The organism is Streptomyces tubbatahanensis (genome assembly GCF_022699385.1).
GTDB classification, from domain to species: Bacteria; Actinomycetota; Actinomycetes; order Streptomycetales; family Streptomycetaceae; genus Streptomyces; species Streptomyces diacarni.
On record NZ_CP093846.1, the window covers coordinates 57,672 to 115,342 of the forward strand.

General features: G+C 72.6%; 29 protein-coding genes (2 of these 29 cut by a window edge). 7 read left to right on the forward strand and 22 right to left on the reverse strand.

Annotated elements, in window-relative coordinates:
- The 3 genes from MMF93_RS00195 to MMF93_RS00205 form a co-directional block, all read right to left on the reverse strand.
- On the reverse strand, positions 1-7 hold the 5' end (the start) of the coding sequence (locus MMF93_RS00195) for a condensation domain-containing protein (RefSeq protein ID WP_242748405.1). It extends 1,142 nt beyond the left edge of the window; only the first 7 of its 1,149 coding nucleotides appear in the window; it begins with the start codon at positions 5-7; its stop codon lies off the left edge, out of view.
- A 323-nt stretch (positions 8-330) separates the two neighbouring features.
- Complete coding sequence (locus MMF93_RS00200) at positions 331-3,444, reverse strand: non-ribosomal peptide synthetase family protein (RefSeq protein WP_242748407.1); 3,114 nt, start codon at positions 3,442-3,444, stop codon at positions 331-333.
- Between the two features lie 300 nt (positions 3,445-3,744).
- Positions 3,745-3,957 carry an MbtH family protein gene (locus MMF93_RS00205; protein ID WP_242748409.1) on the reverse strand — a complete coding sequence of 71 codons (213 nt, stop codon included), beginning with the start codon at positions 3,955-3,957 and terminating at the stop codon, positions 3,745-3,747.
- 357 nt (positions 3,958-4,314) lie between these two features.
- Between MMF93_RS00205 and MMF93_RS00210 the strand changes: the two genes are divergently transcribed.
- The gene (locus MMF93_RS00210) at positions 4,315-4,791 is read left to right on the forward strand and encodes a flavin reductase family protein (protein ID WP_242748411.1); all 477 of its coding nucleotides are present in this window, start codon (positions 4,315-4,317) and stop codon (positions 4,789-4,791) included.
- Positions 4,792-4,910: 119 nt separating this feature from the next.
- Here the strand turns inward: MMF93_RS00210 and MMF93_RS00215 are convergent, their stop codons facing one another.
- From MMF93_RS00215 to MMF93_RS00225, 3 genes are all read right to left on the reverse strand, one after another.
- Complete coding sequence (locus MMF93_RS00215; protein WP_242748413.1) at positions 4,911-5,555, reverse strand: ArsR/SmtB family transcription factor; 645 nt, start codon at positions 5,553-5,555, stop codon at positions 4,911-4,913.
- Positions 5,556-6,423: 868 nt separating this feature from the next.
- Entirely contained in the window at positions 6,424-7,227 is an 804-nt protein-coding gene (locus tag MMF93_RS00220; RefSeq protein WP_242757154.1) for an ABC transporter permease, read from the reverse strand.
- Positions 7,228-7,232: 5 nt separating this feature from the next.
- A complete protein-coding gene (locus MMF93_RS00225) occupies positions 7,233-8,192 on the reverse strand; it encodes an ABC transporter ATP-binding protein (RefSeq protein WP_242748415.1) in 960 nt (319 codons plus the stop codon).
- A gap of 204 nt (positions 8,193-8,396) precedes the next feature.
- Between MMF93_RS00225 and MMF93_RS00230 the strand changes: the two genes are divergently transcribed.
- On the forward strand, positions 8,397-9,041 hold the full coding sequence (locus tag MMF93_RS00230) for a response regulator (protein ID WP_274709528.1): 645 nt from the start codon (positions 8,397-8,399) through the stop codon (positions 9,039-9,041).
- 76 nt (positions 9,042-9,117) lie between these two features.
- Here the strand turns inward: MMF93_RS00230 and MMF93_RS00235 are convergent, their stop codons facing one another.
- The 14 genes from MMF93_RS00235 to MMF93_RS00300 all read right to left on the reverse strand — a co-directional run bounded on the left by MMF93_RS00235 (position 9,118) and on the right by MMF93_RS00300 (position 50,788).
- Positions 9,118-10,530, reverse strand: a complete 1,413-nt coding sequence (locus MMF93_RS00235) for a condensation domain-containing protein (RefSeq protein WP_242748419.1) — start codon at positions 10,528-10,530, stop codon at positions 9,118-9,120.
- Complete coding sequence (locus MMF93_RS00240) at positions 10,517-10,726, reverse strand: hypothetical protein (RefSeq protein ID WP_242748421.1); 210 nt, start codon at positions 10,724-10,726, stop codon at positions 10,517-10,519. The genes MMF93_RS00235 and MMF93_RS00240 overlap by 14 nt, the downstream gene beginning before the upstream one ends.
- 146 nt (positions 10,727-10,872) lie before the next feature.
- Entirely contained in the window at positions 10,873-11,493 is a 621-nt protein-coding gene (locus tag MMF93_RS00245; RefSeq protein ID WP_242748423.1) for a class I SAM-dependent methyltransferase, read from the reverse strand.
- Positions 11,490-13,484, reverse strand: coding sequence for an ABC transporter ATP-binding protein (locus MMF93_RS00250; protein WP_242748425.1), 1,995 nt, complete (start codon positions 13,482-13,484; stop codon positions 11,490-11,492). Before MMF93_RS00250 ends, MMF93_RS00245 begins: the two co-directional genes overlap by 4 nt.
- An 8-nt stretch (positions 13,485-13,492) precedes the next feature.
- Complete coding sequence (locus MMF93_RS00255; RefSeq protein WP_242748427.1) at positions 13,493-14,677, reverse strand: pyridoxal phosphate-dependent aminotransferase; 1,185 nt, start codon at positions 14,675-14,677, stop codon at positions 13,493-13,495.
- The gene (locus MMF93_RS00260) at positions 14,674-15,630 is read right to left on the reverse strand and encodes a TauD/TfdA family dioxygenase (protein WP_242748429.1); all 957 of its coding nucleotides are present in this window, start codon (positions 15,628-15,630) and stop codon (positions 14,674-14,676) included. Before MMF93_RS00260 ends, MMF93_RS00255 begins: the two co-directional genes overlap by 4 nt.
- A gap of 27 nt (positions 15,631-15,657) precedes the next feature.
- On the reverse strand, positions 15,658-17,010 hold the full coding sequence (locus MMF93_RS00265) for a cytochrome P450 (RefSeq protein ID WP_242748431.1): 1,353 nt from the start codon (positions 17,008-17,010) through the stop codon (positions 15,658-15,660).
- 107 nt (positions 17,011-17,117) lie between these two features.
- A complete protein-coding gene (locus MMF93_RS00270) occupies positions 17,118-42,707 on the reverse strand; it encodes a non-ribosomal peptide synthase/polyketide synthase (protein WP_242748433.1) in 25,590 nt (8,529 codons plus the stop codon).
- A gap of 31 nt (positions 42,708-42,738) precedes the next feature.
- Entirely contained in the window at positions 42,739-43,008 is a 270-nt protein-coding gene (locus MMF93_RS00275; RefSeq protein WP_242748435.1) for an acyl carrier protein, read from the reverse strand.
- Between the two features lie 2 nt (positions 43,009-43,010).
- Entirely contained in the window at positions 43,011-44,843 is a 1,833-nt protein-coding gene (locus tag MMF93_RS00280; RefSeq protein ID WP_242748436.1) for an acyl-CoA dehydrogenase family protein, read from the reverse strand.
- Positions 44,840-46,549, reverse strand: coding sequence for an acyl-CoA dehydrogenase family protein (locus tag MMF93_RS00285; RefSeq protein ID WP_242748437.1), 1,710 nt, complete (start codon positions 46,547-46,549; stop codon positions 44,840-44,842). The genes MMF93_RS00280 and MMF93_RS00285 overlap by 4 nt, the downstream gene beginning before the upstream one ends.
- Entirely contained in the window at positions 46,546-48,336 is a 1,791-nt protein-coding gene (locus tag MMF93_RS00290; protein WP_242748438.1) for a fatty acyl-AMP ligase, read from the reverse strand. Before MMF93_RS00290 ends, MMF93_RS00285 begins: the two co-directional genes overlap by 4 nt.
- Before the next feature lie 236 nt (positions 48,337-48,572).
- Complete coding sequence (locus MMF93_RS00295; RefSeq protein ID WP_242748439.1) at positions 48,573-49,433, reverse strand: ArsR/SmtB family transcription factor; 861 nt, start codon at positions 49,431-49,433, stop codon at positions 48,573-48,575.
- Positions 49,434-49,720: 287 nt separating this feature from the next.
- Positions 49,721-50,788: a glycosyltransferase family 2 protein gene (locus tag MMF93_RS00300; protein WP_242748440.1), complete on the reverse strand. Its 1,068-nt coding sequence runs from the start codon at positions 50,786-50,788 to the stop codon at positions 49,721-49,723.
- A 239-nt stretch (positions 50,789-51,027) separates the two neighbouring features.
- Here MMF93_RS00300 and MMF93_RS00305 point away from each other — a divergent pair, with 239 nt between their 5' ends.
- From MMF93_RS00305 to MMF93_RS00320, 4 genes are all read left to right on the forward strand, one after another.
- On the forward strand, positions 51,028-52,215 hold the full coding sequence (locus MMF93_RS00305) for a LeuA family protein (protein ID WP_242748441.1): 1,188 nt from the start codon (positions 51,028-51,030) through the stop codon (positions 52,213-52,215).
- Positions 52,212-53,612, forward strand: coding sequence for a 3-isopropylmalate dehydratase large subunit (gene leuC / locus MMF93_RS00310; RefSeq protein WP_242748442.1), 1,401 nt, complete (start codon positions 52,212-52,214; stop codon positions 53,610-53,612). Before MMF93_RS00305 ends, leuC begins: the two co-directional genes overlap by 4 nt.
- Before the next feature lie 136 nt (positions 53,613-53,748).
- Positions 53,749-54,366 carry a 3-isopropylmalate dehydratase small subunit gene (gene leuD, locus MMF93_RS00315; protein ID WP_242748443.1) on the forward strand — a complete coding sequence of 206 codons (618 nt, stop codon included), beginning with the start codon at positions 53,749-53,751 and terminating at the stop codon, positions 54,364-54,366.
- 40 nt (positions 54,367-54,406) lie between these two features.
- A complete protein-coding gene (locus tag MMF93_RS00320; RefSeq protein WP_242748444.1) occupies positions 54,407-55,435 on the forward strand; it encodes an isocitrate/isopropylmalate dehydrogenase family protein in 1,029 nt (342 codons plus the stop codon).
- Between the two features lie 36 nt (positions 55,436-55,471).
- Here the strand turns inward: MMF93_RS00320 and MMF93_RS00325 are convergent, their stop codons facing one another.
- Positions 55,472-55,762 carry a phosphopantetheine-binding protein gene (locus MMF93_RS00325; protein ID WP_242748445.1) on the reverse strand — a complete coding sequence of 97 codons (291 nt, stop codon included), beginning with the start codon at positions 55,760-55,762 and terminating at the stop codon, positions 55,472-55,474.
- 353 nt (positions 55,763-56,115) lie between these two features.
- Between MMF93_RS00325 and MMF93_RS00330 the strand changes: the two genes are divergently transcribed.
- Complete coding sequence (locus MMF93_RS00330; protein ID WP_242748446.1) at positions 56,116-57,189, forward strand: hypothetical protein; 1,074 nt, start codon at positions 56,116-56,118, stop codon at positions 57,187-57,189.
- Here MMF93_RS00330 and MMF93_RS00335 read toward each other — a convergent pair.
- On the reverse strand, positions 57,155-57,671 hold the 3' portion of the coding sequence (locus MMF93_RS00335) for an acyl-CoA dehydrogenase family protein (RefSeq protein ID WP_242748447.1). Its footprint extends 647 nt past the window's final position; only the last 517 of its 1,164 coding nucleotides appear in the window; its start codon lies beyond the right edge, outside the window; the stop codon is at positions 57,155-57,157. The genes MMF93_RS00330 and MMF93_RS00335 overlap by 35 nt on opposite strands.

Here is a 57,671-nt window from a genome sequence, read left to right on the forward strand (position 1 = left end):
CGTTCACCACGGACGTCCCTTCACTCCACGACGCTTCGCGTCCGGTTGCGTGCAGAGAGAGGAGCGGGGCGGCGGAGTGGCACCGTGTGTCCATCGGCCGGGTTCTTCGAGGTGGCCGACGAACCGGTAGGGCTCGGCTCCCCGGTTCCTCGAAGCATTTCCCCATTACGGGTAATTCGACGCTAGTTGGCTTCCAAATAAGCCGTCAAGCGTTTCAGGAAGCGCCAAATACCGGTGCCCACGGGGTACCGAAAGTGGCATTCCGGGGTCCGCCGTCTCCTCCCGTGAAGCGATTACGGAGGAGGCGGCGGGAATTCCGGTTTCGTCGGATCAGCCGTCGGTCGCGAGGGAAGCGCCGATGATGGCGGCGGTCTCGAAAGGCCGGGTGCTGGCGAAATAGTGGCCGCCCTCGCGCAGTTCGTGCAGCTCGACCTGGTCCGCGACGGTCTTCCAGTCGCGGTAGCGCTCCGCTCCCCCCTCCGTCGTGGGGTCGTCCGAGGCGAGGACGACATGGACGGGGGTGGTGACCCGGTGCGGTTCCGGGTCACGGTGCAGCTCCAGCAGGTGGGCGTTGGTGGTGCGTACGTCGTGGCGGTACGCGGTGCCGACGAGGTCGGCGCGCTCGGGCTTGAGCCGGTCCAGCTCCACGTACGCGCTGTCCGCGAGCAGCCGCCGGGTGATCTCGGCGGGGCGGAGCGCGGCGACCTCGACCTGCTCGGCGCGCAGGGTGGCCTCCGCGTCGAGCAGCAGCGCGCCGAGAAACACCCGGGTCAGCTCGGCGCCGCTCGCCTCCAGCAGCCTCGCGGTCGCCAGCGCGTGGGCGCTGCCCGCGCAGTGGCCCCAGAGCATGACCGGTCCTGTGACGCCCCGGCGTATCTCGTCGTGAACGCGGCCGGCGATCTGCTGGACATCCTGCGGGAGCTCCGCCGTGCCGGTGAAGTCGTGGGCGGGCAGCTCCACACCGAGCACCCTGACACGGTGGTCGGCCAGGCGTTTCGCCAGGAGCTGGAAGTTGACCGCGTTTCCTCCCGCGTACGGGAAGCACACCAGTGTTGCTGCCGCGTCGGGCACCGGACCGCCGAGCGGTTGCAGCAGATCATGGTCGCCAACCTCGACCGCCGTGCCGGAGTCGATAAGCGCGGCCAGTTCCGAGAGAACGGGGGTGCCAATCAGCTGTTTGAGGGAGATCTCCCGGTCGAGCTTGACGACCAGGCGGACGGCGGTGAGTGAGGTGGCGCCGAGCGCGAAGAAGTGGTCGTGACGGCCGATCCGTTCCACCGGTATGCCCAGCGCCTCGGCCCACTCCGTGGCGAGCCGGTGCTCCGTCGGGGTCGCGGGGGTGGTGTGCGAGCCCGGGGCGTGGCCCAGGGACTGGGCGAGCGAGCCCAGCGCCTTCTTGTCGACCTTGCCGTTCTCGTTGAGCGGCAGCGTGTCCAGGCGGTGGAAATGGGCGGGCACCATGTACACGGGCAGCAGGGACGCCAGGTGGTCGTGCAGGTCCTCCTCACCGGTCTCCTCCGAGGCCGTGACGAAGGCGGCCAGGCTCTTCTCCGCGCCGGCGGCGTGTGCGACGACGACGGCGCAGTCGCGCACACCGGGGGCGCCGCGCAGTTTGTTCTCGATCTCGCCGATCTCGATCCGGTAGCCGCGCACCTTGACCTGCTGGTCGCGGCGGCCGAGGAACTCAATGGTGCCCTCGGGCAGCCAGCGACCGAAGTCTCCGGTGCGGTACATCCGTTCCCCGGGCACGTACGGGTCGGGGACGAACGCCTGCCGGGTGCGTTCCGGGTCGTTGATGTAGCCCCGGCCGACGGACAGCCCGGCGAACACGATCTCACCGGGGGTGCCCAGGGGGGCGAGCCGCCCGTGCTCGTCCAGGATGTAGGTGCGGACGTTGCGCAGTGAGCGGCCCACGGAGACGAAGTCGCGTTCCGGGGCACCGGACAGCACCTCGTGCATGGTGTCGTCGCTTACCTCGGTGGCCCCGTAGGCGTTGACGAGCCGCACATGGGGCTGCACGGCGAACCAGCGCCGCACGGGGTCGAGTTTGAGTGCCTCGCCCGTGATCGAGACGGAGCGCAGCACTCCCAGGTCCCGGGGCGTGCGCTCTAGCACACCGAGCAGGATCTCGAAGTACGACGGCACCAGTTGGGCGACCGACACCCTGGACTCCTCCAGCTCGGCGAGGAAGTGCTCGGGGTCGAGCTGGGTATCGGTGTCGACGATGCGGGCGGCGGCGCCGACGAGGAGTGGAGCGATGAGCTGCCACAGGGAGATGTCGAAACACTGGGAGGCGGTCTGTGACACCACGTCGCCCGCACCCAGATCGACGGAGTCGATCTTCGCGTAGAGATGGTTGACCATCCCGGCGTGTTCGCACTGTGCGCCCTTTGGTGCACCTGTGGAGCCTGAGGTGAAGTAGACGTAGGCGAGTTGGCCGGGGCGGACCGCCACGTCGGGGTCGCCCGGGTCGGCGGCGTCGGGATCTTCGGGCAGCAGGTCCTCGACGAACAGGGAAGTACGGGGCCTGCCCGACTCCTGGGCCGTCGCGTCCATGAGCTCACCGGCGGACCGCTGGCCGAGTACGAACCGGCAGTCGCTTCGGTCGAGTTGGGTGGCGACCCTGGCCGCGGGGAAGTCGGGGCGCACGGGCAGGTAGGCACCGCCCGCCTTGAGGACGCCGAGGATCGTGGCGGCCCACGGCAGGGTGCGGTCCATCACCACTGCCACGACGTCCTCGGCTTGGAGCCCCTTGGCCAGCAGCGCGATGGCGATGTGGTTGGCCGCGGCATTGAGGGTGTGGTAGTCCCAGGCGGTGTCTCCGTGGGAGACGGCGGTGGCGTGCGGGTGGGTGCGGACGCGCTCCTCGAAAAGGCCGGGGAACATGGTGGCTGGGAGCGGGTGCGGCGGGCCCGCGAGAGCGGTGAGATGATGCTCGCGCTCCTCCTCGGAGATCAGCTCCGTGAGGTGGTGCTGGGCTTCGGGCTCGGCGGCGAGCCGGCCGAGGGCTGTTCGGATGTACGTCCCGAGCCGCTTCGCGTAGGTGGCGTCGATGGTGTCGACGCGGTGGCTAAGCCGCAGCGCCGGCTCATCGCTCGGGGCCCATGTCAGGTGAAGCGTGGTGCCGGGGGCGAGGGCGACCGGTGCGGCCTTCGTGGCGGCGGCCGGCGGACGCAGGTCCACCACTATCTGCTGCTCCGGGAAGTCCGCCGGGCGGTCCGTGCGGCTCGGGCGGTCCGCGGTGTCCGCCTGCTCCGCCCGGCCTTCGTGCGTCCGGCCGGCGTGCTGCCGCCGGGCGGCCGCCGTCGCGACGACGACGCCGTGCCAGGGGCCGTCGGCCACGTTGACGTGCAGCGTGCGCGGTGACGGTGCTGTCGGGCCGGACGCCGTGGCCGCCACGTACCCGACGACGACGTCCTTCTCCGCGGTGACAGTGCTGATCACCTTGACCAGCGCGGCAGGAGCAGGGTCTCCACATCGGCGTGCCGCGCCGCGGGCTCACGGCCCAGAGCGTTCATCAGGTCCGGGCTCAGCGATACCACCTGTTCGCGCACCGCGCCCGGTTCCGCGGCGCCCGGCAGGGCCCATCCGGGGACCCTCGTTGGCGCAGGACTGAGTATTTCGGACATGCTTCGACCCCCGCTTACCGGGCGGATGCCCGTGACCGGACGGATTCTGCGAACTGTCTGCTGTCTTCCGAGGTGACGCCTGGGTGAACCGCCGCACACAGCCGTTCGGCGCTGTTCAGTCGGACATGGCCTCGATCAGGCTCTTGGGGCGCATGTCGGTCCAGTTCTCGTTGATGTAGGCGAGCGCCGACTCGCGGTCCGTCTCCGGCAGAGCGATCGTCCAGCCCTCGGGCACCTCGGCGAACGTCGGCCACAGGGAGTGCTGGCCCTCGTCGTTGACCAGGACCAGGTAGGTGCCGTCAGGGTCCTCGAAGGGGTTCACGCTCATGGTTGGGCTCCTTCACCGCTTCGCTGCCGTCTTCTCTTGCCTTCTCGCGCATGTTTGCGAGAGTCGCACGACCGGAGTGTACGAACCGCAGCCGGTGGCTCGGCGGATCCCGGAGCATTTCCGGTGCGGATTCAGGATCGGCTTAATGAGGTACGCCGCGCGAAGGCACCGTTCTTCGGCCTGCCGGAGTTCGCGGATGCTCCGTCATTCACCGGCGGTGAAATCTCGTGACAGCGAAGGTGGTCACTTGTTGAATCGGGGTGACATCCCCGGGAGAGCCCCGGACCTCGGAAAGGTGACGTGATCGTGGACGCGACGCATCTCGCCACAGTGACGAGCAAGGATTTCCGTTCCTTCATGGCACGTTTCCCTTCCGGGGTCGTGGTGCTCACCAGCGCCCTTCCGGACGGGACCCCCCTCGGCATGACGTGCTCGTCGCTGTGCAGCGTCTCCCTGTCGCCGCCGCTCCTGCTCGTGTGCATCAGAAGCGGCAGCCCGACGCTGGAGGCCATCCGAGCACGCGGTGCCTTCGCAGCGCATCTACTCCAGGAGGACGCCCAGTCCGTCTCCGAACTGTTCAGCTCCGGGGCACCCGACCGCTTCGACCGAGTGCGGTGGACACCGGAGGCGGCGACCGGTGTGCCGCATCTGCTCGACGGGGCACACGCGGTCGCCGACTGCGAGGTACGGCAGTGCGACACCATGGGCGACCACGTAGTGGTCTTCGCCGGTGTGCGGCAGATCCGGATCGGCCCTGAAGCGCCGCGGCCACTGGTGTACGGGCTGCAGCAGTACACCGGCCTTCCCCTTCGCAGGGGTGTGCCGTCACCGTAGCGCTGTCAGGCCGTCAGCCTGCGGGAAGTCCGGGGTGCCGGCTGCGGCTGGCGTGTCAGAGGACGCCGGGAGGGCCGGCGCCCGGCTGCCGCGCCCGGCCGCGGAGCACGCGCTCCGTCTCACCCCGGCCGCCCCGGCTGCCGCGCCGCCTCGCCCGCGGGCAGCTCCACCGTCGGGACGCCGCAGGTCGCCATGGCGGAGCCGAGCGGAGTGAGCGAATGCAGCATCGTGTTGGAGCGTCTTCTGCTGGTCACCAGCCCCGCCTCGCGTAAGACGGTCGCGTGCTGGCTGGCGGCGGCCGGCGAAATGCCGAGCCTGCGGCCCAGTTCGCTGGTGTTGCACGTCTCGGTCAGCGCCTGGAGCACCTTGGCGCGGGTGCGGCCGACGAGAGCGGCGAGGGCGCGGTCGCCGGTTCCCGCGGTGCTCCACAGGGCGTCCGCGGTCGTGATGTCCAGCGGCGCGGGGTACACCAGCACAGGCGGCCTCTCGCTGCCTTCGGGGCAGGCGAACACCATCGGCTGGGCGAGGAACATCGAGGGTGCGATGACCAGACCGTTGCCTTTCAGTACGATTTCCTGCATGCGACCGCACGCCACTGTCAGCACTGGCGGACGCCAGTCGATCCAGGTGTGCAGGGTGCTGAGCAGGCTCTCGATTCCCCCGCCCACGAGAAAGCCGCAACGCCGGTCCCGGTCGAGCTGGAGATGGGTGCGCATCTGCGCCCAGTACGGGGCGACGCCCAGCCGGTGGACCCTGCGTATCACGGGGTCAGGGGCGCACTCGGCGTTCTCGGGTGGTGCGTCCGAGGAGACCAGATCGAAGAGCCAGCTTCCCCGGCGCCGGTGGTTCTGCCGTCGTTCCTGGTCACTTTCCTGCGGCTGCGGCGCGGGCCTCCGCTGTGCGGGCGCGGGGACCAGCGTGCGCGCCGGCGGCTGGGTCCGCGGCCTCGGGGGAACCGGAATCGTCTCAGTCGAAGACCTGACCCGGTGCAGTTTCCGGCTGACTGCTTCACGCCACGTGGCGAAAGGCGCCCCTCCCGCTCCCCGCCTCAGGAGATCGACCGCGAAGACCGCCTCCACGACAGGTCCCACTGTCGGCATGATCTTTAACTTCGCCAGGTCATCAATGGTGAAATGCACGTTCTGCATGGATCTCCCCCAAGACTGAGCGCCCACCCGTCGCCAGGCGAACGCACCCGAGAACGTCTGTCGGACACGGCGGCGCGGACGACAGCGCAGCGTCCGGAGACGCGTAGCCGACCACTGTCGCGACATGGCGAACCGTCAAGTCGCTGGTTAACACGGCTTGACCATGTGTCCAGTACTGAGAGGGTGAGGAGGAGTCGGCACCCGTGGCTGGTCCGGTGTATCCCACGCCCCCCATAGCCTCAATACTCCGCTGTTCTGGAACTCTATACACGGATTCCAGTACATGTCATCAGCGCGCGGGGTTGCGATAGCCCTTCAGATGACGTACACGCACCCAGAGTCCGAGAAGAGCACCTCTTCCGATCAACCCGCTGCGTCCCGGGGCGAGTTCAGCCATGGTCGGGGCCCCCGGACCGCCACCTCCGCGGGGGATCGGTGGCGACGGCCGGGGGCCGCGACGGACCTGGCGGCACCGCTCGAAGGGTCAGGCATCCCTCCGTCGCAGCACGGTCAGGCCGATGAGGTGGGCTGCCGTCGCCCAGGCCACCACGATCAGCAAGCCCACCACCGACGAGTATGGGGTCGTGTCCCCGGCCATGAAGTGATTGCCCGCGCTCTGCGGCAGGCCGTCATTGATCTTCAGCAGGATCTCGCTGCCCGGGCCCATGAGGATGAACGGCAGCCCCGCGAGCAGGAAGAACAGCGACGAGAGCGCTCCGACGGCCGACCGGCAGGCGAAGGACAGGCCGACCGTGAGCACCGCCACGAGCGCCAGGTACACGCCCATGGACAGCAGCTGGACGATCGCCTCCGACATCTCGAAGGTGGCCTTCCCGTCGAAGGAGGGCCACGCGACGGCCATCCCGAGGGCGCCGAGCAGTATCCCGGCGACGCACGCGACCGCGCTGGTCACAAGTGCCTTGGCTACCTGCACCCGGTGCCGATCGGGTACCCACTGAAGCGAGGAGCGGATACTGCCCGTGGCGTACTCGCTCGTCACCGTGGTCATCGCCAGAACGACCACGAGGAACTGAACGAGAACCATGGCGGAGACCGGCGCGTTGCCGACCGGCTGCACCGGCTCGTCGTTGATCCGCGCGATGGAGCCGAAGTAGAAGGCGAACACCACCATCAGCACGACGCTCGCCACCAGACAGGCGTACGGCGTGCGGATGGTCCACAGTTTGCCCCACTCCGCGGCCACCGCGCCGGGGAGGCCACCGCCCTTGTGTTCCCGCGCGGACCGTTCGGGGGCCTCGGCCCCCGCCGTGCGCGCCACCGCCGACATCTCGCTCACACCTTCGCCTTCCGCACCGGGGGCTGCGCGCCGAACACCGCGCTCGCCGTGCCGTACTCCACGCTCTCCGCGGTCAGTTCCATGTACGCCTGCTCCAGCGACGCGGAGACCGGGCTCAGCGTGTGCAGTCGCACGCCCAGCTCGTGAGCGAGGTCGCCGACCTCCTCCACGCTTCTACCCGAGACCACGATCTCGTCCCCGCCGACCATCTCCACCTCGACGTCCGCGCCGGCCGTGAGCTTCTCGGCGAGCGCTCGCAGTCCCTCGGGCTGCGGACTGCGCAGCCGCACACCCGCCCGTGAGCTCTGGGCCAGCAGGTCCGCGATCCGCGCGTCCGCCAGCAGCCGGCCCCGGCCGATGACGACGAGCTGATCTGCCGTGAGCTGCATCTCGCTCATCAGGTGGCTGGAGAGGAAAACCGTGCGGCCCTCGGCTGCCAGTGACCGCACCAGCTCACGTACCCAGCGCACCCCGTCAGGGTCCAGGCCGTTGACCGGCTCGTCGAAGATCAGCACCCCGGGGTCGCCAAGCAGGGCACCGGCGACGCCGAGCCGCTGGTACATGCCCAGCGAGAAGCCTCCGGCACGCTTGCGGGCCACCTTCGTCAGGCCCACCGTCTCCAGTACCTCGTCCACCCTGCGTGCCGGGATGCCGTTGGTCCGCGCCATCGAGAGCAGATGGTTACGTGCCGAGCGCGCCGGGTGCAGAGCCTTCGCCTCGAGCAGCGCGCCGACCTCCCGCACGGGGTGGCGCAGCGCCGAGTACGGCTTGCCGTGGATGAGCGCCTCGCCCTCGGTGGGGTTGTCGAGGCCGAGGATCATCCTCATCGTGGTCGACTTGCCCGCACCGTTGGGGCCGAGAAAGCCGGTCACCTGGCCTTCCTTGATGTCCAGAGTCAAGCCGTCCACGGCGACGGTGTCACCGTAGCGCTTGGTCAGTCCTCGCAGGGTGATCACGTTGGTCTTCCTCGTCCGTCGCCTCGGCTTCCGCGTTCTGGTGACACCATAGAAATCCGGCGCTACCCGGCACATCGGTCGTTCGGCAGCGACCCTCCTGACTTCCGGCACCTCCCACCCCTGACTTTCGTCAGGGGTGGGGCTGGTGTGCCGTCAGGATCCGGTGCCGCGCGAGTGGTTTCGTATACTGCGTCTGTGATCCAGGTGATACTCGCGGACGACGAGGCCATGATCCGTGCCGGTGTTCGCGCGATCCTCGCGAAGGCCCCCGACATCGAGGTGGTCGCCGAGGCATCCGACGGGAACGAGGCGGTGGCGGCGGTGCGCCGGCACCAGCCGGACGTGGCGCTGCTGGACATCCAGATGCCCCGGCTCGACGGCATCGCGGCAGCAGCGCAAATCCGCCGCGAGACGAGCGGCACCGCCGTCATCATGCTCACCACGTTCGGTGAGGACGACTTCATCGCCGGGGCCCTCCAGGAGGGTGCCAGCGGTTTCCTGCTCAAGGCCGGTGATCCCAGGGAGCTGATCGCGGGCGTGCACGCCGTGGCAGCGGGCGGCGCCTATCTCTCGCAGAAGGTGGCCGCGCGTGTGGTCGCCGGGCTGCGCATGGGACGCGCCGCGGGCACCTCGCGCTACCCCATCGAACAGCTCACCGAGCGCGAGCACGAGGTGCTGGCGCTGCTCGGCACGGGCCTGTCCAACGTCGAGATCGCCGCCCGGCTCCACCTGGTCGAGGGCACCGTGAAGGCACACGTCAGCGCGATTCTCGGTAAACTCGGCGTACGCAACCGGGTGGAGGCGGCCATCGCCGCCCACGAGGCGGGGCTCACCGGCCGTTCGACGTAGCCGGGCCTCCGCCGGGGTCCGGTGTGGGCGTGGCGGTGGGGGTGGCAGTCCCCGCCGGTTGCCACCGCACCCCCTGTCACGTCCTCGCTGGCCCGGAGCCGGCCGCGGGTGTCAGCGCGAGCCCGGCCGCGAGAGCGGCCACTGTCGGTGGCGGCCCCAGACAGCTTCTCACCGCCGCCGACTCCACGCCCCGCAGAACCCGTTGGGCCGCGTGCTCCGGCAGTACGTCGACGTCCGTCAGCAAGGTGAGCAGGACCTCCGACCCGTGGCCGCGCACGCGGAGTGTCATCTCGGTGCCGTGGGCCTGGAAGGTCCCGGAACAGGTCACCTCGGAGGCGAGCGGCTCCAGCTCGGACGCGGAGGGAGCAGTCTCGGGTACGTCGCCGGGGTCTTTGTCCAGACAGTCGAAGAGGCGCTCCAGCCGCACAGGTCCGCGCTCGGCCGTAGCCTCCGCGAGCATCCGCTCGACGGCTTTGATGTCGTACTTGCCGTGGTGATAGGCCGTCAGCAGTTCGTGCTGGCAGCGCCGCGCCGCCTCCAGCACGGTCTCGGCTGAGGAGCCGCGCAGGACGGTCAGACCGGGCTGGCACATGCACGCCATGCTGGCGCCGGTGCCCTGCTCGAACCGGTTGGTGACCATCACCTTGAACGGGACGCTCTCCTCGCCGGTGTATGCCGCGAGCAGGGAGCTGAACGGGGCCAGCACGAGCGCGCCGAGGGAGATCCGCTCGGCTCCCCGCAGCCATCGGGAGGCCGTGCGCAAAGCGGCGGAGTGCAGATCCAACCGGGCGATGGTACGGGATTTCTTGCCTGTGATGCCCTCGGCGCCGGGCGCGGGCCCGGAGCTCACCGGCACCTCACGCAGTTTGCCGCGCAGGTGGTCCAGGGTGCGCTGGTGCCGCCGCCGTCCCAGGGGCGAGTGCTCGGATGCGGCGATGTCGCAGGGCTGTGCGCGGCTTCCGTCCTGGCCCGCCCACAGATGTGGTGACGTGCCGAGGAGGTCGTGGAACTCCTTTCTCAGCAGGGCGTGCGCGAAGGCGTCGGAGGCGCTGTGGTTGACCACGCACAGGACCAGCCGGACGAAGCCGTTGTCACCGCACAACAGGCCGAACCGCACGGGAAGTTCGCGCCTGAGGTCGAACGGCGTCCGCGCGACCCGTCCGACGAGAGGATGCCGCAGCATCGGAGTGCCGGGGTCGGCCACGGTGTCGGCGGGGATGTCGAGCGGGCCCACCTCGTGCACGCGCTGGACGAGTGCGCCCGACACGTCCTCCACGAGGGTGGTGCGCAGCCCCTCGTGACGGCGCACCAGCTCGGCCAGGGCCGCGCGCACCGTCGGTCGGTCGCGCGGTGTGCGCAGCTCCCACGACTGGCACAGGTTGAACAGATGGCGGCGTGCGAGCGGCGCCGCCATCTGTTCGTACCACTGCCCCCGCTGTCCGAAGGTGGCGGGGGCGGTGCGCGCCACCGGTGTGTCAGCCGCGGTCAAGGGGACCCCTGCGGGCCGCCACCAGGGCGGGCATTACGGTGCCGCGCCGGATCTCACTGAGCGCGGTCGCGATCGTCTCCAGCACTGCCTTCTGCTGCCGCTCCCCGTAGACCGCCACCAGCTTCTCGCGGTTGACGCGCATCGAGAGCCAGCGGGTGCGCAGCACATCCGCCGCCCACTCCCCCAGCTCGCGCACGGACACCGCCGTGAAACCGGCCGCCGCCAGCTGGGCGGCGCGTTCGTCAGCCGTCGCCCGGCGGAAGACGGTGTCGGGGTGTGCCGCGCGGAAGTCCTCGGCCAGCGCGGCGGGGTCGGCGACGAGGCTGACCTCCTCGGTGAAGGTCAGCAGGCCGCCGGGCGCAGCAGCCGGTACGCCTCGTGCACTACCGCCGCCACGTCGGTGAAGTGCGAGAGCGACCCTGACGCGAACACCACGTCGAAAGAGCCGCCGGGCAGCCCGGTGTCCTCGGCGGCTGCGCACACAGCGGTGACCGGTGTGGAGAGGGGGTCGGCCGCGTGGCTCTCGGCGGTGAGACGGACGTGCTCCTCAACCACGTCCACACCGACAGCCCGCGCCACCTCGGCGCGCCCCGATAGGGCCGTGAGGACGTGGCGCAGCGCGCCGCCCAGGCCGCAGCCCAGCTCGACGACGCTCAGCGGACCGGCCGGCGCGTGCTCGGCGACCGCCTCGACCACCAGGTCGCAGCCATCGGCGCCGAAGTGGCCGAGCTGGTCGAGTCCCCTGAGTCCGCTCCCGTCGATGGCCCGCGCGGCCGTCTTCCGGTCCCAAAGCGCGCCGAACAGGTCGTGGTGGTAGGTGCGTTGGGCCTCGGCCGCGGTGCGGGTGGAGCCGGGCTCTGCGGTGACGTCGTGGGGGGCGATGGCTCTCAGTCCTTCGGTTCGGCGGTGTGCTGTCCTGGGGTGGCGCCGCTGTGCCGCGCCCGGGCGCGTGTGCGCGGTCACGCCGTGGTGTAGGCGTCGGCCTGTAGTGCGTACATGTCCGCGTACCGGCCGCCGGCCGCCGTCAGCTCGGCGTGGGTGCCCTGCTCGACGACGCGCCCCTGGTGCAGTACGACGATGCGGTCTGCGCGGCGGACGTTGACCAGCCGGTGGGTGACCAGAAGAGTGGTCCGAGATCCGCCGCCCTCCCGCGAGCTGGCCTGGCGCAGCCCCTCGAAGACGACGGCCTCGGCCTTGGCGTCGAGGGCGGCGGTGGGTTCGTCGGCGACGAGGAGGGCGGCGTCGCGGTAGACGCCACGGGCGACACCGATGCGCTGCCACTGGCCGCCCGAGAGGTCCCGTCCGCCCACGAACTCCTTGGACAGTATCGTCTCCGCACCGTTGGGCAGGGAGTCGACCACCTCCTCGGCGCCGGAGGCGGTCACGGCCCGGCTCCAGCGTTCCCCGGACGCGTCCTCGTCCTCCAGTCGTCCCACCCGGATGTTGTTGCCGGCCGTCATCGGCCAGCGGGCCGGTTCCTGGGAGATCAGCGCCACTTGGTCGAGGACGGACGCCTCGGTCGCGGTGGCGAGGTCCACACCGTCCCACAGCACGGCACCGGAGACGGGACGGTACAGACCCGTGATGATTTTGCTGAGAGTGCTCTTGCCCGAGCCGTTCTCGCCGACGAGAGCCACCACCTCGCCCCGCCGGAGACACAGGTTGATGTCGCGCAGGGCGTACTGCTCGCTGCCCGGGTAGCTGAACGCGACATCGTCGATCCGGATCTCGGCCGGGTCCTGTGGGACGACGACGGCGTTGTCCGAGTGGCGGCGGGTGGCGGCTTCGGCCAGCAGGTCGTGATACAGGTCGATGTAGTGCGACAGCTCATAGACCCGGTTGAGCGAGCGCATCGTGGTCGCCAGGCCGGTGTTGGCGTTCCGCATCGCCAGCACCGCCGTGCCCGCCAGCGCCAGTGGCATCACGCCGCCGTGCAGCAGGAAGCCGAGAAGCACATAGGCGAGGCCGGTGCTGAGCCCGCTGAGGGCGCGCCCCATGAGCTGGACATAGCCCTTCCGCGTCTCCAGCTTCACGGTCTCGTCGGTGAGCTGCGACGCCACCCGACGGTGCTCCGCCATGAGCTGCTCCTGCATGCGGTAGGCACGCACCTCAGCCGCGACCTCGCGCTTGACGACCAGGTCCTGCACCACACCGATGCGCAGCTGGCGGGTGGCGTTGTGCAGGAAACTCAGGAAGTCCAGCTTGCCGACCTGGGTGGCCGACCACATCTCGGCGAACGCGGCGAGCAGCATGACCGGCAGCAGCCACAGGCTCAGTACGGCGGTGGCGACAAGCGCTGACACCATCGTCACCGCGGACCTGAGCGCCTCGGCCAGCAGCCGGATGCTCTGGTCGATCGACGGCATGCCGCGCCGGATGCCCTGCCGGATCAGCTCGCGGAAGCTCGGATCGTCGAACGCCTTGAGCTCGACGGCGACGACCGCACTGTTCATCGCGTCCTGGGCCTCCTCCATGATCCGGGGGCGCAGGCGTCCCTGGAGCACGGTGGCCACGCTGTCCATGAGGGCACGTGTCGCCAGCGAGGCGACGACGGCGAGCAGCGCGGGCAGGGACTCGATGACCCGGTCGGGTGTGGGCCCCTCGGACAGCAGGGTGGTGAGCACATTAGCGGTGGCGATCAGACCGTAGGCGGACACGGCCCCGGCGAGGAGCTGCGCCAGGCCGACCACGACGGTGAGGGCGGGCGAGGCTCGCCAGGAGAGGCGGACGATCGCGGTGATGGCGCCGGGAACGGCCCGCAGCGTCGCGCCCACGCTCCGTCTGGCGGCTGATTCGCCGGGTGCCGCCCAGGTGGGCTTGGCGAACTCGTCGGTGCCGATAAGGGAGACCGCGCGCGCGGCGGGCGCCCCTCCGCTCCGCTCCCCCTTCGTCCCTCGCTGTGCGCCCGATCGGCGCTCTTTCGGCCTGGCGCGCTTGCCGTCCCCCTTGTTCACTGGTCTCCTCAGCTTCTCGGCGCGATCGGGGTGCGGGTGAGATGGGCAGTGACTCGGGCGAGCGCTGCGGCGAGCCTGTCCCGGTCACGCACGAGGGCGACCCTGATCCAGCCGCGTCCGGCCCCTGGCGAGGCGAAGAAGGACGCGCCCGGCGCTACCAGGACACCGGCCCGTTCGACAAGTTCGCGGGCGAGTTCCGCCGAGTCGCCGGCCAGCGCGGCCGTACGCGCGAGGACGAACCATCCGCCCTGCGGGGTGTGCACGGTGCAGCCCGCCTCGCGCAGCCCGTCGCACACCAGGTCGCGCCGCAGCTCGAACTCGGCACGCACGGATGCGACTTCGGCCTCCGCCTCGGGGCCGAGCGCCGCCGCTCCGCGCTGCAACGGGTGGGGAGCGCCGAGTGTGGTGCGCTCGTGCACCCGGCGCAGCGCCGCGGTGACCGGTGCCGGCGCGAGGCAGTAACCGAGCCGCCACCCGCTCATGGCGCGAGTCTTGGAGAGGCTGCCGACGACGATCGAGCGGTGGCGCAGCCGGGGCACGCCGCCCACGGGTGACAGGTGCCGGTGGCCGTCGTAGACGAACCGGTCGTAGACCTCGTCCGTGATCAGCGTGAGGTCGTGGCGTTCGCAGAGCGCGGTGAGTGCGTCGAACTCGGCGCGGTCGAAGACCCGCCCTGTCGGGTTGTGCGGATTGTTGAGCAGCACGGCCCGCGTGCGCGGGGTGACGGCGGCTTCCAGGGCTAGCCCGTCCAGGCGTCGGCCCTCACCGGTCAGCGGAACGAAGCGGGCGCTCGCACCGGCCAGATCGACGACCCCGGGGTGGTTTTCGTAGAAGGGTTCCGGAACGAGCACCTCGTCGCCGGGGTCGGTAGCGGCGATCAGTGCCACCAGGAGCCCTTCGGTGGCTCCGGCGCTGATGGTGACCTCGTGCTCGGCGTCGACGCGTACACCACGCACGGCGCCGAGCCCGGCCGCCACCGCGTGCCGCAGTTCCGGCGACCCCGCCGGATCGGCGTACTGGTGGGAGCCGGAGCGCAGGGCCGCCACGGCTGCTTCGACGGCGGCCCCCGGCGGACTTCCACGGGGGATGCCGAGGGCCAGGTCGGTGGCACCGCTCTCGCGGGCGGCGGGCAGCAGCGCGGCGAGAGCCATCGGCGCCACGGCAGATGTGCGCCGGGACAGCCGCGTCGTCATAGTGCGCAGTCCGCTCTCTCGACCGGATCGCCCATCGCGACCAGCACCTCGCGTTCGCCCTGGAAGGGTTCGCGGCCGTGCGCGAGTCGGATGTTGTCGACGAGCATGAGGTCGCCGCGCTGCCAGCGCTCGGCGCTGCTGACCTTCTCGTAGGCGGAGTTCAGCAGCTCGATCTCGGCCCTGCCCACGGGTTCGCCGTTGCCGTAGAAGGTGCGGAAGGGCAGGTCGTCGCCGCACTCCGCGCGCAGCATCGTGGCCACGTCTTCCGCCAGGCTCCACTCGCTCCAGAAGGCGACGTGGTTGAACCAGGACGTCTCCCCGGTCTCCGGGTGCCGCACGAGAGCGGACCGGTGCTGCGTGGTGGTGAGCCTGTCACCGTGCCATGCGGTGGTGAGGCGCTGCTCGGCCGCGTACCGCTCCACCGCCTCGCGGTCCTCGGTGCCGAAGGCCTCCTGCCAGGTCAGGCCGAAGTGTCCCCAGTAGTTGCGGACCAGCATCCAGCCCTCGTCGGTGAAGCGCTGGACCAGACGGTCAGGCAGTAGGTCCAGGAGGGCCCGCATGTCGCCGAGGAAGGTCTCACCACCCGCCGTCGGCGGGGTCAGGCAGGCGAACACGAGGAGGTGCGGGAAGCTGAGCGCGTAGCTGTTCTCGTTGTGCAGCCGGATGCGGCGCCGCGCGGGTACGTCGGTCGCGGTGTAGACACCCTCGCCGTAGGCGCTGCGGGGGGTGGCCTTCTCCACGTACTCGGCGGGACGGGCGACGATCAGGTCGCGCAGTACCGCGAACTCCCGCGCCGTGGTGAAGGGCAGGCCCCGCAGCAGAACAGCGCCGTGCTCACGGCGCAGCGCGTGCACCTCGTCGAGGTGCTCCGTGACCCAGTCGGCCGCCTCGGGCACGGTCCGGTGCCGGCCGGTGTCCAGGGCCACGGGGGCACGCGGCGGTTCGGTGAACATGATGAGTGCTTCCTCCCGGATCGGTGGTCAGCGCCTCGCGCTGACGGGAAGGCTCAGCAGACCGCGCAGGGCTGCCGTGGGACGGCGCCGCAGCGGTCCGGCGCGGTGCAGTTCGGGGGCGCGCTCGGCGAGCACGCTGAGCGCCACGTCAGTCTCCATCCGGGCCAGGGGGGCGCCGACGCAGTAGTGGGCACCGCTGAGGAACGCCAGGTGCTGGCCCGCACCCGAGCGGCTGATGTCGAAGCGGTGCGGGTCGGGGAAGATCACGGGGTCGCGGTTGGCGGCGCCGAGGACGAGCATGAGGACCGTGCCGACGGGAACGGGCCGGTCCCCGAGCGTCAGTGCCTCGCGCGCGACCCTGATCGAATACTGCACGGGCGGGTCGAAGCGCAACGACTCCTCGGCGACGGCGGGCGCGAGACCGGGGTCGCCGACGAGCGCCTCCCACTGTGAGCGGTCGGACAGCAGGCGCAGTACGGCGTTGGACACCAGGTTCGTGGTGGTCTCGAACCCCGCGGTGAGCAAGAGCTGGCAGGTGCCGATGATCTCCTGTTCGGGCAACTGGTCGCCGTCCTGCGACCGCAGCAACTCGCTGACCAGGTCCTCGCCCGGCTCCCCGCGGCGCTTGCCGACCAGATTGGTGAACATGGCGTTCAGCTCCCGCGCCGCCGCACGGAACTCGGCGGCCTGCCGCGCGGAGCGGATCCCGTCGATGGCCCTGCCGGTGACCAGCCCGTAGTACGCGAAGCGGTCCACGTCGACGTCGGTGATGCCGAGCAGCTCGCTGATCACGGTGATGGGCAGCGGGGAGGCGAAGTCGGTCACCACGTCGAAGGTGCCGCCCCTGGCCAGCGCCGTGTCGATCAGGCGGTGGGCGACCTCCTCCGTGCGCTTGCGGTACTCGGCGATCTTGCGGGGGCGGAACGCGGGCGCGACCAGTCGCCGCCACCGCATGTGGTCGGCGACCTCCGCTTCCAGGAACGAGGTGTCGCCTGGCTCATCGCCCGCCGCACCGCCGCCCTCCGCGGGAGCGGTACCCTCGCCGGTCCCGGTACCGGAACCGTCGACGTCGCCGGGCGCGGAGGTCTGCGAGGCGGCCGGGGCGGTCCGCGCACCGGGGCCTGCCGCGGGCTCCTCGTTGCGGCGGGCGAACGCGGAACCGCGCAGCACCTGGCTGCACAGCTCGTGCGCGGTCACCGCCTGCACCCCGGCCCGGCTGCGGTACACGGGACCGTGCGCCCGGATGTGTTCGTACAACGGGTAGGGATCATCGAGGTGTTCGTGCAGCATCAGCCGGCAGACGAGGTCGCCCCGGCGCGCGTGGGTCCACAGCACGGCGCGCTTGTACTGGAGTCTCGCGGCACGGCGAAGCTCTGCCACGTCCGGCATGTTGATACCCCCGGTCGGTGAGTGTCGCTGACTCTTCCAGCGCGACGATGAATGGACAAGATCATTTACAGTGGGCGAAAACACGCCGCCCGGACCCCTCATCCGGCGCTCGACCGGCCCCCCGCGCGGCCGGGGCCGCCAAGTTCGCCGGGCTCATCGGTCTCGTCGAGCTCGTCCAGTTCCAGGGCCAGTTCGTCGATCTCGTCCTGGCTGATGTGCGCCACGGCCACGTCGGCGGGCGACAGAGCACTCCCGTTGCCGGGAGCACCGGCATGTCTGACGAGCGCCTCAAGCGCGGCCGCCCACAGCTCGCCCAGCCCGGCGATCCGGTCGGCGGACACCGCGTGTGCGGCCCAGGTCCAGGTGGCGACGAGAACGGGGCCCCCGGCGCCGTCGCCGCTGCCGGAGGCCCTGGGGTCTCCGGGAGGCGCGTCGAGGACCACGGCGGTCAGTTCGAGGAGCTGGGCCAGCGGGGCCTCGGGATCCTGGTCGCTCCCGGCGTCGTAGTCGGCGACGGGTGCGAAGTCCTCGGTGCCCGCGCCGCCGGAACCGGTGACTCGGCCCAGGTAGTTGAAAGTCAGTTCCGGTGCGGCGAGGGCCGACAGGCGCGGGCGTGCCCGTCTGCTGAGGTGGCGCAGGAGGCCGTAGCCCAGGGTGTGCCGGGGCAGCGCGCCCAGCTGCTCCTTGACGTCGCTCACCAGCCGGGCGGCCGAAGCCGGGTCCGACCACGCACGGGCGCGGTCCGGCGCGGGCAGGTCGAGCCGCACCGGGTAGGTGCTGGTGAACCAGCCGACCGTGCGCGACAGGTCCGCCCCGCGCAGCAGTTCCTCGTCCCGGCCGTGCCCCTCGATCTCGGCCACCACAGCGGCGGCGCCGGCGGCACGCCAGTCGGCCACCGCCCAGGCCAGGGCGGCGAGAAGCAGTTCCCTGGGTTCGCAGCGGTAGGCCGCTGTGGCCTCGGTGAGCAGCCTGGCGGTCGTCCCGGCGGACAGCCGCATGGTGTGCCGCCCGGCCGTCGCGGCCAGATCGACTTCGGGATCCAGTGAGCGGTCGGCGAGGGCGAGCCGGGGCTGCCGCAGCACCCGCTCCCAGGCGGGCACGTCGTCGGCCAGCGCGGGTTCCTGGGCCAGCGCGGTCAGGCGTCCGGCCCAGGTGCGCAGCGAGGTGCCGACCGGCTGGAGCGAGGCGGTACGCCCGTCCCGCGCGGCCCGGCACGCCTCTGCCAGGTCGGGCAGCAGGATGCGCCACGACACGGCGTCCACGGCGAGGTGGTGCACCACAAGCAGCAGCAGCGCTTCCCGGTTCGGCCCCCGGTCGAAGAGGACCGCGCACAGAACGTTCCCGCGCCTCGGGTCGAGCCGGTCCCTGGCTGCCTCGCCTTCCCGCCTCAGCACGTCCCGCAGGGTGTCCTCGTCCGCCTCTGAGACGTCCACGTGGTGCAGGCGGGCCCTGGTGTCCACCGTGCCGGGCTCGCGCACCCGCAGCCCCCACGCGTCACCGCCGTCTCCACCGCAGTCGGCCAGGGTGAGCCGGAGCGCGCAGTGGTGGTCGGTCACGGCGGCGAGGCCCGCCGCCACGTGGGCGGCGGTCGTGCCGGGCGGAGTGCGCACGAGGGTGGACTGGCAGAAGCGGGCAAGGGGTATGCCGCTCTCGCGCAGCCAGGAAACGAGAGGGGTCACCGGCACCGGGCCCACCCCGCTGCCTCGGGGTTCCAATGCGCCCGCGCCCGCGTCGGTGGTGACGGTCGCGAGCAGTGCGGGTGTGGCGTGCTCGAAGACCTGGCGCGGGGACAGCACGAGACCGGCGCGGCGCGCCCGGCTGACCAGGTCGATGGCGAGGATGCTGTCGCCGCCGAGGTCGAAGAACCCGTCGTCGACGCCGACCCCGTCCACGCCGAGGACTTCCTGGAAGAGTCCGACCAGGATCTCCTCATGCGCGCCGGCGGCTGCCCTGGCCGCGGCGGCGGGTGTGAACTCCGGTGCGGGCAGCGCGGCCCGGTCCACCTTGCCGTGCGCGGTGACGGGCAGTTCCGGTAGCACAAGGACGGCGGCGGGCACGAACTGGCGCGGCAGTGTCCGCGCCACGTGGGCGCGGACCGCGGCGGGGTCGAGGTCGGCGCCGGGCCTGGCGACCACGTGGGCGACCAGGCGCGGTACAGCCTCGGTGGTGAGGCTGACGACGGCGGCGGCCACCCCGCCGGCCGTGGCGACGGCCGCCTCGACCTCGCCGGTCTCGACACGCACGCCCCGCAACTGGACCTGGTCGTCGCCGCGCCCCACGAAGTCGAGGCGCCCGTCGCGGCGACGGCGGACGATGTCGCCCGTGCGGTAGGCGCGTTCACCCGGGGGCCCGTAGGGGAAGGCGACGAAGCGTTCAGCGGTGCGGGCCGGTTCCCTTAGGTAGCCGCGGGCCAGACCGGCGCCGCAGACGTACAGCTCGCCGGGGACCCCGACGGGCACCGGCCGCAGCGCCGCGTCGAGGACGTACGCGCGTGTGTCGCGCACGGGCCGTCCGATGGGCACGCCGTCCTCGCCGGTGAGCGGGTCCGAGGCACAGACCACCACGGTGGACTCGGTCGGCCCGTAGGCGTTGACCAGCCGACGGCCGGGGGCCCAGCGGCGCACGAGGTCGGGCCCGCACGCCTCGCCGCCCACGACCAGCGTCTCCAGGGTGGCCAGGGCTTTGTCGGGGACGGACGCGAGCACGGCGGGCGGCACCAGGGCGTGGGTGACACGGTGGGCCGCGACCGTCTCGGCGAGCAGGTCGCCGGCGAGCGGACCGGGTTCCGGCACGACGAGGGCGGCACCCGCGGCGAAGGTCATGGTGAGTTCCAGTACGAGCGCGTCGAAGCCGGGCGCCGACAGTTGCAGCACCCTGCTGTCGGGCCGTACCGCGAACCGCTCGCGCTCCTCGGCCGCCAGGGAGGCCAGGCCGGTATGCGGGACGGCCACGCCCTTGGGGGCGCCGGTCGAGCCCGAGGTGTACAGCACATAGGCCAGGTTGTGGTGGCGCAGGGGGCGCAACCGGTCCGCGTCGGTGGGCGGGTGCACGGGGCGCCAGGTCAGGTCGAGTTCCGCCGGGACAGCGGCGGGCACGCTCCCGACCCGCGCGGCACCCGCCGGGTCGGTCAGGACGAGGGCGGCCGCGCAGTTGGTGAGGACGGTCGCGACACGGGCGTCGGGGTGCGCGGGGTCGAGCGGGGTCCAGGCCGCCCCGGCCTTGACGACGGCAAGCAGCGCGACGATCAGCTCGGCCGACTTGGGCATCAGCACGGCGACGACGTCCTCGGGTCCGATGCCCCGGGCGATCAACTCGTGTGCGAGGGCATTGGCCCGTGCATCGAGTGCGGCGTAGCTCAGTTCGTACCCGGCCCCGACGAGGGCGGGTGCATGGGGCGTCTGCCCCACCCGATCCTCGAAAATCTCGGGCAGGGTGGCGTTCTGGGTGCCGGACGCGGTGTCGTTCCACTCGGTCAGGAGGCGGTGGCGCTCGGCGGGCGGCAGGGGGTCCAAGCCGCTGATGACCCCTTCCGGGTCGGCGACGGCGCGGGCGAGCAACCGCACGAGGCGGGCGGCGATCTGTTCGGCCGTCTCCCGGTCGAACAGATCGGCACTGTACTGGAGCGAGCCCGCGCAGCCCCCTTCCGGAAGCTCTCCGAGTCCGAAGGAAAGGTCGAACTTCACGGCTTCGATGTCCACGGGGACGGACTCGACGGTCAGGTCCGGGACGGCGGGCAGCGGGGGCACGCTGTCCGCGTCCGCGTGCTCCACCGTCAGGGTCACCTGGAACAGCGGGTGGCGCCCGGCCGAGCGCTCGGGGGCGAGCACCTCCACCAGCCGCTCGAAGGGCAGGTCCTGGTGGGCGAAGGCCCGCAGGTCGGTCTCCCGCACCCGGGTCACCAGCTGACGGAAGGACGGGTCGCCGGAGACGTCGGTGCGCAGCACCAGCGTGTTCACGAAGAACCCGACCAGGCCCTCGACGGCCGCGTCTCCCCGGCCGGCGACGGGAGCGCCGAGCGGCACGTCGCTCCCCGCCCCGAGGCGCGACAGGAGTACGGCCAGCGCCGACTGCATCACCATGAAGACCGTCGCGCCCGCCGAGCGCGCCAGCTCCGTCATGCCCGCGTGCACGTCCGCCGGCACGGTGAACTCCACCCGGCCCCCGCGCTGCGAGGCCACCACGGGCCGCTGCCGGTCCACCGGCAGGTCCAGCTCCACCGGCAGGTCCGCCAGCTCGGCACGCCAGAAGTCTGCCTGCCGCGCCAACGCGCTGTCGACGTCCTCTTCGAAGCCCAGTGCCGCCAGCTGCCACAGGGCGTAATCCGCGTACTGTACCGGCAGTTCGGGCCATGTCGGAGCCATGCCCGCGCACCGCGACGCGAACGCCGCGCCGAAGTCCGCGGCCAGCGGACCGACCGACCAGCCGTCCCCCGCGATGTGGTGCATCACGACCAGGAGCACCCAAGCGTCGGGCGCCGTCTCGAACAGGCAGGCACGCACCGGGGGTTCCGTGGTCAGGTCGAAGGGGCGCCGTGCGGCCTCGGCGAGCCGCGCGGGCAACTGCGACTCCGGCACCGCCACGGTCTGCCAGGGCATTCCGACGCCGCTGTCCAGGACAGTCTGGTGCGGCCCTTCGGCGTCCTCGGCGAAGACGGTGCGCAGGCTCTCGTGCCGGGCCACCACGTCCCCGAGCGCGGCCCGCAGCGCGGCCCGGTCCAGCCGCCCGCGCAACCGCAGCGCCATGGGCACGTTGTACGCGGCGCCTGGCCCGTCGAGCCGGTGCAGCAGCCAGAGCCTGCGCTGCGCGGACGACAGCGGAAGGCGCTCGGGGCGGGGGGCCGCGCGCAGCACCGCCCGCTGTTCCCCGGCCGGGCGCCGCGCGGCCTCCAGGCGGGCGGCCAGAGCGGCGGGGGTGGGGTGCTCGAAGAAGTCCTTGACGGTGAGGTCGGCGGCCAGGGTGGTGCGGATGCCGTTGATCAGCCGGATCGCGGCCAGCGAGTGGCCGCCGCGTTCGAAGAACGACTCGTGCGGCCCCACCGGCGCCTGGCCGAGGAAGTCGGCGAAGAGGCCGCACAGGATCTCCTCGACCGGCGTACGCGGGGCGGCTGCCCGTACCGGCTGCCGCTGCGGCGCCACGGTGCCCGCGCTGTCCGTGCTGTCCGCCGTCGTGCCCTGTTCGCCCGCCCCGACGGGCAGGAGTTCGCCGTGTGCGCCCCACCTGCCGTACTCGCCCGTGGGCCGCAGCCACTGCCCGCGCCGGCCGAACGGTTCGGCGATCAGTCCGTCGCCCGGCCGGTCGGTCAGCTCGTGGACGGCGCCGGGCACGCCGACAGGCGTCGGACGCAGCCGCTGGTCGAGAAGGTGCGCGCCGGCCCGGCGGCCGTACTGGAGCACCTGGTCCCGCTCGGTCGTCGTGAGCAGCGGGAGGTCGGCAACCGCCGTGTCGGGGTCGGCGACGGCAGACGCGAGCAGGCGCAGCAGGCGCTGGGTGAGGGTCTGGGCAGTCTCCCTCTCGAACAGGTCGACGCTGTAGGCGAGGATGCCGGTCATCCCGGCCGGGGCACCCTCCCCACGGGTCTCCCCGAACTCGAAGTCGAGGTCGAACTTGGCGGTCCCGGTGTCCACCAGGACCGGTTCGGTGGCCAGGCCCGGCAGCTCGCTCACGGCTCCGAGCGCGGCGATGTCGTCGGCGCTGTGGCAAGTCAAAACGGTCTGCACGAGGGGGTGGCGGGAGGTGGAGCGCTCCGGGTTGAGGATCTCGACCAGGCGCTCGAAGGGCAGGTCCTGGTGCGCGTAAGCGCCCAGGTCCAGTTCCCGCACCTCGGCGACCAGTTCCCGGAAGGTCAGGTCGCCCGTCACCCGCGTCCGCAGCACCAGTGTGTTCACGAAGAACCCGGTCAGGTCCTCCAGGGCGGTGGCGCCGCGGCCCGCGACGGGGGCGCCGAGCGGCACGTCGGTGCCCGCGCCGGAGCGGGAGAGGAGCGCGGCGAGGGCCGACTGCATCACCATGAAGACCGTCGCGCCCGCGCTCTTCGCCAGCTCCACCACGCCCGTGTGCACATCGGTGGGCACGGTGAACTCGATGCGGTCGCCCCTGTAGGACGGGGACACCGGGCGCGGTCTGTCCGTGGGCAGCGGGAGTTCCGTGGGCAGCCCGGCGAGCCGCTCCGACCAGTACGCGATCTGCGCCGACAACAGGCTCTCGGGGTCCTCCTCCGAGCCCAGCAGCCGGCGCTGCCACAGCGCGTAGTCCGCGTACTGCACGGGCAGCCGCGGCCAGCTCGGTGCACCGCCCGACGTACGTGCCTCGAACGCGGCTCTCAGGTCGCGCACCAGCGGACGCACCGACCAGCCGTCGCCCGCGATGTGGTGCGAGAGCAGCAGCAGCACGTGTTCCTCCGGGCCCAGCGCGAACAGCTCCGCGCGCAGCGGGAGTTCACGTTCCAGGTCGAAGGGGCGCCGGGCGGCGGCGGTCAGTTCATGCATCAGCTCGTGCCCGGAACACCGCCGCACGGTGAAATCGGGCACGGCGTCGGCGGCGTCGAGCACGAGCTGGTACGCGCCGTCCGCGTCCTCGGCGAAGACGGTGCGCAGGCTCTCGTGCCGGGCCACCACGTCCCCGAGCGCGGCCCGCAGCGCGGCCCGGTCCAGCCGCCCGCGCAACCGCAGCGCCATGGGCACGTTGTAGGTGGCGCTCGGGCCCTCCAGCCGGTGCAGGAACCAGAGCCGCTGCTGCCCGAACGAGAGGGGAAGACGCTCCGGACGCACGTCCGTGCGCGGCACGGCGCCCGCCGCGGTCGCCACGCCTGCCGTGCTCACCGCCGCCAGGCGCTGGGCCAGCGCAGCCACGGTCGGGGCCTGGAAGACATCGCGGACCGACAGCTCGGCTCCGAGCGCGGCACGGATGCGCCCGACCAGCCGGGTGGCGGTGAGCGAGTGGCCGCCCAGGTCGAAGAAACCCTCGTCTGCGCCCACGGTGCCAAGACCGAGCACGTCGGCGAACAGACCGCACAGAATCTCCTCGTGCGGGCCGCGCGGACCACAGGTGGAGCGGCCGGAGTCGGCGCGGGGCACGGTGAGGGCGGCCCGGTCGAGCTTTCCGTTGCGGTTCAGCGGCAGGTCCTCGACGAGCACCACCGAGGAAGGGACGAGATGGGAGGGCACGCGTGCGGCGAGCGCGGTGCGCAACGCGACCGGGTCAGGTTCGGTGCCGGGCTCGGCGACGACCAGGGCGACGAGTCGTTCCCCGTCCGCCGTCACGGCACAGCGCGCGACTGACGGCTCAGCGCTCAGGCAGGTTTCCACCTCGGCGGGCTCGACGCGGAACCCCCGCACCTTCACCTGGTCGTCACCGCGGCCGAGGAACTCCAGGGCGCCGTCCATACGCCACCGTACGAGGTCGCCGGTACGGTACATGCGCGCGCCACCCGGAGCGGCGACGAACCGTTCGGCGGTGTGCGCCGCATCGCCGAGGTAGCCGCGGGCCAGGCCGGGGCCCACCAGATACAGTTCGCCCGTGACGCCGGGCGGCACGGGGCGCAGCGCGAAATCGAGGACATGGACCGTGGCTCCGGTGACGGGACGTCCGATCGGCGGGGCCGCGGCGGCCCCGGTGGCCGGCGGCACGGACGCCAGTGGCGCGGACTGGGTGGCGCAGACGGTGAACTCGGTCGGCCCATAGGCGTTGACAAGGCGGCGGCCCGGTGCCCAGCGGCGTACCACCTCGGCGGTGCAGGCGTCGCCCGCCACGGTGACCGTGACGCCCTCGGGCACGGCCCCGTCCGGCAGGGCGGCGAGCACGGCGGGGGGCAGGGTGAGGTGGGTGATGCGCTGCTGGGTGACCAGGTCGGTGAGCCCCGGCCCCGGCGACAGCCGGTCGGCGGCGGCGAAGACGGCAGTGCCGCCGGACAGCAGCCCGAGCAGTAGCTCGGACACCGAGGCGTCGAAGGTGGTGGAAGCGAACTGGAGCACCCGGCCGCCATCCGGTACGGCGAACCCCTCGATCTGCGCGGCGGCGAGCGCGGGGAGGCCCGCGTGGGTGACGACCACCGCCTTGGGGCGGCCGGTGGAGCCGGAGGTGTGCACGACGTAGGCGGGGTGGCGCGGATCCAGCGGGTGGCGAAGCTCGGTGTCCCGGACGTCGTGCTCGGGCAGCCCTGCGATTTCGCGCCGGGTGGCGACGTCGTCGAGGAGCACGGTGGGCAGCTCGTGTCCCACCGGCTCGGTCTTGGTGGTGGTGACGAGGAGCACGGGGGTGGTGTCGTCGAGGACCAGTCGGGTGCGCTCCTGGGGGTGCGCGGGATCGAGCGGCACCTGGGCTGCGCCCGTCTTGGCAACGGCGAGCAGTGTGACGGCCAGGTCAGCCGAGCGCGGAACGGCGACGGCGACGCACCGCTCGGGCCCCGCGCCGCGCGCGATCAGCGTGCGGGCCAGCCGGTTGGCGCGCTCGTTCAGCTCGGCGGCGGTGCACGACCCGGCGTCGTCGGCCACCGCCACGGCGTCGGGGGTACGGGCGGCGCGCCGCTCGAACCGCCGATGCCAGAAGTTTTCCGGCGGCGCCTGCGGCCCGTGGCTCCAGGCTTCTTCCACGAGCGCGGACTCGGTGGCCGTCAGCAGGTCGGCCTGTGCCAGGCGCCGGTCGGGAGTGTGGCAGATCTGGCTCAGAGCGTGGGTGAAGCGCTCGGCGACGGCAGCCAGTCCGCGGTCGTCGAAGAGATCGGGGGCGCAGTCGAGCCGCAGCCGCAGCACGTCGTCCGGCTGCACGGCGAGGGCGAGTGGGAAGTGGGTGGCGTCGTAGCCGTCGGTGGCCGCGACCGTCAGCCCGGGGACGACCTCGGTGGCTTCGGCGCCCGGGGGGTAGTTCTCCACCACCAGGGCCGTGTCGAAGAGTTCGCCGTGTCCGGCGATCCGCTGGATCTCGGCCAGCCCCACATGCTCGTGCGCCAGCAACCGCGCCCGCTCCGCCTGCACCCGCACCGCCAGATCCCCCAACGCCTCACCAGGATCAAGACGCACCCGCAACGGCACCGTATTGATGAACAACCCCACCATCGAACCGGCCCCGTCCAACTCCGCCGACCGACCCGAGACCGTCACCCCGAACACCACATCACCACGCCCCGCCAACACCCCCAACAACACCGCCCACGCAGCCTGCACCACCGCACCCACCGTCACCCCACGCTCCCGAGCAAACCCCACCACCCCCGCGGAGGTGGCCGCGTCCACGGCAGTCTCCAGACGGCGCGGCGACACGGCCGCGCCACGTCGGCCGGAAGTGCCGTAGGCGCCGGAGGCGAGCAGGGTGGGGCCCTCCAGCCCGGCGAGCGCGGCACGCCAGGCGTCCGCCGCAGCCTGGCCGTCCTGCTCCGCCAGCCACGCCAGATGGTCACGGAACGGCCGCACCGCCGGCAGCCCCCGCGACTCCCCCACCCGGTACAGCTCCAGCAGATCCCGGAAGAGGATCGGTTGCGACCAGCCGTCCCACAGCACGTGGTGGTTGGTGATGACGAACCGGTGGCGGTCATCGGCCAGGCGCAGCAGCAGGCAGCGCAGCAGTGGTCCCTCCGCCGGGCCGAACGGTGTGTGCCGGTCGTCTTCGGCGCGGCGCCCGGCCTCGGCCGCGGGTGTTTGGTGGCCGCGCAGGTCCACCTCGGCCCAGGGCACCTCGCTCTGCTCCGGGATGACCTGGACCGGGGTACGGACCCCGTCGAAACGGAAACGGGCCTTCAGGTTCGGGTGGCGGTCCAGGAGCGCGGTCATGGCCGCGCGGAGCCGGGCGGGGTCGAGGGGGCCGTGCAGGTCGGCGCTCGCCTGAGCGTTATAGAGGTCGGGCGCGTCCGTCTCCAGTGCGTGGTGGTACAGCAGCCCCTCCTGTAGCGGGGTGAGCGGGAGTACGGCCATCAGCGGTGGGCTGGTGGCCACGAGACGGTCCCGCTCCGCCGAAGTGAGCGGGGCCAGGGAGGTGTCGACGGGGACGTCGGGCACTGTCACGGGGGTGGGGCCCGTGGGTCGTGTGCCGTCCGGGCGCGAGCCACCACCGCCACCGGAGCCCGGGCCGCCGCCGGAGCCGGGGCCGCCGGGCTCCTCAGTGGCGTCGCCGGAACCGCCGGTGAGCGTGCGCAGCGCCTCGGTCCACAGCCGTACGAGGTCGGCGACGGACTCCTCCGAGAGCAGTTCACCGGCCCAGGACCAGGTGGCGGTGACCCGCGCCTCGGCTCCCTCGTCCACGGCCGCGGCGTCGAGCACCAGCACATGGCCGGGCGCCGTGGCCGTGTCGTCCCCGGCCTCGAGGCTCTCGGTCAGTACGGACCAGCCCGTCCCCTGCGGGGCGCCCACCCGCCCCAGGTAGTTGAACAGGATCTGCGGGGACGGGGTACGGGCGAGCACTGGCGCCGTGCGCGGATTGAGGTAACGCAGCATGCCGTAACCGATACCGCCGTCGGGGACGGCGGCGAGGCTCGTCGCCGTCTCGCGCAGGGCGGTCCGTGCGGGCTCCACCGGGTCGGCGGGCTGCGGCCCGCCGGTCCCGATGCGCAGCGGGTGGACGCTGGTGAACCAGCCGACCGTGCGGGACAGGTCGGCGCCGGTCACCAGGTGCTCGGCCCGCCCGTGCCCCTCGATGTCCACCAGCAGGCCGGTGTCGTACCGGTGGCCGCGTGCGGCACGCCAGCCGCGTACGGCGACGGCGAGCGCGGCGAGCAGCAGGTGATCGGTGCGGGCACCGGCGTCGAGCACGGCACGGCCGAGACCGTCGGGGAGGGTGAGTGTGGTGCGGCGCAGCGTGCCTGGCCCGTCCAGTTCCGGGTCCAGTGGACGGGCTCCGAGCAGCGGGTCAGGGCCCTCCACGACGCCCTTCCACAGGCTGAGTTCGGTGCGCCGGGACGCCGCCCGCTCGGTCAGCTCGGCCGCCCAGGTCCGCAGTGAAGTGGTCACTTCGGGCAGCCGGGGCCGCTGTGCGGCGGCGCGGGCGCTGATGGCCTCCGCCAGGTCGGAGAGGAGGATGCGCCAGGACACCCCGTCCACGGCGAGGTGGTGCACCGCGAGGACGAGCAGGCTCGAATCCTCTCCCGCTCCCTCTCCCTCAGTGCCGACACCGGCACCGGCTCCGGCGAGGAGGGCGCGCAGGACCACCCCGTCGGCCGGAGCGAGGCCCGCCGCAGCCCTCGCGGTCAGCGTCCGCACGTCGTGGCCGGAGCCGGGCGTGCCGGTGGCCGGGACGTGTTCGAGGCACGTGGCCGCGTCGACCGCACCGCGCGGGCGCGCCCTGAGCACCCAGCCCGCGTCGTCCGACTCCAGGACGAGGCGCAGTGCGTCGTGGTGGTCGAGCAGGTCCTGGAGCGCCTCGGTCAGGTGCCGGGGATCGAGGCCGCCGGGCACGCGTACGGCGACGGTCTGGGCATGTCCGTCGACGGCGGTGCCGGACTCGGCGAAGCGGACTATGACGGGCGTGAGCTGAATCTCGCCGACCCCGTCGTCGGCCGTGGCCGTCACCTGAGCGGCGTCGGGCTCCCGCATGGGCGCGGCGGCGGCGAGCCCGGCCGGGGTGCGGTGCTCGAACACGTCTCGCGTGGTGAGGGTGATCCCGTCCTTGCGGGCCCGGCCCGCGAGCTGCATGGACAGGATGCTGTCGCCACCGAGCTGGAAGAAGTCGTCCTCCACGCCGACCCCTTGGGTCCCGAGGACGTCGGCGAAGAGCCGTTGCAGCGTGGCCTCCAGCGGCGTCGCGGGCGCCCGCCCGGACGTGGCGGCGGGGGCCTGCTCTGGGGCGGGCAGGGAGTGCCGGTCCAGCTTGCCGCGGGCGGTCAGCGGCAGTTCGGGCAGCGTCAGGACCCTCGCAGGCACCAGGTGGCCGGGCAGCAGCGATGCCAGGTAGCCGCGCAGGTCACAGGGGTCGGCGCCGGGACGAGGGCCGACCGGCACGGCATAGGCGACCAGGCGCCGGTCACCGGGCCGGTCCTCGCGCACCACGGCCGCTGCGGCGACGACCCGCGGGTGTGTCTCCAGGGCGGCGGCCACCTCGCGGGGCTCGATCCGGAACCCGCGCAGCTTGACCTGGTCGTCGGCGCGCCCGGCGAATTCCAGTCCGCCGTCCGGCCGCCCCCGCACCAGGTCGCCCGTGCGGTAGAGACGCTCGCCGGCCGCGCCGAACGGGTCGGCGACGAAGCGCTCCGCCGTGAGGTCGGGCCTGCCGTGGTAACCGCGGGCCAGGCCCGCGCCCGCGACGTACAGTTCACCGACGACGCCGGGCGCGACCGGGCGTAGGGCGCTGTCGAGGACGTGTACCCGGGTGCGGGGCAGCGGCGCGCCCAGGTGCGGCGGGTCGCCCGCGGTGATGGTGGTGGCCGTCACGTCGACGGTGCACTCGGTGGGCCCGTACAGGTTCCAGGCCGTGGTGGGCGCCCCCGCCAACAGGTTCCAGGCACCGGGGCCGACCTCCTCGCCGCCCAGCGCGAGGAGGGCGGGGACGTGGCCGCCGCTCAGCAGACCTGCGTCCACGAGCTGGTCGAAGTAGGTGGGCGTCGTCTGGAGACAGTCCAGGCGCTGTCTCTCGACGCACTCGGCCACCAGTCGCGGGTCGAGCCGGGTCACCTCGTCCAGGATGTGCAGTTCGTGTCCGGCGACCATCCACAGCAGCGGGTTCCAGGACGCGTCGAAGGAGGCGGGGCTCAGATGGGCCACCCGCAGCGTGGTGTCGTGGCCCGCGCGGAAGAGGCGGGCGCTGTGGGCCGCGTACAGGCCGGTCAGGGCTCGGTGCGGTACGACGACGCCCTTGGGCTCCCCGGTCGAGCCGGAGGTGTGGATCAGGTACGCCGGGTGCTCGGGAAGCACGCCGCGCTCTCCGGGGTCCTCGTCGCGGTGGCGGGCGAGCGCCTCCGTCGTGCTGGGGGCGTCGAGCGCGATCAGCTCCGCCTTGACGTCGGTGCACGCGGCCGTGCTCGCTTCAAGGGTGACGACGGCCACGGGGTCGGTGGACGTGAGCAGCCGGGCGACGCGCTCGGTGGGCTGCCCGGGGTCGATCGGCACGTAGGCGGCGCCCGACTTGAGGACGGCGAGGGTCGCGACGATCCACTCGCTGGTGCGCGGCAGCAGCACAGCCACGCGCGCCTCGGGTCCGGCGCCCGCCTCGATCAGCGCGTGTGCCAGGCGGTTGGCCCGCGCGTCGAGTCCGGCGAAGGTCAGCGCGGCGTCCTGGGCCACGACGGCGACGGCGTCGGGCTTGCGTGCGGCGGTGGCACGGAAGTGGTCCGCCACCGTTCCCGTCTCCGCCTCTGCCGCCGCTACGTTCCACTTCTCCACGGTCTGTCGCCTCTCCTTCGGCCCGGAGATCTCGGCCTCCGCCACAGGGGTACGGGGCTCGGCGGCCGTCAGCCGCACCAGCCTCGCCAGGCGCCGGGCGACCGCTCGTGCGGTGCCCTCGTCGAAGGCGCCTTCGGGGTAACGCAGTTGAAAGCGCAGCAGCTCTCCCGGGGTGATGGTCACGGTGACGGGGTAGTGCCCGGCGTTGCTGATGTCCGCCGTGCCGAGCCGCAGACCTGCCGCGCCGGCGATCTCGCCGAGTGCGCCGGCATCCACGGGGTAGTTCTCAAAGACCGTGGTGGTATCGAAGAGTTCGCCGTGTCCGGCGATCCGCTGGATCTCGGCCAGCCCCACATGCTCGTGCGCCAGCAACCGCGCCCGCTCCGCCTGCACCCGCACCGCCAGATCCCCCAACGCCTCACCAGGATCAAGACGCACCCGCAACGGCACCGTGTTGATGAACAACCCCACCATCGAACCGGCCCCGTCCAACTCCGCCGACCGACCCGAGACCGTCACCCCGAACACCACATCACCACGCCCCGCCAACACCCCCAACAACACCGCCCACGCAGCCTGCACCACCGCACCCACCGTCACCCCACGCTCCCGAGCAAACCCCACCACCCCCGCGGAGTCCTCCGCGGACAGCTCGGCGATGGTGTGTGCAGAGTTTGTCGAGGTCCAGCCGGGGACCAGCCGGGTGGGGCCGTCCAGCCCGGCGAGCGCGGCACGCCAGGCGTCCGCCGCAGCCTGGCCGTCCTGCTCCGCCAGCCACGCCAGATGGTCACGGAACGGCCGCACCGCCGGCAGCCCCCGCGACTCCCCCACCCGGTACAGCTCCAGCAGATCCCGGAAGAGCACCGGCAGCGACCAGCCGTCGAGCAGGATGTGGTGGAGCGTGATGAGCAGGCGATGCCGGTCCGGCGCGGTGCGCAGCAGCGCGAACCGCAGCAGCGGCGGCCTGGTCAGGTCGAAGCCGCTTTCGCGCTCGGCTCGGGAGGTGTCGTCGAGCACGGTGGGGATCTGCGCCGGGGGCAGGCCGGTCAGGTCGGCGTACCGCCAGGGCACGGGGGGCGGCTCGGGGACGATCTGCACGGGCCGGTCCAGGCCCTCGTGCCGGAAGGCCGCACGCAGATTGGCGTGCCGGAGCAGCAGCGCGTCGGCGGCCTTCCGCAGCCGTCCGGCGTCGATCGCGCCGTCGAGGTCCACCGCGCACTGCACGACGTAGTCGTCGTCCGCTCCGCCGTCGGCGGTCTGGTGGACGTGGTGGAAGAGCAGCCCCTGCTGGAGAGGCGACAGCGGCAGCACGTCCTCGATACGCGGGTGCAGCTTCTCGAGGACCGCGAGGTCCGCCGTCGTGAGGCCGGGTGCGGTGACGTCGGGGGGCGTCAGGGCCGGTTTCATGGCGGCCAGTTCGCGCAGGGCGTCGAACCACGTTTCCGCCAGCTCGCGGGCCCGTCCCCCCGCAACGAGCTCGCCCGCCCAGGTCCAGGTGGCGACGAGGCGCGGCCCGGATCCACTGTCCGGCGCGTCCAGGATCAGCGCGTCGAGGCCGACGGCGTGCGTGAGGGGCGTGGCCGGATCCTGCTCGTCGAGGACGGCGCCGTCGTCGGCCATCGCCCACGGCTCGTCCCCGGCGGCCTGGACGCGGCCGAGGTAGTTGAAGCCGAAGTCGGGGTGCGGTGCCTCGGCGAGCCGGGTTCGGGTGGCCGGGTTGAGGTGGCGGAGCAGGCCGTATCCGATGCCGTGGCCCGGCACGGCGCGCAGCCTTTCCTTGACGCCGGTCAGGGCGGCGGCCGGCTCGGTGCCCGACCGGAGCAGCAGGGGGTGCAGGGAGGTGAACCAGCCGACGGTGCGCGTCAGGTCGGCGCCCGGCACGGTGTCCTCGGCGCGACCGTGTCCCTCCACCTCGACGAGTACGTCGGGCCGCTCCCCGTCCCAGCGGGAAACGGCCAGGGACAGCCCGGCGAGCAGCAGTTCGCGGGCGTCGCAGCGCAGTGCGGCGGTGGCGTCGAGGATGGCCGCCGTGGTGTCCGGCGGCAGGGCCAAGGTGGCCCGGCCCGCCGTCGCGGCCACGTCCCTGCGCGGATCGAGGGGCCGTCCGCCCACGGCTCCGGACCGGCTCGACTGCCGCTCCAGCCAGGCCTCCAGCTCCGCTTCGAGGGCCGGGTCGCCCGCCCGCGCGTGCAGGGCACCCGCCCAGGTGCGCAGCGGTGTGGGGACGGGCTGGAGCCGGGCCGGACGGCCGTCGCTCCGGGCCCGCCATGCTTCGGCGAGGTCGGAGAGCAGGATGCGCCAGGACACTCCGTCGACGGCCGTGTGGTGCGCGACGAGGAGCAGCCGCCCCGGTGTGTCATCACCTCGGTCGAGCCAGACGACGTCGAGCACCTCGCCCCGTTCGGGGGCGAGCCGGGCGCGCGCCGCGGCGGCCTCGGCGCGCAGCAGCTCGGGCAGGTCGGCTCCGTGGGCGGCGACTCGCCGCACATGACCGCCGACCTCGACCGCGCCCGGCGGCAGCACCTGCTGCCGCCACTCGGCCGCGACGGTCAGCGCCAGCCGCAGCGCGTCGTGCTGGTCCGTCAGGACGCGTACGGCGTCGACCAGTTCGTCGAGGCCGAGGCGGGCGGGGACGGTCACCGCCACCGACTGGTGGAAAGAGCCCACCGGGCCGCCCAGTTCGCGCAGCCGGTGCACGACAGGGGTCAGCGGCACCTCGCCGACGCCCGACTCCCCCGCGGCCGCGGCCATGGCCGGGACGCAGGCGGAGAGCGCCGCCGGGGTGGGGTGCTCGAACAGCTCCCTGGTGCCGATGGCGAAGCCTGCCGCGCGTGCCTCGTTGACGAGCTGGATGGAGAGGATGCTGTCTCCGCCGAGGTCGAAGAACCCGTCGTCGGGGCCGACCGACGGGACGGACAGGACGCGGGCGAACAGCTCGCACAGGCTCCGCTCGCGGGCGTCGCGCGGAGCACGCCCGCGTCCGGTGCCGGTCTCGGGCCGGGGCAGTGCGCGCCGGTCGACCTTGTCGTTGACGGTCAGCGGCAGTGCGTCGAGCAGCACGTAGGCGGCGGGCAGCAGATAGGGGGGCAGGCGCTGGGCGAGCCACTCGCGCAGCTTGGCGGGGTCGGGCCGCTGTCCCGGTACGGGCACCGCGTACGCCGTCAGGCGCCGGTCGCCCGGAGTGTCCTCGCGGACCACGGCCACGCTCTGGGCCACGGCGGGGTGTGCGGCGAGCGCCGCCTCCACCTCGCCCGGCTCGACCCGGAAACCGCGCAGCTTCACCTGGTCGTCGGCGCGGCCGAGGAACTCGACGGACCCGAAGCGGTTCCAGCGCGCCCGGTCGCCGGTGCGGTACATCCGCTCGCCCGGACCGCCATACGGGCAGGCCACGAAACGCTCGGCGGTGAGCGGGGCGCGCCGATGGTAGCCGCGGGCGAGGCCGCCCGCGATGTACAGCTCGCCGGAGACACCGGCGGGCACGGGCAGGAGCTGTTCGTCCAGGATGTACAGGTTCTTGCCGTCGAAGGGCATGCCGATGGGGACGGAAGCCGCGCCCTGTTCGGGCACGCAGTCCCAGATCGCTGCTCCGACAGTGGCTTCCGTGGGGCCGTAGCCGTTGAGCACCCGGCGGCCGGGGAGCCAGCGGCGCACCAGGCCGGGCGGGCACACGTCGCCGTTGAGGGTGAGGACCACGCCCGTGGGCAGGCTGTCGTCGGGCAGGTTGGCGACGACGGCGGGCTGCACCGCGAGGTGGGTGACACCTGCCTGGCGTACGAAGTCGGCGAGATCCTGGCCGAGCGGGGTGTCCTGGGGTGCGAGGACGAGGGTCGCGCCGGAGAGCAACGCGCAGAAGGAGTCCCACAGCGAGGTGTCGAAGCTCGTGGAGACCAGTTGCAGCACGCGGCGGCCCGGACCGAGTCCGAGCAGGCCGGTCTGGAGCGAGGAGAGCGCGGCGATCCCGGTGTGCGGGGTGACGACGCCCTTGGGCCGGCCCGTGGAGCCGGAGGTGTAGATGACATAGGCCGCGTGCCGGTGGTCCAGCGGTGCCGTGCGCTCGGTGTCGTCGAGGTGCCGCGCGGGGTGCCGGCGCACCGCCTCGGCGACCTCGGTGTCATCGAGCGGCAGACAGCTCGCGCCCGCGGCGCACAGCCCCGCCGAGAGGGCTCGGGTGGTCAGGACGGTGCGGGGCGCGGCGTCGTCCAGCATGAGGCGGACGCGCTCCGTCGGATAGCCGGGGTCGATGGGCAGGAAGGCGGCGCCCGCCTTGGCCACGGCGAGCCACGCCTCCACCCATCGCGCGCAGCGGGGCAGGGCGACGCCGACGAACGTGTCGGGACCGGCACCGAGCTGGACGAGGTGGCGGGCGAGCCGGTCGGCCCGCTTGTCCAGTTCGCGGTAGGTGAGGGCGGTACCCGCCCTGCCCTCCCGCACGGCGACGGCGTCCGGTGTCCTGGCGGCCTGGGCCTCGAACAGCTTTGGCAGGGTGCGGGGCGCGGGCCCGTGGGCGCCCCTGCCCCACCGGGTCAGGATCGTCTCGCGTTCCCGTGTGCCGAGGATGTCGAGGGCGCCGACAGGTGTGTCGGGGTCGGTGACGGCTGCGGTGAGCAGGCGCACCAGCCGCTCGGCGAGGGCGCGCGCGGTCTCCTCGTCGAACAGGTCGGTCCGGAACTCCAGCTCGCCGAGGAGTCGGTCGCCGGGGCCGCCGCTCTCGGTGAACGTGACACCGAGGTCGAACTTGACCAGTTCGGAGGGTAGTTCACTGAGGACCACATCGAGTCCGGGGAAGCGGGCGCCGGGCGCTTCGACGGCGGTCTGCGCGGGCGCGTCGTCGTAGGTGAACATCGTCTGGAACAGCGGGTGGCGGGAGAGCGACCTGACCGGGGCAAGCGCCTCGACGAGCTGTTCGAAGGGAACGTCCTGGTGCGCGAGGGCCCGCAGGCTCGTCTCCCGCCCGGCGGTGAGCAGTTCGCGGAAGGTGGGGTCGCCCGACAGGTCGCAGCGCAGCACCACCGTGTTGACGAACGCGCCGACAGCGTCGTGGAAGGCCGCGTCGGCACGGCCCGCCACGGGGCAGCCCACGGGTATGTCGGGGCCGCCGCCGAGCCGGGACAAAAGCACGGCCAGCGCGGCGTGCAGGGCCACGAACGGTGTGGTGCGGGCGTCGCCGACGAGGCCGAGCAGGGCCTGGTGAGTCGTGTCGGGCACCTGGAAGGTGATGCGTCCGCCCCGGTCGGAGACCTCGGCGGTGCGCGGCCGGTCCAGTGGCAGTGCGATCTCCTCGGGCAGCTCGGCCAGCGCCTTGCGCCAGTAGGCGAGTTGGCGCGCATGCAGGCTGTCCGGGTCGTCGGGGTCGCCGAGCTGGGCCGCCTGGCGCAGGGTGTGGTCGGCGTACTGGGCGGCGGGCGCCGCCCAGGCGGGCACGGTTCCCTCGCGGCGTGCGGCGTAGGCCCGAGCCAGGTCGGAGAGGAGCGGGGTGACAGACCAGCCGTCACCCGCGATGTGGTGGGCGACGAGCAGCAGTACGTGCTCCCGCGCGCCGGTACGGAACAGGTGTGCACGGAAGGGGAGGTCTCGGCGAAGGTCGAAGGGGCGCTGCGCCGTCCGGCGCAGCACCTCGTCCAGTGCGTCGGCGGCGGTCTCGGCCGCCTGAAGCGGGTACGGCGTCATGTCCGGTGGTCGCACTATCTGGTGCGGTCCGTCCGCGTCCTGGCCGAAGAGTGTACGCAGGATCTCGTGCCGGGTGATGACGTCGGTGAGGGCCGCGCCCATCGCCCGTGTGTCCAGGGCGCCCGTGAGGCGCAGGGCTATGGGCATGTTGTAGGTGGTGCGGGCGGGATCGAGCCGGTGCAGGAACCACAGCCGTCGCTGGGCGGGCGACATCGGGACGCGTCCGCGGGAAGCGTCGGGACCGGGCGTGTGCGTGACCGCCGGTTCATCGAGGGCCGCCGTGGCCGCCGGTTCGGCCGAAGCGAGCGTCGCCGCCAGTCCGGCGGGGGTGGGCGCGTCGAAGACCTGCCGCACCGTGACGCGCGTGCCGAGCACTGCCCGGATCCTGCCGGCCAGACGGGTCGCCATCAGGGAATGGCCGCCCAGGTCGAAGAAGCTGTCGTCGGGGCCGGCCTCGGCCATTCCGAAGACCTCGGCGAACAGCGCGCACAGCTTCGCCTCAAGACGCCCGCGCGGGGACCGTCCGGCCGGGCGGGGGGCCGCCGCGACAGCGGGCAGCGCCGACAGGTCGAGCTTGCCGTTGGCGGACAGCGGCAGCGCGGGCACGATCTGGAAGAGCTGGGGCACCGCGTGCCGGGGCAGCTCACGCTGAGCGTGCTCCCGCAGCTCCGCCACCGTCACCTCGGCGCCCTCGCGCTCCACCACGTACGCGGTGAGCTGCTCGTCGCGGAGCGCCAGGCCGGCCCGTGCGACGGCGGGGTGGCCGCCCAGTGCGGCCTCGACCTCGCCGGGTTCGACCCGGAAGCCGCGCACGTTGATCTGGTTGTCGGCCCTGCCGAGGTACTCGACCTGCCCGTCGGGGCGACGGCGCGCCAGGTCGCCGGTGCGGTAGGCCCGTGTCCCCGGCGCACCGTGCGGACACGCCACGAAGCGTTCGGCGGTCAGATCGGGGCGTCCGAGGTAGCCCCTGGCCAGGCCGGGACCCGCCAGGTACAGCTCGCCGGGCACACCGGGAGGCACCGGGCGCAGGGCGCCGTCCAGGATGAGGGCGCTCGTTCCGCGCACCGGTCTGCCGATCACCGGACACGGCGCCTCGGCCAGATCCGCCGCCAGGGCGTCGACGGTGAACTCGGTGGGCCCGTAGAGGTTGTGGGCGGCCACCCCCGGCGCCGACCGCAGCCGGGCCCACAGCCGCTCGCCCGCCGCCTCGCCGCCGAGCAGGACGACGGAGGGCCGCTCCGGGCCGTCCAGCAGCCCCTCTTCCAGGAGGATCTCGGCGTAGGACGGCGTCACGTCGAGGACTTCGGCGCGGGCCGCCCGCACATACTCGACGGCGGCGGTGGCATCGCGGCGGGTGGCGTCGCCGAGCAGGTGCAGTTCGTGGCCGCCCAGCATCCAGATGAGGGCTTCCCAGGAGGTGTCGAAGGACAGCGCAGCGGTGAGCACGAACCGCAGGGCGCGGTCACCAGCCCGGCGGCTCTCCGGGCGGACCAGCGCGTCATGGTGGTGCGTGACGAGGTTGACCACGCCGCGCTGCTCGATGACCACGCCCTTGGGGCGGCCGGTCGAGCCCGAGGTGTACATCACGTACGCGGCGTCGGACGGGGTGAGCGGACGGGTGCGCTCCGCGTCGGTCGGCGCGGTCGCCGGATGCCGGGCCACGGCGGCCCGGGTGGCGGGGTCGTCCAGGTCCAGGCGCAGCGCGTCCCCGACCTCGTGGCGCTCGCCCGCCGTGACGACCACGAGGGGACCGGCGTCCTGGAGGAGCTGGGCGATGCGCGCGGAGGGCAACTCGTCCTCGACGGGCAGATAGGCGGCGCCGGACTTGAGGACGGCGAGCAGGGCGACGACGAGATCGGCGCGGCGCGGCAGCAGCAGCGCGACCACGGTGCCGGGCCCCGCGCCCAGGCCGGTCAGATGGCGGGCGAGCCGGTTCACGCGGGCGTCGAGTGCCGCGAACGTCAGCGGCTCCTCCCATTCGCACACCAGCGCCGTGCGGTCCGGTCTCAGGGTGAGCATGCGGTCGATCAGCTCGGGTACGGTCCTGGCCAACAGCGCACTGTGGACCCCGCTGTCCTCGCCGCCCTCGGCGGTCCCCTGGGCCGGGCCCGCGGCGGTCAGGGCATGCGCCCGTTCCTGCGGCGAGAGAAGAGCGAGCCTGCCGAGCGGCAGCTCGGGCGTGCGGGCCACCGCTTCGAGGACCCGTGCCACCCGTTCGGCGACGGCCGTCGCGCTGTCCGCCGGGCCGCCCGCTCCGCGCCGTTCCACCTGGAGGACCAGCTCGTCGCCCGGCGTCACCGTCAAGGCCATCGGGTAGTGGGTGGTGTCGTGGAATCCGGTGCCGGTGATCCGCAGCCCTGCGGCGTCGGCGGCGGCGGCCAGCTCGGCCCGCCCCGGCGGCTGGTTCTGCACGGACAGCAGGGTGTCGAAGAGCTGCTCGACGCCTGCGGCACGCTGCACCTCCGCGAGCCCGAGGTGCTGGTGCTCCTGGAGCGCGGCCTGCTCACCCTGGAGGCGGACCAGCAGAGCGAGCAGCGGTTCGTCCGGCCGCCACGTGACCCGCACGGGCACGGTGTTGACGAACATGCCCACCATCTCGGCGTACCCGTCCAGCTCCGCGGGCCGCCCGGCGACCGTGTTGCCGAAAACCACGTCGGTGCGCCCGGTCAACTGGCCGAGCACCTGGGCCCAGGCGCCCTGGAGGACCGTCGCGGTGGTCAGCCCGGCGGCCCTGGCCCGCTGGTCGATCCGCGTGGTCACCTGACGGTCCAGGCTGACGCGGGCCACTTCGGAGGGCCCGTCGGCGCCGGCGCCGGCACCCGCGCCGCCTGTCGCATGAGGCGCCACCAGCGTGGGCTCAACGGGTCCCGCGAGGGCCGCGCGCCAGGCCCCGGCCGCGGCCTTCCGGTCCCGGGCGGCCAGCAGCCGAAGGTGCTCGCTGAACGGCACCTGCGGGACGAGGCGGTATGTGTCACCGTCGGCGGCGGCGCCGTCACCCTCACCGTCGGCCGCGTACAGATGGAGGAGCTGACGCAGCAGCACCGGGAGCGACCAGCCGTCGAGCAGCAGGTGGTGGTAGGTGAGCACCAGCCGCCGCCGGCCTTCGCCCAAGTCGATCAGGTGCACCCGGAGCAGCGGCGCCCTGGACAGGTCGAAGCGGGTCAGGCGGTCGGTCTCCGCGCTGAGGCGGGCGGCCTCCTCCCGGTCGGCGCGCGGCAGCCCGGACACATCGGTGTGCTCCCAGGGGACCGGCACCCGCGCGCGGCAGAACGCCACCGGGGTGCTCAGCCCCTCGTGCAGGAACGCGGATCGCAGCGCGACGTGCCGGTCGAGCAGACGCGCGACTGCGGTGCGCAGACGTACCGCGTCGATGTCGCCCGTCAGATCCAGGTCGCACTGCACCACATAACGGTCGGGCGCGTCGGGGCTGTCGAGGAGGCCGAGGAAGAGCAGCCCTTCCTGGAGCGGGGTGAGGGGCAGGAGCGTGCCCGGACCCTGTTCGGCCTCGACGGCGGCGCGTTCGCGCGGTAGCAGCGGTGCGGGCACCTGTGCGGCGTCGGCCGGTTCCGGTTCGGTGGCCGTGCTCAGGGCGGCCAGCGCGGCTGGGGTTCGGTGTTCCAGCACGTCGCGCGCGGCCAGGACAAGCCCGGCCCGGCGGGCGCGTCCGACCAGCGCCAACGCCTTGACGCTGTCGCCGCCCAGGTCGGTGAACCCGTCGTCGGCGCGGACCCCGCCGACACCGAGCAGCTCCTCGAAGAGCGCGCACAGCAGCGTCTCGCGCGGGCCACGCGGGGCGCGCCCCGTGCCCGCGGTGGCGTCAGGAGCGGGCAGGGCACGGCGGTCCACCTTGCCGTTGGGCGTCAGGGGGAGGGACGGCAGGACCACGACGACGGCGGGCACCGCGAACTCGGGCAGCAGCGCGGCCACATGCCGCCGCACCTGCACGGCGATGTCGCCATCCGACGCACCGGCGCCGGAGGCCGAGGCCCCGGCCGCGCGGGTGACATACCCGATCAGCCTGCGGTCGGCGGGCCGGTCCCCGGCGGCGGCCACCGCCGCCGCGTCCACGCCCGGCGCGCTCAGCAGCGCCGCCTCGACCTCGGCGGGCTCGACGCGGTTGCCGCGCACCTTGATCTGCGCGTCGGCGCGGCCGACGAACTCCAGGCCGCCGTCCGCGCGCATCCGCACCCGGTCGCCGGTGCGGTACATGCGCTCGCCCGGACCGCCGTACGGGCAGGCCACGAAACGCTCAGCGGTGAGCGAGGCGCGCCGGTGGTATCCGCGGGCCAGCCCGGCACCGCTCAGGTACAGCTCACCCGTGGCTCCGGCGGGCACCGGCCGCAACTGGTCGTCGAGGACGTGCGCTGCCGTGTTCCAGACCGGGGTGCCGAGGGCGACGTCGGGCCCGGTGCACTCGGCGAACAGGCTGTCGCCGCTGGCCTCGGAGGAACCGTAGAGGTTCAGCAGCCTGGCCCCTGGCAGAGCCCGCGTGAAGCGCTCGACGTCCTGCGGCGACAAGGCCTCTCCGCTGCTGATCCACAGCCCGCACGGGCGCATCCGGTCGGCGCCCTCGCCGTCGAGGAGCGCGCCGAGCAGGCCGGGAACCACGGTGACGCGCCCGACGCTGTGCCGCTCTACCAGGTCAGCGATGCCTGCGGCCGCGCTGACCGCCCCGTCCGGCGCGAGTACCAGCGGCGCTCCGTGCAGCAGCGCGCCGAACAGCTCCGTGGTGCCGTCGATGAAGTTCAGGCTCGTCTTGCCGAGCACGGTCTCACCCTCCCGGAGCGGAAAGGTCTCGCCGAACCAGCGCACCCGGTTGAGCGCACCCCCGTGCACGCCGACGACGCCCTTGGGCCGCCCGGTGGAGCCGGAGGTGTGGATGACGTAGGCGGCCGATTCCGCGGTTACGGCCGGTCTTTCGTCGCCGGTCAGGTCGTGTGCGGCGGTCGCGGCCAGAGCTTGGCGCATCTGGGGCACGTCGAGGGCGACGACCCGTGCGACGGTGTCCGGCAGCGCGGCGGCGAGCGCGGCCGTGGTGAGCACCGAAACGGGGGCCGCGTCGTCCAGGACGTGAGCGGTGCGGGCGGCCGGGTAGCCGGGGTCGAGCGGCACGTAGGCCGCCCCCGCCTTGAGCACGCCGAGTACCACTGTCACTTGCTCCAGTGAGCGCGGCAGATGAATGCCGACGAGCGACTCGGGGCCCACACCCCGGGCGCGCAGCCAACGGGCGAGGCGGTTGGCTGCGGCGTTGAGTTCACCGGCCGTGCGCACGGTGGTGTCCTCGATGACGGCGGGCGCGTCGGGGGCGTGCCGGACGCGTTCCTCGAAAGCCGCGGCGAGGTCCTCCCCCATGGCGGAGAGCGGTACCGCGGTGCCCCGCGACGGCGGCACCGGTGCGGTCGTGGCGCGCGGCCCGACAAAACCCACGCGGCGGTCCGGGTCCGCTGCGGCCCGCCGCAGATAGTCGGCGAGGTCGTCCCGGAGTCCGGCGACGTCGGCCGCGGAGTGTTCGGCGGCGTGTGCGTGCAGGTCGAGTGCAAGGCCTCCGCCACCGTCCGGGGCGCCGTGGACGTTGACGGTGAGCCCGTGCACGGGCCCGGTGGAGAGCTGGTCGGTGACGGCCGTGAGACTCCCGAAGCGCACCCTACGGTCGAAGGCGATCACATTGAGCATCAGGCCGCCGAAGCCTCCCCCCGGCCAGCCGAGTTCGCGCCGGAGGTCCTCGCCCCTGTAGCGCTGGTGGCGTAGCACGGGGCCGAGCGCCCCGCGCACCCTGTCCACCACATCGGCGAGGGTGTCCCAGCGGCCGACGGCGAGGCGCATCGGAAGTTCGTTGGCCAGCATGCCAGGTGTGGTGAGCGCGGTCCGGCCGAGGCGGGTGGTCAGCGGCAAGCCGAAGAGCAGATCGTCCTGGTCGCCGGTGGCCCTGCGGTGCGCGGCGATGAGCGCGACCGCCAGTACGGTCCAGGGCACACCCGCCGCACGGGCCGCCTCGGCCAGCGGCCGGGTCCACTCGTCGGTGAGACGGCCGCGGCTGCACACCCGGGGGCCGGCGTCCCCGTACCCGCGCGGCGGGGGCACGGTGGCGCCGGACAGCTCGCGCAGCCAGTGGTCGCGGTCGCGGTCGCGCGCGGCGGACTCCGTGTAGCCGAGATCCTGCTCGACCAGTTCCGCGAGGCCGCCGCTCACCGCTGCCGGGACAGGCCGCCCGGCGGCGAGTGCGGTGTAGACCTCGGCGATGCGAGCGGTGTGCAGGCTCTGGCCGTAGCCGTCGAGGACCGCGTGGTGGTACGTGAGGACGAGCCGGTGTTGGCCGGGGCCGAGGCGCAGCAGCGTGTGCCCGACGAGCGGGTCGTCGCCGAGCAGGGCCGGCGCGGCGTCGAGACGCGCTGCGGCCCAGGTGTCGGCCGCCGAGGCCGGGTCCTCGTCCCCGCCGAGGTCGACGGTGCCCAGCCCGGACTCGGCATCCGCTTCGGCGGGCGCCAGGACGTGCTGGAACAGCCGCTCGCCGGTTTCGGTGAAGCGCACCCGCAGCGCATCGGCGTCCGCAACCGCTCGCGCCACGGCACGGCGGAGCAGCGCGGGGTCAAGGTCTCCGGCGAGTTCGAGCACGGCCCCGCAGTGGAACGCGCCGGGGGCTCCCTCAAGTTGCTCGGCGATGTGGACACCGCGCTGCGCGGCCGTCGCGGGCAGCGGGGCAAGGCCCGTCCAGCGGTTCTTCACAGGACATGCTCCAGTCTGCGTAAGCGAATGCTCAGGCGGTGCCGGCCCGCGTTCCGGCGAGGTGTGCGGCGAGTGCGTCGATGCTGGGGTGATCCCAGACGACGACGGGATCGACCTCGGTGCCCAGACGGTCCTCGATGGCGGTGGCCAGGGTCAGCCCCGCGATCGAGTCGAGGCCGTACTCGCCCATGGACGCGGCACGGTCGACCGTCTCGGGCGGGCAGCCGAGCAGCGCGGCGACCTCGCCCGCGAGCCAGTCGCTCAGCTCTTCCAGCGAGTGGGCGGCCCGGTCTTCGCTCATGGTCAGTTCTCCTCCTGCGAAGTGCTTTCGTGATGTGCGGCGTGGTGCGCGGTGGGGCGTACGTGGTGCGAAGTGGGGTGCGGGGGGCGGGAGGCGGCCGTGGTCGCCGCGTCCGGGAGCACACGGGCGGTGAGGTCGAAGGCGCGCCCGGCGGCGAAGCGCGCGGTCAACTCGTCGAAGAGCGGCTGCGCGAGGGCGTCGGGCAACGCGGCCGGACGGCCCCGCAGCCGCCCGTACAGGCGGGTGAGCACCGCCTGCACCCAGACCGGGTCGCCCGGCAGCGCTCCGCTGTGCTGGTTGTGCCGCCAGATGCCCAGGCACGCCGCGGCGGCGAGGACATGCCCGGTACGGGTGACGAGCTCCGAGGACCGCGGGCCGGTACCGACGCCCAGTTCGACGGAGGGCAGTGCGCGGCAGTCGCGGGCGAGCGCGGCGTGCTCGTCGACGAAGAGGTCACCGAGGTCGGCGGCGGCGCCGCTCAGCGCTGACACCGAAGCGGCCAGCGATCCGCCGAGGTGGTCGCTGCCCGACGCGGTGAGCCTGAGCCGGTCGAAGACCAGCGGCGGCAGCGGAGCGTCGAGCCGGAACAGTTCCTCGGGGGCGGGTCGCGGGTCCGGCTCCGCCCACGAGCGCCTGGCCAGCACCGGGAGCTGTGGCAGCACATTGGACTCGCAGGCGCCGCGCGCGGCGTGTCCGAAGCCCACGACACGCACGTCCCGCAGCAGCTTCTGGAAGATGGCCGACGGCCCGGTGCGCAGGTAGAAGTGGGCGCCCATCAGCTCGGAGAGGGTGTGCATGACGTCGAGCAGCAGCCCGGACCCGAAGTGTTTGAACAGCGAGGCGAACACGCTGACCTCGGCTGGCAGTACCTGGACCGCCCTGACCGTGACGGCGCTCAGACACTCCACGGCGAGCAGGTCGGCGTAGGCACCGGCGAGGGCCGTGCGCAGGTACGGCAGATCTGTGGCCGCTCGTCCGTAGAGCCCGCGGCCGAGCAGGTGGCGCAGGGTCACCCGCAGGCCGGTCTCCACCGGGCCGCACATGACGGCGGGCAGCAGGGTCCGCGTGATCTGGAAGGACCGCAGCGCGGTCTCCAGGCCGTTGCCTGTGCGCCCGAGGATGCTGCCGGGCGGGAGCGGGCAGCCGTCGAAGGCGAGCCCGTGCAGCGGCACCCCGCGCATGCCCGAGCTGGTGAAGCGCGGCAGATCGTGGACGCGCGACGGGTCGAGGTCGCGCCGTTCGACGAGAACCTGGGAGTGGCTGCGGCTGCCGCGCCGTTCGTCTGTGCGGGCGAAGACGACCAGGGCCTCGGCCCGGCGGATGTTGGTCACGACCTCCTTGCGGCCACGCAGTACCAGCCCGTCCCCGGTGTCCCTCACGGCGCACTCGGCGCCCGCCATGTCGTTGCCGTGGGCCAGCTCGTGGTAGGCCGCCGCGATCCTGCCGCCGGACAGCAGGAGGTCGGCGACGGCACGCCGCTGACGCTCGTTTCCGGCCAGCCAGACGTTGACGGCGGCGATGAAGGAACTCATGCCGTAGCCGAGCCCCAGACTGGGGTCGCGCCGGTACACGGCGCGCAGCGAGGCCACAAGGTCGTCGAAGCGGGACAGGGTGCCGCCGAGTGCCGTGGGGACGAAGTCGGCGTTGAGCCGGCGCGCGTCAAGGGCCCGCTCCCCCTCCGCGCACAGCTCGCCGCGCTCGTCGGCGCGAAGCAGGGCGGCGAAACCCAGCGGGTTGTCGTCGTCGAACGGGTCAGCGAGGTGCTGCTCCAGCGCGTCGACGCGGGTGGACGCGCCGTATCCCGTGGTGTCGCGGGGGAAACTGTCGGCGGTCATGACACCTCCGGCACGGGCAGCAGGGAGAACCGGCCCGCTTCGGGATCGGTGTCGAGCAGTGCGGTGGCCAGCTCGTCCCGGGCGTCGGGTCCGGCGGGTGGCCGCAGTCCCAGGCGCGTCAGCACCGTCGTCAGACAGGCCCGCGCCCCGAGCGTGCCCTGCCACGGGCCGCTGCCGCGCGGGGGTGTGTTGTGCTGCCACAAGGCCAGGCAGACCGCCCCCGCGACACACAGCTCGTACCGTTGGGCCAGATCGAAGGCGGCGGCGGGGATGGTGCCGGCCGTCGGACGGCAGCTCTCCATCTCCTCGTGCAGCCGGTCCGACTCCGCGGCCAGCGCGCGGGCCGACCGCGCCAGTTCCGCCTCGCCGCGGCCGTCGGCGAGGTCGGCCATCGCGGGCACCGCCCGCACGACGCCGCACCCCTCACCCGCCAGTGTCAGCCGCGCGGGGTCCAGCGCGGGCCGGTCGACGCCGTGCCGCGCCGCTGCCGCGACTCCCGCCGTGTCGTGGCTGCCGGCCCGGTGCGCACGGGTGAGCAGCGGGAAGGAGTGGGCGAGCGCGTGCCGGTTGACCGCGGTGCTCCCGTCGAAGATGGACACGATGCGGTGGTCGCGGTCGAGCTTGGCGAAGGCACCGTGTGCGAAGACCGTGGTCACGAAACCGCGCACGCCGAGCAGATCACCGAGCAGATCGAGGGCACGCTGCACCGTCGTGGGTACGAACGCTTTGGTGACGGCCGAGAGCACGCCGAGTTCTCTGGGCAGGGTCTGCGCCGCGCGCCCGGCGAACACCGCGACTGCTTCGGCGAGCAGGATCGAGGCCGCGGCCTCCCCCAGGGTGCGACGGATGCGGGGCAGGTCCGCGAGTCGGTGCCCGTACAGACCGCGGCCCGCGGCGAAGCGGACGGCGAGCGGCAGCGCGTGGTCGGCCGCGCCGAGGGACAGGGCCGTCGCGAAGATCCGGGTGAGCTGCAACGACTTGAGGGCGGTTTCGAGCCCGGAGCCCTCCGGGCCGATCCGGCAGTCGTCGGCCACCGGCGCGTCGCGCAGCGCGAACCCGCTGATGTCCGCCCCGCGCACCCCGTGGGTCAGCTCTTTGGGCAGCGTCCGGCACGTCCCGGCGGGCAGCGTCTCCCTGTCGACGAGGAAGAAGCTGAAGCCGCGCGGCCCGCCCGCTTCGCGGGTACGCGCGAGCACACACGCGAACCGTGCCCGCGTCCCATTGTTGATCGGCCACTTCTCGCCGTCGAGCCGCCACGCGTCGCCGTGCGCCCGGGCGGCGAGACGGCCCGCGAGCAGATCGCTCCCGTGGCCACGCTCGGTCAGCCCCCAGCACACTTCGGCGCCTGACATGACGGCGTCGGCAAGTGCCGTGGCCTGCCCGGCGTCTCCCGCGACCCAGGTGGGCACCGCGCCGAGGAACGTCTTGCCGTGGGCGACGGCGAGGGTGAGGTCGTGCCCGGCGATGACGCGCAGCATGGACCAGAGCCCGTCGAGCCCGTGCAGCAGTCCGCCGTGGCCGCGGGGTATGTAGTGCGCGGGCACGCCCGCCTCGCCGAGCATCCGGTGCGCGGCCTCCGGGAATGCCTCGGCCTTGTCGAGCCCGGCGAGCGCCTCGGGGTCCAGCGTACCGCCGGGGCGGGCGGCGCGGTCGAGAAGGTCGCGGAGCCGGGCTGCGCTCACCGCGGCGGGGGCGGTGCCGGTCATGCCGGGCGCCCCTCCCCCGCCGCGACGGCCGTCTCCAAGGCGGCGTCGTACTCGGCGAACAGCGGTTCCACACCGCCGGACAGAAACAGGTCGCGCATCGCGGCCCGCTGCACCTTGCCGCTCGTCGTGCGCCGCACGGCAGCCCGGCGCAGCAGCGCCACCCCGGCGGCGCGCACACCGAACTCCCGCGAGACGGTGTCGCGCAGGGTGTGCGCGAGCACGCGCGCGCTGTCCGCCGACGGCCGGCCGCGCACCTCCTGGAGCACGACCAGGGCCTCGTCGCCCCGTGCAGAGGCGCCGTTGCGCAGGGGCACGGTGAACACCGCGCCCGGCAGTCCTTCCAGCACGGAGTGGTCCTCGCGCAGGGCGTGTTCGACGTCCTGCGGGTGCAGATTGCGCCCGTTGATGATCAGCAGGTCCTTGCGTCTGCCGGTGACGTACAGCTCCCCATCGAGCAGCGTCCCGAGGTCGCCCGTGCGCAGGAACGGGCCGTTCCCGGCCGTCGTGTGCGCGCCGAACGTCTCGGCGGTCGCCTCGGTCCTGCCCCAGTAGCCCCGGGCCACACTGGGGCCACGCAGCCAGATCTCGCCGATGCGTCCCTCGGGCAGTTCGGCGCGGGTCTCCGGATCCACGACGCACACGTCGAAGTCCCTGACCATGCCGTTGCTGGGAAGCTCGCGCCCCGGTGCTTCCGAGGCCACCCGGCGCAGCTCGCCGCGCTCCAGCGACTCGGGGTCGGCACGGGCCACGGTGAGCGCGCGTCGGGAGGCGCCGGAGACGAACACCGTGCCCTCGGCCAGGCCGTAGCAGGGGCTGAAGGCATCGTCCCTGAGCCCTGCGGTGGCGAACCGGCGGACGAAGCGCCGGGCAGTGGAGACCTGGACGGGTTCCGCGCCGCTGACCGCATACCGCCACCGGGACAGATCCAAGGCGGCAAGCTGCTCGTCGGTGACCTTGTCCACGCACAGGGCGTGCGCGAAGTTGGGGGCCGCCGAGCAGGTCACGTCGAAGTCGTCGATCATCTTCAGCCACAGGTAGGGCCGCTTCACAAACGTGACCGCCGACATCAGCACCGCGGTGCTGGCCAGCGCGAGGGGGGCCAGTGTCTGGAGGATGAGCCCCATGTCGTGGTAGAGCGGGGCCCAGCCGCCCACTCTCATCGGCGCGTCGGGGGAGATGGCGCGAGCGAACGCCATCACGTTGTGCAGCAGGTTGCCGTGTGTGACCTCGACGCCCTTGGGGTCGCTGGTGGACCCGGAGGTGTACTGGAGCAGTGCGAGGGTGCTGCGGTCCGCCGGTTCGGGTACCAGGCCGGCGCCGTCGGTGAGACGGTCGGTGGCGACGGCGCGCAGCCCCGACCACTCGGTGGAGCCGAGCCACTCCTGGACGCCGGGGAGGTTCGCGGTGTCGGTGAGGACCGAGGAGATCCCTGCGTCGGCGGCTATGGAGGAGAGCCTGCGGCGGTCCTGACGGTAGTTGCCGGGCAGCGGCGCCACCACGGCGACGACACCCGCGTACAGGCATCCGAGGAACGCCGCGACGCACTCGGCGCTCTGGGGGTAGAGCAGCAGCACCCGGTCGCCGGGCGCCGCATCCGCCCGCACCGACGCGGCGATCAGGGCGGCACGTCGGTCCAGTTGGGCGTAGGTCAGCGTGAGCGCCTCGGCCTTGAGTGCGTCGTGGACGAAGACGACGGCTTCCCGCTCCCCGTGGTCGCGCGCGTGGCCGCGCAGCAGGGTGCTGAGTGCTGCGGCCCGTTCGACGTGCTCGGTCATGGTGTAGCCCACTGCGTCTCTTCTCCCCTGCTTCTCCTGGGCGGTGGCAGCCCGTCGGGCCGGCGCCCGTGCCGGCGACCGCGTGTCCGTCCCCGCTGCCGTGCGTGGTGCGCTGCCGGGTTCCGCTGCCGTGCGAGTCGCGGCGCGGTGCGTGTTCCGGCGCCGTGCGTGTGCCGCTGACGTGCGTCGCCGTGTGACGTGCGCCTGTTCCCCGGACGCGACGTCGTGCTCGGGACGCGACGTCGTACTCAGGACGCAACGCTGTACTCCCGCTCCCGCGCGGTAGCCGCGCCGAGCCTCCCGCCGTCGTTCAGCAGCGTCGTGCCCAGCGGGGTCAGCGAGTGCAGGACGGTGTTGAGGTTGCGGCAGCTCGTGACGAGCCCGGCCGCCCGCAGCACCGTGGTGTGCTGGCTGGCCGCCGCCGCCGAGATGCCCAGTCGGCGCCCCAGCTGCGTGGTGGTGCAGCTCTCGGTCAGCGCGAGCAGGATGCCCGCCCGAGTACGGCCCATCAGCGCGCCGAGCGCCCGGTCCTGCCGCGTCGGCTGGTCCCACAGGGTGGCCGCGGTGTCCGCGTCCAGCGGTACCGGATACACCAGCACGAACGCGGCTCCGGCATCGGCCGCAACCCGGACCACCGGTCTGCCGTGCAAGAACAGCGACGGCAGCAGGGTCAGGCCAGCGCCGTCGGGGCGGATGTCCTCCTCCAGCTCGTTGTCGATCTCCAGGACCGGCGGCCGCCACTGGGCGCGCGTGTGCAGCGTGCCGAACAGCCCCTCCACGCCGCTGCCGAGGAGGATTCGGCCGCGATGTGCGGCGTCCGCCCCGAGGTAGGCGTTGATCCGGCTCCAGTAGGGCGCCACGGCCCGCTCGTGGAACGCCATGGACGCCTCGGCGCCGGTTCCAGGTGCCGCCCGCCGGGCCGGACCCGGGCGTACGGCTGCGGCACTCGGCGAGGCACCCGGCGATCCGAGCGGACGGGGGTGTTCGCCGGCGGCCCGCCGTGCGGGATACCGCATCGCCGTCCTCTTGGCCACGAGATCCCGCCAGCGGCCGAAGACCGCGCCACCACCGCGGCGGCGCAACAGCTCGGCGGCGAAGGCACTTTCCACCGCAGGGTCCCCTCCCGGCGCGACAGTGATGCGCGTCAGGTCCTGGACAGAGAAATGAATTCGCTGCACTGAGCCCCCCGGTTCGGCTGACGAAACCTCGGCTGAGACAGCCGAGTTCGGCAAATCGAAGGCAGTCTTACCGCCCCGGGAGATCAGTGCAACGAGTTTCAGATGGCGGCGAAATAGCCTGCTCCCCACTTACGGAATATTCCGTGCCCGTGCACAATCCCGGGAGGACACACGGGACCCCGCGGCGGCGTGCGGTGCGCCGGGCGTCTCGGCCGCGCTCAGCGCGCCCGGCGCTCCACGGCGCGCTCCACGGTCCGCGCCACCAGGTCAAGGCGCTCCCGGTCCCGGTTCCGCAGCAGCCGCTCGATCCGCTGCCCGTGTGCCCTGTGCAGACACGGCACGGGGTATACGATGTCGCCCCCGTCGGCCACGAGTTCGTCCACCAGCGGCTGCGCGCCCTCGGTCAGCGGGCCGGAGTTGAGCCGGTCCCACTCGGCGAGTGCCTGGTCGCTGTGCACCCCCGGCGGCAGGGCCGCCCGCCCGGAGGAGAGGATGTCGGCCAGCCAGGCGCGGGTGGCGGTGCGGTGCAGGGTGTGAAACCGCTCACGCAGCGGTGCCGTGCGCAGCTCGCCGAGGGCGGCACGGGCCACCTCCGGGGAGCCCGCCCGGCCCACGACGAGTGGGTACGCGTCGGCGGCGTAGGCGTCGGTATGCCGCATCGTCGTTCCGCTGGCCCGGATCTCCACCGTGGGCTCCCCCGCGACCACGACCGACTGGCCGTCGTCGGCGAACCGCAGCCACATCTCCCAGTCGTCGCGGTTGATGCCCTGCCCCTCGGACCAGGCGCCCAGTCGGTCGAGCAGAGCACGCCTGTGCGCCACTCTGGAGGGTTCGAAGAGGGAGGCGACGAGCTGGAGCTCGGGGTGCCAGACGCTGCCCAGCACCCGGGCCGGCACCCGCTGTTCTCCGCTGTCGTCGACATAGGTGCTGCCCGCGACCACCCATGAGGCGCCGTCCGCGAAGCGGCGCGTGACCTCGGCCAGGTGGTCGGGGCGCCAGCGGTCGTCGTCGTCCAGGTAGGCGACCAGCGGCGCCGACGAGGCCGCGAGGCCGACGTTGCGCACCGGTCCGGGGCGCCTGCGCGGTGCGCACTCCAGAAACGTGATGCGCGCGTCGTCGTACTCGGCGACGACGTCCCTGGTGTCGTCCGTCGAGGAGTCCGAAACGATCACCAGGCGCCAGTAAGTGGCGGTCTGGGCCAGCACGCTCTCGATGGCCCCACGCAGCAACGCGGAGCGGTTGTAGGTAGCACAGAGGATGTCGACACGGAAATCTTCGGAAGGCATACGGGTTCCAACTCCTGCGCGCAGGCTCGTGGGTGGCTGTGTCACGCTAGCCCGAAAATTCCTTCACTAACCATCTCTCATTTCAGTGATACCAGGGTCTTTCAAGCGAGCATGAAAAACTACTCCCGGCCTCCCGACACATTTATCATCTCCCCCGTGCCGGAGGCGGAACGGCCGACGACCGGCGGGCGCGCCCGTCCGCACGGAACGGCACTCGACACTTTCCAGGGGGCCTTCAGGTGACCACAGGAAACGCATCCGAACTCCGCCGCATCTCCGTATTCGACGCCACGCTGCGCGACGGGGAACAAGCGCCGGGAAATGCCATGTCGGCTCAGCGCAAGGTGGCACTGGCGCTGGCGGCCGAGGCGTACGGCGCAGACGTGGTGGAGGCGGGGTTCCCCGGCTCGTCGGCCGAGGACGCCGAGGCGACCCGGCTGATCGCCCAGAATCTGACCACCGCGCGGTTCGCGACGTTCAACCGCGCCTCCATCTCCGACGTGCGGAAGTCCATGCTGGCCGGCGGGGCGCACCCCCGCCACCAGGTGCAGATCTGCGGCACCGGAAGCGACCTCCATCTGCGGCACAAGCGCGGCATCACCCGGGAGGAGTCGGTCGCGGAGGTGCGCGACGCGATCCGACTGGCCGTCGAACTCGGGGCGACCGACGTCTCCTTCGGCGTGGAGGACGCCAGCCGGGGCGCGCTCGATCACATCAAGGCACTGGTCTCGACGGCGGTCGAGTGCGGGGCGGGCACGGTCATCCTCGCCGACACGACAGGCTGCGCGACGCCGCACGAGTACGGAACTCTGTGTGCGGCCGTCCGCTCGTGGCTGCCGGACGAGGTGATCCTGTCCACCCACTGCCACGACGACATGGGCCTCTCCCTCGCCAACGCCCTGGCGGGGATCGAGGCCGGGGCGGACCAGATCCAGGCAACCCTGGGGGGCATCGGGGAACGGGCCGGAAACACCCCGCTGGAGGAGCTGGCCGCCGTACTCGCCTACAAGAGCGAACAGTACGGCGCCACCACGGACATCAGACTCGAACGGCTGTACCCGGCCCACGAGTTGCTGGCGGAGGCCATCGCACTGCCGCCCTACCGCAACAAGGCGGTCGTCGGCGTCAATTCCTTCGCCACCGAGGCGGGAATCCACCAGGACGGCATGCTGAAGAATCCCCTTAACTACGAGTTCCTCGATCCGCACCGGTTCGGCCGCGAGCGTTCACTGCTCGTGGGTCGGCACTCGGGCCGGGCTGTCCTACGCTATCTGCTCACCCGGATCGGAGTGGACGACGACGACGGCCGGGTGGACGAGTTGTACGAGGAGTTGGTCGCCAACACACCGGTCGGGTTCTGCGAAGATCTCGAAGATCTGGCTAAGCGCCTCGACGACCGCTTCCCCGCCGCGCGGGCCGACGCATGAGCGGCCCCACCACCCTGATCGACAAGGTGTGGGACGCGCACGTCGTCCACCGCGATCCCGACGGCGCCGATCTGCTCTACATGGACGTGCACCTCATCCACGAGGCCACCTCGGCGCAGGCGTTCGACGGGCTCGCCACGGCCGGGCGCCGAGTCCGCCGCCCGGACCTGACCCTGGCTGTCGAGGACCACAACGTCCCCACTGACTCCCTCACCATCACCGATCCCGTGGCCTCCCTCCAGGTGAAGACCCTGCGGGAGAACTGCCGCACACACGGCATCCGGCTTTTCAGCCACGGTGACGCCCGCCAGGGCGTGGTGCACGTGGTCGGCCCCGAACTGGGCATTGTCCTACCCGGCATGACCGTGACCTGCGGTGACAGTCACACCTCGACCCACGGCGCGTTCGGTGCGCTGGCTTTCGGTGTGGGGACGAGCGACGTCGAGCACGTCCTCGCCACCCAGTCGGTCGCGCTGCGCCGCCCCAAAACCCTGGCCGCCGAGTTCACCGGTCTGCCCCCGGACGATGTGACGGCCAAGGACCTCGCGCTCGCGCTGCTCGCCCGCCTCGACGCCAACGGCGCGCACGGGCACGTCATGGAGTACCGGGGCCCGAGTGTGCGGGCGCTGTCGGTCGAGGGCCGGATGACGCTGTGCAACATGAGCGTGGAGGCCGGTGCGCGCGCCGGCCTCGTCGCACCGGACGAAACGACGCTCGCCTACCTCCGAGAGCGCCCGGAGAGCCCGCGGGGTGCGGAGTGGGAGCAGGCGGTCGCGTACTGGAAGGGACTGCGCACCGACGAGGGAGCCGTCTTCGACCGCACCGTGCACATAGACGCCTCGGCCCTGACCCCGCAGGTCACCTGGGGCACGAACCCCGGCCAAGCGGTCGGCATCGGCGACCGCGTGCCCGACCCCGAGAAGCTGAATGGCCCCGCCGAACAGGCCGCAGCGCGCAGGGCACTTGCGTACATGGGCCTGACGCCGGGAACCGCGATGCGGGACATCGCGGTCGAAGCGGTGTTCCTCGGCTCGTGCACCAACGGCCGCCTGGAGGACCTGCGCGCCGCCGCCGAGGTGCTGCGCAGCAGGAAAGTGGCGCCCGGTGTGCGGATGCTGGTGGTCCCTGGCTCGACGCAGGTGCGCCGCGCCGCGGAGGCGGAGGGGCTGCACGAGGTGTTCGAGGCCGCGGGCGCGCAGTGGCGGTTCTCGGGCTGCTCGATGTGTCTGGGCATGAACCCGGACCGGCTGTCGGGCGCACAGCGCTGTGCCTCCACCTCCAACCGCAACTACGAGGGACGCCAGGGCAACGGGGCCCGCACCCACCTGGTCTCGCCTGCCATGGCCGCGGCCACCGCCGTCACCGGCCGGCTCGCCTCCCTCGCCGATCTCGACTGACGCTCGTCTGCCACCGCCGAGCGCCGGCCCACGTGGCCTGCGGTGCCACAGCCGGGCGCCGTCGGCCCCGACCACACGGGGCGGGCCGGGCCGGACGACGGACGGCTTCCAAGCCAGAAAGCGAGAGAGCACAGACATGGAAGCGCTCACCGAGCACACCGGACGCTGCCTTCCGCTGCGCCGCAGCGACGTGGACACCGACCAGATCATCCCCGCGCGGCACTGCCGCCGCCTCACCAAGACCGGCTACGCCGACGCGCTGTTCGCCCGGTGGCGCGAGGACCCCGGGTTCGTCCTGAACCGGCCCGAGCGCCACGGCGCGAGCATCCTCCTCGCCGGTCCCCACTTCGGCACCGGCTCGTCCCGCGAGCACGCGGTGTGGGCACTGCGGGACTGGGGGGTGCGCGCGGTGCTCGCGCCCAGCTTCGGCGACATCTTCCAGCGCAACGCCCTGCGCAACGGTGTGCTCGCGGTTCGGCTGCCGGACGAGGTGGTGGGCGGCTTCCTCGACCGCGCCGACCGGGACCCCTCGTTCACGCTCACCATCGATTTGGGCGCGCGAGAGGTGCGCGACGGAGAGGATCGCCGGCGGTTCGAGGTGGACGCGCGGGCACGCTGGCTGCTGCTCAACGGCCTCGACGACATCGAAGTCACCCTGCGCGCCGAGGACGCCATAGCCCGGCACGAGCAGGCCAGGCCCGCATGGATGCCGCAGCCTTCAGCGGCCGTCGCCCGGGCCGCAGTCCGCGACTGACGCCCCCTTCACCAGCACTCTCCCACTCGCAGGAGGAACCGTGTGGCGCATCGCTGTGATACCCGGCGACGGCATCGGGCCCGAAGTCACCACCGAAGCGCTGCGGACCCTTCGGGAGGTGGCACCCGACGTCGAACCCGACTTGCTCGACCACATCAACGCCGACCGGTTCCTCGCCTCCGGCACCGCGCTGTCCGATCAGGACTTCGCGCGGGTGCAACGGTGCGAGGGCGCCCTGTTCGGCGCGGTCGGCGACCCCCGGGTCACCGACCCCGGGTATGCGCGTGATGTGCTGCTGCGGCTGCGTTTCGACCTGGACCTGTACGTCAACCACCGACCGACGCGGCTGCTGCACGACCGCCTCAGCCCGCTGCGGGACCCCGCCCGCAGGGCGCTGGACTGCATGGTGGTACGGGAGAACACTGAGGGCCTGTACGTGGGTGTCGGCGGTGCGGTGCGCCCCGGCACCGTGCACGAGACGGCGATCGACACCGAGGTGAGCACCTACCGCGGGGTGAGCCGGGCCATGGAGTTCGCCTTCGCCCGTGCCGCCCGGTCGGTCTGCTTGGTGGACAAGGCCAACGCCGTGCCCCACAACGGGTCGCTGTGGCAGCGCTGCTTCGGGGAAGCGGCTGCCCGCCACCCGGAGGTGGCCACCCGTCATCTGTACGTCGACGCGGCGGTCATGGAGCTGGTGCGGGATCCGACGGAGTTCGACGTGATCGTGGCGAACAACGCGCACGGAGACGTGCTCAGCGATCTCACTGCTCAGCTCGCGGGCGGCCCCGGCATCGCGGCCTCGGCGAACCTCAACCCGCGGACCGGTTTCGCCCTGTGTGAGCCCCTCCACGGCTCCGCGCCCGGCCTCACGGGCACCGGCAGCGCCAACCCCGTCGCCGCCGTACTCAGCGCCGCCCTGCTGCTGGACTGCGCGGGCCGCACCGAAGAGGCGGAGACGATCCGCTCAGCGGTACGGCGGACCGTCGCGGACCTGCGGTGCACGCCCGACCTCGGCGGCACGCTGACGACGGCTCAGGCTGCTTCGGCCATCCGGCAGGCGCTGGTCTGAGCCCGCAGGGGGGTGAGCCCACAGGGCGTCTCGTGGTCAGTCGTCCACGAGCTGCTCGGCGGCGACCTCGGACACGGCCGCCCAGAGACTGGCGACCGTCTCGAAGGTCTCGCCGACGAGCCGTTCGTCCGGGAAAGCGATCGTATAGCTTTCCTCCAGGTCCAGCAGGAGACGGATGGTTCCCAGCGAGTCGAGGCCGAGTTTGCTCAATTCATGACCCGCGCTCAGTTCGATGTCGGCCGCTGCGGGCAGATGGCGTCGCAGTACCTCCTCGAACCGTGGGTCCCAACTCCCGCTGACGCCGGACGTGCTCTCCGTCGTTTTCATACCCACCCCGCCCACGCCGCACACAACGACTGCGCCTGATATGCCATGTGCCGGGACCGTAGTGAGTACCGCGGCAACCGGTCAAGCGATACAGACAGCCGTAAAACACGGGCGGGCGAGCTATCCCGGAAACGTCTTGTGAGCGCCTTGAGTCTTTACGGAGCCTTTGCACTTTGCATCGACGGCAGTGGCCCCGGAGTGACAACTTCACACAGAACCCACCAGGAACTTGAAGCTTCTATCGAGTTCTCGACAATATTCGGCGTGACAGGTTGACCGCGCTGAGTAATCCCCGGTATTGATATGGATTTCGCGTCTTGTATCCGACCGTCTTCCGTCCCGAAGGGCAACATGTGAAGACCCGAGCACGCAGGTTCTTCCATCGCCGCCTGGACGGTCTGCCCCAGCGCAGATCGCCCGCGGCCACGGAGCCTGTGCACAGCACCATCGTCCCGGCCGGCTACCGCATGGTCGCGGGCGAGGCGCAGGGCGATGTGACCGACGCGCCGTTCGCCCTCACCACTTCCCAGGGGCTGCTGGTGTGGAACGGACAGCACTTCGACCACCTCACGCGCCGCCCGGCCTACGGGCTGACCGTGCGCGACGGGGTGCTGTGGATCTTCCACCGCATCGGACGCCACGGCCAGGTCGTCACCGTGCACCGCCACCAGGAGCACGTCGAGGTCGTCCCCCGCGTCTGGGGCCTGCCGGGTGGCGAACACCACATCGACTTCGTCGACGACGAACTCCTGGTCACCGATCCGGTGAACGGCAGAATCCTCGGGTACCGCCTCGACGACGGCATACCCGCCGTGCACGCCACGCGGGCGGTCCGCTCCCTCGGCCTGGGAGAGCGGGCCCCCAGAGCCCCGGTGCGCATCGGCGCGCTGTTCCGGCACGACCAGTTACTGCTCGTGCTGGCCGACAGCGGCCAGGGGCCCGGTGCACGACAGAGCGAGATCTGGGCCTTCGACAGTGCCTCGCGCCTGGTCGCGGTCGTGCCCGCGGGCGGCAGCCAGTGCCACAATCTCTTCTTCGACGGCGAGCAGTTCGTGCTGTGCCGGTCCCCGGAGCGGATTGTCGCGCGCGGCCGGCAGCCCGTGTACCGCACCGACGGCTTCCCGCGGGGCCTCGCCGTCGGCGAGGACCGGGTGCTGGTGGGCGCCTCGGCCCTGCCCCACGCCCTCCCCGGGCGAGGGAACGGCGTGGCCCATGTCGATGTTCTGGACCGCGACTTCGTGCGGTGGGGCCGTATCTCGCTGCGCCACGGTCAGATCCAGAACATCCGGCTGCTCTCAGGTGACCTGGCGCTGAGCAACGCGGGGCGAGCGACGGCCCAGGCCTCGGCGCCGCCTCGGATCCGGCACCCGGGCCGGCCGCCGAACCTCGCCGCTATCCCAGCGCCACCGACCGGTCGAGAAGCATGAGCGCCCCCGTGGCCGTCAGCAACCGGTCGTTGGCGTAGTTGAGGCTCGCGGCGCGAAGGTCGCGGAAGGTCCGCTCCAGCGGCAACGGCGACGTTCTCGAATAGCCCCCGGACAACCCGGCGAGCTGCACCATCCCGTCGGCGGCTTGGAAGGTCAACTCGGAAGCGGCCACCTTGAGCGTGTTCAGATGGATCTGCGTGACCGCGGCCCCCAGCGAGCGGCCCGCCTCCCGCGCGCCGCTCACCTCCTGCTGGACGCGGTGGAGGTAGCCGCTGGTCAGCTCCAGGTCGATACGCACCCGGGCCAGGCGCTCGCGCACCAGTTCCGATTCGGTGTCGGGTCCGCGCCGTGCGGGTCCGCGCAGGCTGCTCACCAGCTCGCTCAGGGCGGCCCTCGCCGCTCCCAGCCAACAGGCCGACCAGCCCAGATGCGCCATCGGGATCATGGATTCCACGGCCACCTCGCGGAACCGTCCGGGCTCA

Excerpts from the sequence above, each read along its gene's own strand:
- MMF93_RS00285 (WP_242748437.1), bottom strand. The coding sequence starts at position 46,549 with ATGACCGGCACCGCCCCCGCCGCGGTGAGCGCAGCCCGGCTCCGCGAC.
- leuD (WP_242748443.1), top strand. The coding sequence starts at position 53,749 with ATGGAAGCGCTCACCGAGCACACCGGACGCTGCCTTCCGCTGCGCCGC.
- MMF93_RS00220 (WP_242757154.1), bottom strand. The coding sequence starts at position 7,227 with ATGTCGGCGGTGGCGCGCACGGCGGGGGCCGAGGCCCCCGAACGGTCC.
- MMF93_RS00210 (WP_242748411.1), top strand. The coding sequence starts at position 4,315 with ATGGCACGTTTCCCTTCCGGGGTCGTGGTGCTCACCAGCGCCCTTCCG.
- MMF93_RS00275 (WP_242748435.1), bottom strand. The coding sequence starts at position 43,008 with ATGAGCGAAGACCGGGCCGCCCACTCGCTGGAAGAGCTGAGCGACTGG.
- MMF93_RS00205 (WP_242748409.1), bottom strand. The coding sequence starts at position 3,957 with ATGAGCGTGAACCCCTTCGAGGACCCTGACGGCACCTACCTGGTCCTG.
- MMF93_RS00300 (WP_242748440.1), bottom strand. The coding sequence starts at position 50,788 with ATGCCTTCCGAAGATTTCCGTGTCGACATCCTCTGTGCTACCTACAAC.
- MMF93_RS00325 (WP_242748445.1), bottom strand. The coding sequence starts at position 55,762 with ATGAAAACGACGGAGAGCACGTCCGGCGTCAGCGGGAGTTGGGACCCA.
- MMF93_RS00260 (WP_242748429.1), bottom strand. The coding sequence starts at position 15,630 with ATGTTCACCGAACCGCCGCGTGCCCCCGTGGCCCTGGACACCGGCCGG.
- MMF93_RS00280 (WP_242748436.1), bottom strand. The coding sequence starts at position 44,843 with ATGACCGCCGACAGTTTCCCCCGCGACACCACGGGATACGGCGCGTCC.
- leuC (WP_242748442.1), top strand. The coding sequence starts at position 52,212 with ATGAGCGGCCCCACCACCCTGATCGACAAGGTGTGGGACGCGCACGTC.
- MMF93_RS00255 (WP_242748427.1), bottom strand. The coding sequence starts at position 14,677 with ATGACGACGCGGCTGTCCCGGCGCACATCTGCCGTGGCGCCGATGGCT.